The sequence below is a fragment of the Promicromonospora citrea genome (assembly GCF_013004695.1).
Classification (GTDB): domain Bacteria; phylum Actinomycetota; class Actinomycetes; order Actinomycetales; family Cellulomonadaceae; genus Promicromonospora; species Promicromonospora citrea.
Genome location: NZ_JABEMG010000021.1, coordinates 1 through 47,819, shown reverse-complemented (window position 1 = coordinate 47,819; position 47,819 = coordinate 1). Strand labels below are relative to the sequence as shown.

Genomic DNA, 47,819 nt, shown 5'->3' with positions numbered 1-47,819 from the left:
CCGGCGGGACGACGGCGCCGGCGGGCACGACGGCACCGTCCGCCGCGGCCTCGCGCGCCTCGGCGTGCTGCTGCCCGGCGCCGAGGCGGACCTCGCACGGGACTGGGCGGGCCGCCTCGCCGTCAAGGCGGCAGCGCTCGACGCCGACGCCACGACCATGAGCGGCGGCAACCAGCAGAAGGTCGTGCTGGCCAAGTGGCTGGCCACCGGTCCCCGGGTGCTCGTGGTCGACGAGCCGACGCGCGGCATCGACGTCGGCACCAAGGCCGAGGTGCACCGCCTGCTGTCGACGCTGGCCGCCGAGGGGCTCGCCGTCCTCATGATCTCGTCCGAGCTGCCGGAGGTGCTGGGTATGGCCGACCGCGTGCTGGTGGTGCGGGAGGGGCGCATCGCCGCCGCGCTGGACCGCGCCGACGCCACCCCGGAGACCGTCATGCGCGCGGCCACACCGGGCGCGGCCGACGCCTCCGCGGACGGAGGGGCGGCATGAGCCTCCTGCGCCGCCGCGAGGCCGGCATCGCCCTCGCGCTCCTCGCCGTCATCGGCGTGACCACCCTCGTCCAGCCCGGCTTCCTGCTCAGCGCGGGCGGCTGGCGCGACCTGCTGCTCACGCCCGCGATCCTCGTGGTGCTCGCCGTCGGGCAGGCGGTCGTCGTCATCACGCGCAACGTCGACCTCTCGGTGGGCTCGGTGCTCGGCCTGACCGCCTACCTCACCGGACGCCTGTTCCTCGACGCGCCCGACCTGCCGATCGCCGTCGTCGCCCTGGTCGCCGTGGCGGCGGGCACGGCGCTCGGTCTGGTCAACGGCGTCGTCGTGGCGTTCGCGCGGGTCCCGGCCCTCGTCATCACGCTCGGCACCCTGTACGTCTACCGCGGCATCACCCTGACCTGGGCCGGCAGCGACCGGATCGACGCGGGCGACATGCCGCGCACCTTCCTCCGCCTCGGCACCCAGCAGGTGCTGGGGGTGCCGGTGCTCACGATCGTCGCCGTCGTCGTGCTCGCCGCCGTCGCGCACTACCTGCACACCGCGCGCGGCGGCAGGCAGCTCTACGCCATCGGCTCCGACCCCGACGCCGCCGCCCTCGCCGGCCTGCCCGTCCGGCGCCGCCTGCTCGGTGCGTTCGCGCTCGGCGGGGCGCTCGCCGGGCTCGCCGGGGTCATGTTCGCCGCGCGGTACGGCACCGTGTCCTCCGGCGCAGGCACGGGCATGGAGCTCCAGGTCGTGGGCGCCGTCGTGGTCGGCGGCGTCGCGATCTTCGGCGGCAGCGGCACCGTGGCCGGTGCGGCGCTCGGGGCGATGCTGCTGCTCACCATCAACCGGGCCCTGCCCGTCGTCGGCATCCCCGACTTCTGGCAGCGGGCCGTCGTCGGCGCGCTCATCATCGGTGCCATCGCGCTCGACCGCGTGCTCGCCGCCCGCCGCTCACGGCGCCTGGCGGCCGCCCGGGACGCCGACCCGCCGGACGGCCCCGCCGTCGGACAGCGCACGAAGGAGGCGACCCCGTGAGCGCACCCACGAACCGGCCCGTGCCGACGCACGCCCGCCCCTGGTGGCAGCGCGCGCTGCTCACGCGCGAGATGCTCACCCTCGCGATCCTGGCCGTGGCCTGGGTGGTCGCCTCCGCAACCGTGCGCGGGTTCGACGGCCCGCTCACCATCACCTACCTCGTGCTCGACATCGCGCCCGTGCTGCTCATCGCCCTGCCGATGACGCTCGTCGTCGCGACGGGCGAGATCGACCTCTCGGTCGCATCGGTCGTCGGCCTGTCCAGCGTGACGTTCGGCCTGCTCTTCCAGGCCGGTGCGGGACCGTGGCAGGCGGCGCTCGTCTCGGTGCTGCTCGGCGCGGTGTGCGGCGCGGTCAACGGCGCGCTCGTCGCCTACGCCGGGCTGCCCTCGCTCGCCGTCACCATCGGCTCGCTCGCGCTCTACCGTGGTCTCGCGGTCGGCCTCCTGGGCACGACGGCGGTCACCGGGTTCCCCGACGCCTGGACCGACGGCGCCACGGCCAACCTCGGCGGGTCGCCCTGGCCGGTCATCACCCTCGTCCTCGCGGCGCTGGTCGCCGTCTTCGCGCTGCTCCTGCACGCGACGCCGTTCGGGCGGGACGTGCTCGACATCGGCCGCAGCCGCGAGGCGGCGCGGTTCTCCGGCGTCGACGTGCGGCGGACGCTGCTGGTCCTGTTCGTGCTGTCCGGCGCGGTGTCGGCGCTCGCGGGCGTCTACTACACGCTCCGCTACGGCAGCGCGCGCGGCGACAACGCGACGGGTCTCGAGCTGCAGGTCGTGGCGGCCGTGCTGCTCGGCGGCGTGTCCATCTTCGGCGGGCGCGGTGCGCTGCACGGCGTCGTGGGCGGCGTGCTGCTCATCGGCGTGCTCGGCAGCGCCCTGCGCCTCGAGGGCGTGACGGTCAACGTCATCAACATCGTGATCGGCACGGCGCTCGTCGTGTCGGTGGTCGCCCCGCGCGTCGCGGGCGGCCTCAGGGTGCGGCGCCGTGCCGCGGCACCAGCCGGCGGCGGGCCCGCCGCCGGGCGACGAACCGAGGGAGACGGACGATGAAGTTCACATCTGTGGTCGCGGCCGGCACGGCCGTGGTGCTGTCGCTGGCGCTCGCGGCATGCTCCGGCGGCGGGGACGAGGGCGGCGGGGGCGACGACGACGTGGTCGTCACCATGCTGCCGAAGAACCTGGGCAACCCGTACTTCGAGGCGTCGACGGCGGGCGCTCAGGAGGCAGCGGACGAGCTGGGCGTCGCGGTCGAGGAGGTCGGCCCCGACGCCGCCTCGCCCGACGCCCAGGTGCCGTTCATCAACACGGCGGCCCAGCAGGGCGTGAACGCGCTCGTCGTGTCGGCCAACGACCCGACGGCCATCGGCGACGCGCTCGAGGAGGCGCGCTCGGCGGGCACCAAGGTCGTCACGTTCGACTCGGACACCGAGCCGCAGTTCCGCGACCTGTTCGTCAACCAGGCCTCGGCCGAGGGCATCGCGGACAAGCAGCTCGAGCTGATCTCCGAGCAGATCGGCGGCGAGGGCGAGATCGCGATCCTCTCGGCGTCGGCCAACGCGACCAACCAGAACGCGTGGATCGCGCTCATGGAGGAGAAGCTCGCGTCCGACTACCCGGAGATCGAGCTCGTCGAGGTGGTCTACGGCGACGACGACGACCAGACCTCGTTCGACAAGACGGCGGCGCTGCTGCAGTCCCACCCCGACCTCAAGGGCATCGTCTCGCCCACGACCGTCGGCATCGCGGCCGCTGCGCGGTACGTGTCGACGTCCGAGTACCAGGGCGAGGTGGCCGTGACCGGCCTGGGCACGCCCAACCAGATGCGCGAGTACGTCGAGGACGGCACGGTGGAGGCGTTCGCGCTGTGGAACCCGACCGACCTCGGGTACCTCGCGACGCAGGCCGCCGCCGCTCTCGTGGCGGGCGACATCACCGGCGAGGAGGGCGAGACCTTCGAGGCGGGCCGCCTGGGCGAGTACACGGTCGGGGCCGACGGCGAGGTGCTGCTGGGCGAGCCCTTCGTCTACGACGCGAGCAACATCGCCGACTTCGACTTCTGAGCCGGCCGAGTTCTGGGCCTGCCGGGTTCTGGGCCGGTCGCCGGCCCGGCCGGGATTCACCCCCTCTCGCAGGGGTGAAACCCGGTCGCGACCGGCCCTCGGGCCGCTACCGTCCGTCTGTTCTCTGCACCGTGTCCGCGCTCGTGGCGGGCACGGCGCAGTCGTGCAGCAGGAAGGAACCACGTGGCCAGGCATGCGGCGGCACCCCGACAGGCGTCCCGAGCGGCGGCTCCGCCGGCGTCGAAGCAGGGTCCGCGTCACGGAGCGGCGCGGACCTCGTCGGCAGCCGGGGTGGTGGGCCGGGCGGTCGTGCTCGGCGTGACGCCCGCGATGCTGCTCGGCGCGGCGCTCGCGCCGTCTGCCGGTGCGCTGACGACCGAGCCGTCGCTCGAGCCCGAGGGCACGGCGGCGCCCGCCGTCCCCGCCGACTCGGCGCTGCCCGACGCGGGCACCACGCAGGCGCAGGTCGAGACCGTCGAGGTCACCGCGGCGCCGGAGGCCGAGCCCGCGGCGGCGGGCGAGGTGGTCCCGGACGGCGAGGAGACCGGCGCGCCGGCGCCCGACGCGGCGGCCGACGGCGACGCCGTCGTGCTCGACACCGCGGGGTCCGACGGCCGGCTCGCCGGCGAGCTCGAGGTGCCGGACGGGTTCCAGACGGTCGGGCTGTCGTGGCCGGCGGAGATCGACCACGCCGTGCCGGAGATGCAGGTGCGCACGCGCGCCGTCGACGGTACGTGGAGCGACTGGAGCCACCTGGAGAGGTCGACCGACGACGTCGACGGCGGCTCCGCCGTCCGCACCTCCGCCCCGGTCTACGTGGGGGAGTCGGACGCCGTGCAGCTCGCCACGGTGGACGAGGCGGCGACGTTCCCCGCGGGCGTCGAGCTGAGCCTCGTCTCGTCGGCGAAGGTCGCCACGGCGGCGGCGAGCACGGCGGGCACGGTCGCGCCGTCGGCCACCACGGTCGGGCCGACCGTCATCACGCGCGAGGAGTGGGGCGCCGCGCCGCGCTGCCTCGAGCCGGGCACCGGCCCCACGTGGTTCCCGGCCGAGGGCGGCCTCAAGGCCGCCGCCGTGCACCACACGGTCAACCCGAACGACTACGCCACCGTGGCCGAGGCGATGCAGGCCATCCGCAACGACCAGGCGTACCACCAGCAGACGCACGGCTGGTGCGACATCGGCTACAACTTCCTCGTCGACAAGTGGGGAAACATCTACGAGGGTGCGGACGGCAGTATCGAGGAACCGATCATCGGTGCCCACACGGGTGGCTTCAACACCGGCACGGTCGGCGTCGCGATGCTCGGCACGTACACGACCCAGGCGGGCGTCAGGCCCTCGACCGCCCAGCGTGACGGCGTCGCGAAGATCATCGGCAGCCGCCTCGCGCGGTACCAGGTGAACCCGGACGAGTCGACGGTGCTCACGGCGGCGGCGCACACCGACGGCGGCCGCTACCAGACGGGTGACCGGGTGACCCTGCCCCGCGTGTTCGGCCACCGGGACACCCACGCCACCGAGTGCCCCGGCGAGCTCGCCTACCCGTTGCTGTCGGGCATCCAGGACGCCGCGGCGACGTACGCCCGGCAGTACGCCGAGGTGGCCGAGCAGGACCGGAACATCGTCCAGGCGATCTACCAGGACTTCCTGGGCCGGCCCGCGACCGAGGCCGACATCGAGAGCTGGTCCTACCGCGTCTCGGTGGGCGGCGCGGGTGTGCTGGCCGACGGCATGTCGAAGTCGGACAACTACCGCAAGGTGCGCATCACCCAGGCGTTCCAGGCCACCCTCGGCTACACCCCGTCGGCCACGCAGACGGCCAACTACCTCTCGCAGGTGAAGAAGAAGACGCGGACGATCGACCAGATCGAGCCGTTCCTCATGGGCACGTCGACCTACTACAAGCACGTGGGCGGCACGGACACGAAGTACATCACCGCGCTGTACCGGCACATGCTGCAGCGGACGCCGACCGCGGACCAGCTCAACCACTGGAAGCCGCGGCTCAAGACCCTGGGCCGCGCGGGCGTGGTGGAGGCGCTGTGGAACAACCCGCAGTCCGTCCGCATCCGCGTGGCGGCGACCTACCAGCATCTGCTGGGCACCGCGCCGACCAAGACGCAGTCCGACCACTGGGTCGCCCGGCTGACCGCAGGAAAGGGCGAGGACGAGGCCACGCTCCGCCGGGCCATCGTCGTGACGTCGAAGTACACGGCCGCGGCCGACCGGCGGTACTGACGACGACCGTCACCCCCTGACCTCTCGTACGGCCGGCACCGGGCTCCCCGGTGCCGGCCGTTGCCTTGACCGACCGCCGTCCGCGGCATAGGCTCCGGCTGAATCGTTTCAAGGATCGTTTCGAGGTGCGCACGAGGGAGTGCGCGGAGAGGAAGGACGCCATGGCGGCATCCACACGCGCGGAGGTGGCGGGCGCGGCGCTCCGGCAGCAGACCATCGAGCTCCCGTCCTGGGCCTTCGGCAACTCCGGCACGAGGTTCAAGGTGTTCGCCCAGGCGGGTGTGCCACGGGACCCGTTCGAGAAGATCGCCGACGCGGCGCAGGTCCACCGGTACACGGGCGTCGCCCCGCGCGTGAGCCTGCACATCCCGTGGGACCTCGTGGACGACTTCGGGGCGCTGGCGCGGCACGCCGAGGACCTGGGCGTGCGGATCGGCATGATCAACTCGAACGTCTTCCAGGACGACGACTTCATGCTCGGGTCCCTGGCCCACCCCGACCCGCGGGTGCGCGCCAAGGCCGTCGACCACCACAAGCAGTGCATCGACGTCATGCGGGCCACGGGGTCCAAGGACCTCAAGATCTGGCTCTCCGACGGCCTCAACTACCCCGGCCAGGACTCGATCAGGGCGCGGCAGGACCGCATCGCCGAGTCCCTCGCCGAGATCTACGCCGCTCTCGACGACGACCAGCACCTCGTGCTCGAGTACAAGTTCTTCGAGCCCGCCTTCTACGTCACCGACGTGCCGGACTGGGGCACGTCCCTGCTGCACGTCATGGCGCTCGGCGACCGCGCCAAGGTCGTGCTCGACACCGGCCACCACGCGCCCGGCACCAACATCGAGTTCATCGTCGCCCAGCTGCTGCGCCAGGGGCGCCTCGGCGCGTTCGACTTCAACAGCCGCTTCTACGCCGACGACGACCTCATGGTCGGTGCCGCCGACCCGTTCCAGCTCTTCCGCATCATGCACGAGATCGTGCAGTCGGGGGCGCACGCGCCCGACAGCGGCGTGAACTTCATGCTCGACCAGTGCCACAACATCGAGCCGAAGATCCCGGCCCAGATCCGGTCGGTGATGAACGTGCAGGAGGCCACGGCCAAGGCGCTGCTGGTCGACGCCGACGCCCTCGCCGCGGCCCAGCGGGCCGGTGACGTGCTCGGCGCGCACGCCGTGCTCATGGACGCCTACGACACGGACGTGCGGCCGCTCGTCGCCCAGGTGCGGCAGGACATGGGGCTCGACCCCGACCCGGTCGCCGCCTTCGCGGCGTCGGGCTACGCGGAGAAGATCGTGGCCGAGCGCGTCGGCGGTGCGCAGGCGGGCTGGGGCGCATGAGCGTGGTGGTCACCGACCAGGTGCTCGACGGTCCGCACGGCGGCCTGCCGGTACGGGTCTACGAGCCCGCCGACGGCGCCGCCCGCGTGGCGGGCCTGGTGTGGGCCCACGGCGGCGCATTCATGTACGGCGGGCTGGACATGCCGGAGGCCGACCGGGTGGCGCGCGGCCTCGCCGCCGCCGGCGTCGTGGTCGTGAGCGTCGACTACCGCCTCGCGCCCGTCTTCGACTTCCGCGACCCGGGGGCGTCCCGTTCGCCCGGCGGGGCCCGGTACCCCGTCGCCTCCGAGGAGGTGCGGTTCGCCTGGGAGTGGGCGCGCGACGCCGACCTCGGCGTCGCCGCCGAGCGCTGGTCCCTCGGGGGCGCGAGCGCGGGCGGCAACCTGGCGGCGGGCGTGTCGCTCCGGCTGCGCGACGCCGGCGGCCCGCAGCCGTACAGCGTGGTGCTCGCCTACCCCGTGCTGCACCGGGAGCTGCCCGCGCCGAGCCCCGAGCTGGCCGCCAAGATCGCGGCCCTCCCGTCGGAGCGGGACTTCCCGCCGGCGTCGGTCCGCGCGCTGAACGCGAACTACCTGGGGCACGACGGCCCGGAGACACCGCCGTACGCCTTCCCCGGCGGGCAGGACCTGCGCGGGCTGCCGCCCACGTTCGTCGTCACGTCCGACCACGACACCCTGCGCTCCTCGGGCGAGGCGTACTGCGCCGAGCTCGCCGCGGCGGGCGTCGACGTGACGCTCGTGCGCGAGGACAGCACGTACCACGGCCACCTCGACGAGCCCGCGAGCGACGGCGCGGCGCGCAGCATGCGCCGGCTGCGGGCGTGGCTGACCGTCGACGGCCTCGTCGGCACGCGCCACGAGCCGCCACGCGGGGACGGCCTGACGCCGCCGCCCGCCGACCTGGCCGACACCGCGGGACCGACCGCGGCCACCAGTGACGACACGACCGAGACGGGAGCAGCAGCCCGATGACGAACCAGACTGCCGGCACGACGGACGACGCGACGGTCGCCGCCCTCGTGGCCCGCTCCAACCGGCTGGGCTCGGACCCCCGGGTGACCAACTACGCGGGCGGCAACACCTCCGCCAAGGGCTCGGCGACCGACCCGGTCACGGGCGAGCCCGTCGACCTGCTCTGGGTCAAGGGCTCGGGCGGAGACCTCGGCACGCTGACGCCTGCCGGCCTCGCCGTGCTCCGGCTCGACCGGATGCGCGCCCTGGCGGACGTGTACCCGGGCGTCGAGCGCGAGGACGAGATGGTTGCCGCGTTCGACTACTGCCTGCACGGCACGGGCGGCGCGGCCCCGTCGATCGACACCGCGATGCACGGCCTCGTCGACGCCGCGCACGTCGACCACCTCCACCCGGACGCCGGCATCGCGATCGCCGCGGCCGCCGACGGCGAGGCGCTGACGCGCGAGATCTTCGGCGACGAGGTCGTGTGGGTGCCGTGGCGGCGGCCGGGCTTCCAGCTCGGCCTCGACATCGCGGCGATCAAGGCGGCGAACCCGCAGGCGGTCGGCTGCATCCTGGGCGGCCACGGGATCACCGCCTGGGGCGACACCTCCGCCGAGGCCGAGGAGCGGTCGCTCGGCATCATCCGGCGTGCCGAGGAGTTCATCGCACGGCGCACCACCGAGCTCGCGGAGCGGGGCGAGCACCCGTTCGGCGCGGTACGGCCGGGGTACGAGCCGCTGCCCGAGGCCGAGCGGCGGGCCCGCGCGGCGGCCCTGGCACCGGCGGTCCGCGGCGTCGCCTCGACGGACGCGCCCCAGGTGGGGCACTTCACGGACAGCGACGTCGTGCTCGACCTGCTGTCGCGCGAGCGGCTGGCACCGCTCGCCGAGCTCGGCACGTCGTGCCCCGACCACTTCCTGCGGACCAAGGTGAAGCCCCTGGTCGTCGACATCCCCGCCACGGCGACCGTCGAAGAGACGATCGCGGCGCTGCACACCGCGCACGAGGCGTACCGCGCCGACTACACCGGGTACTACGAGCGCGGCGCGGCCGCCGCCCGGGCACGCGGCGAGGAGCCGCCGGCGATGCGCGGCGCCGACCCGGCGATCGTGCTCGTGCCGGGCGTCGGCATGTTCTCCTACGGCCGGAACAAGCAGACGGCGCGCGTGGCCGGCGAGTTCTACGTGAACGCGATCAACGTCATGCGGGGCGCCGAGGCGGTCTCGACGTACGCGCCCATCGCCGAGGACGAGAAGTTCCGCATCGAGTACTGGGCGCTGGAGGAGGCGAAGCTGCGCCGCATGCCCGCACCCCAGCCGCTGGCGACCCGGGTCGCCCTGGTCACCGGGGCGGCGTCGGGCATCGGCCGCGCGATCGCGACGCGGCTCGCGGCCGAGGGGGCGTGCGTCGTCGTCGCGGACCTCGACCGCGAGAAGGCCGCCGCCGTCGCCGCCGAGCTGGGCTCGGCCGACGTCGCGGTGGGCGTCGCGATGGACGTGTCGTCCGAGGCGGCCGTGCGCGCGGGCGTGCAGGAGGCCGTGCTCGCCTTCGGGGGCGTGGACCTCGTGGTCAACAACGCGGGCCTGTCGCTGTCCAAGTCGCTGTTCGAGACGACCGAGGCCGACTGGGACCTGCAGCACGACGTCATGGCCAAGGGCTCGTTCCTCGTCTCGCGCGAGGCCGGGCGCGTGCTCGTGGACCAGGGGATGGGCGGCGACATCGTCTACATCTCCTCGAAGAACTCCGTCTTCGCCGGACCGAACAACATCGCCTACTCCGCGACCAAGGCCGACCAGGCGCACCAGGTGCGGCTGCTCGCGGCCGAGCTCGGCCCGCACGGCATCCGCGTGAACGGCGTGAACCCGGACGGCGTGGTGCGCGGGTCGGGCATCTTCGCGTCGGGCTGGGGCGCCAACCGGGCCGCCGTCTACGGCGTGCCGGAGGAGAAGCTGGGCGAGTTCTACGCCCAGCGCACGCTGCTCAAGCGCGAGGTGCTGCCGGAGCACGTGGCGGCCGCCGTCTTCGCGCTGTGCACGGCCGACTTCTCGCACACGACCGGCCTGCACGTGCCGGTCGACGCGGGCGTGGCGGCCGCGTTCCTGCGATGAGCACGCCGGGGTTCGTCGCGGTCGACCTCGGGGCGACGTCGGGCCGCGTCATGCTCGGCGTGCTCGACGGCGGCCGGGTCGAGCTGGTCGAGTGCGGCCGGTTCGGCAACGGCCCCGTCGACGCCGGCGACGGCCTGCGCTGGGACGTCGAGGCGCTGTGGGCGGGGATCCTCGACGGCCTGCGGGCTGCCGGGACCCGCGCCGCGCAGGCGCACGTCGAGATCCTCGGCGTCGGCGTGGACTCGTGGGCGGTCGACCACGCCCTGCTGGGCGCCGACGGCGGGCCCCTGGGCGACCCCTGGTGCTACCGCGACGCGCGGACCGACGGCGTCGCCGAGCGGGTGTACGAGCGGGTCCCCTTCGCCGACCACTACGCGGTCAACGGCCTGCAGCACCTGCCGTTCACCACCGAGTTCCAGCTCGTCGCCGCCGCGGAGGGCGGGCCGGGTGCCGCCGAGTGGTCCCGCGCCGCGCGGCTCCTGCTCGTGCCCGACCTCGTCGCCTACCGGCTCACCGGCCGGCAGGTCGCCGAGGTGACGAACGCGTCCACCACCGGTCTGCTCGACGTGCGGACCCGTACCTGGGCCACGGGGCTGCTGGACCGGCTGGCCGCCGCCCACCCCGCGGTGGCCGGGGTGCGCGACCTGCTGCCCGACCTCGTCGAGCCCGGCACCGCGCTCGGCCCGCTGACTGAGGCCGTGCGCGAGGCGACGGGCCTCGGTCCCGTGCCCGTCTACGCCGTGGCGTCGCACGACACGGCGTCCGCGGTGGTCGGGACGCCCCTGCCCGACGACGGCGTCGCCGCCTACATCTCGTCCGGCACCTGGTCGCTCGTCGGCGTCGAGCTGCCGGGCCCGGTGCTCACGGCCGAGAGCCGCGCGGCGAACTTCACCAACGAGCTCGGCATCGACGGCACGGTCCGCTACCTGCGCAACGTCATGGGCCTGTGGATCCTCGACGAGTGCGTGCGCGAGTGGGCGGCGGACGCCGCCCGCGGCGACGGCCCGCCCGTCGACCTCGGCACCCTCTTGACGCAGGCCGCCGACGAGCCCGGCGGCCGGTGCCTCCTGGCCGTCGACGGCGACGAGTTCCTGGCTCCCGGTGGTATGCCCGGCCGAGTGCGCGCCGCGATCCGACGCACGGGCGCCGACGTGCCCGACACCCGCGCCGCGCTGGCCCGCGTGGTGCTCGACAGCCTCGCCGACGCCTACGCGCGTGTCGTCCGGCAGGCCGGCGAGCTCGCCGGTGTCGAGATCTCCGCGGTGCACGTGGTGGGCGGCGGCTCCCGGAACACGCTCCTCGACCGGCTCACGGCCGAGGCGTCGGGGCTCCCGGTCGTCGCGGGTCCCAGCGAGGCGACGGCGCTCGGCAACGTCCTGGTGCAGGCCCGCGCCTCCGGAGCCGGGCCGCGCACGCTCGCGGGGCTGCGCGCGATCGTCCGCGCCAGCACGGAGACGCGGGTGTTCTGAGGGGACTGGCTGGGCTGTGGGCTGTGGGCTGTGGCTGGTCGGGGCGGCGCTGGTCGGGACGGGACGAGATCGGCACCTGGTGCGAGCTCGCCCGGCACGGCCGGTAGGTTGACGCTGCAAGGGACCGAGCTCGACCGCTGCCAACGCGTCAGGTCGAGGAGCGGACCAGGAGCCGGGGGCTCAGCTCGATGCGGTGCACCGGGCGGTCGTCCCCGTCCGCGAGACGCCGGCGCACCAGCTCGACCGCGGCCGCGCCGATCGCGGCCTTCGGCGGCCGGACGGCGGTGAGCGGAGGGTCGGCGAGCGCGGCGACCTCGTCGTCGTAGGCGACCACCGCGAGGTCGGCCGGGACCCGGATGCCGCGCTCCTGCGCGTGCTCGACGAGGGAGATCGCCTCCCGGTCGGAGTGCACCAGCAGCGCGGTGGCTTCCGCGTCGGCGCACCGGTCGAGCACCGCCGCGACGTCGTCGGACCAGGCGGGGTCCGACTGGGGCACGGTCTCGACGTCGAGCACCGCGTCGAGGCCGAGCTCCTCGACCGCGGCGCGGAACCCCCGCTCGACGGCGGACGTGTGCGGGCTGGTCCGGGACGTCACCAGGCCGATCTTCCGGTGCCCACGCTCGGCGAGGTGCCGCACGGCCGTGCCCGCGCCGAGCGCGTGGTCGGTGGCGACCGACTCCAGTGGCTCGCGGTACGGGCCCGCCGCCAGCCGGCGCTCCATGAGCACGACGGGCAGGTCGAGGCCCGCGAGCCAGTCGGCGAGCTCCGTGGACTCGGGGCCGCCGGCCGGCGGGGCCACGAGCAGGCCGTCGACGCCCGTACCGTCCCCGCGGTCGCCGACCAGCGACGCGAGCTGGTGCCGGATGTGGTCGACGTCGTACGAGCCGCCCCGCAGGATCAGACGTGCCGTGTCGTGCGTGGCGGCGCGCGCCCCGCGGATGACCTCGGGCCAGTAGTAGTCGAGCGACGGCACGACCATGCCGATCGTCGGCCGCTCGTCGCGGTCGGGGAACCGGCCCTCGGGCGCCGGGACGCCTGTCGCGGCGGGGGCGTGCGCGCCCCGTCCGGCCGGCAGGCCGGCGGCCGTGCGCCCCGCCGGCGCCGTGGCGCCGGAGGTCGTCGTGGCCGCGACGCCCGCGGCGCCGACACCCGTCGTGGCGCCGTCGCTCGTCGCGGCGGCCGGGACGCGGGCACCGCCGTGCACCTTCTCCAGGGCGCCGTCGGCGACGAGCACCGCCAGGTCGCGCCGCACCGTCACGGGCGTCACACCGAGCCAGCGCGACAGTTCGCTCACGCGGGCCGACCCCGTCTCGCGCACACGCGCGATGAGCTGCGCCCTGCGTTCGCTCGGGAGCGGGGCTTCCTGCGTCATGCGACCTCCTGCGGTCGTGGCTCGGTGGGGCGGTCGGTGGGTCGGTCGGCCGGTCGCGGTGCCGTGCGTCGTGCCGGTCGCGGCGTGGGTCTCATGGTGACGGAGAACGTGCCCGTCCGGGGCTCCGCACGCGCCGTGAGCCGCAACCGGGTCAGCCGCCGGCCCCACACCGCGACCAGCTCGGGGTCGTCGAGCTCGCGCAGGTCGAGCGCGGCGTGCACGACGTCGGGGTCCCACGTGAGGGACAGCGTGCGGGGCGGGTGCGTCCGGTGGTCGTCGGGGACGAACCGGGCGCGGGCCTCGCCCGGCGTCAGCGTGACGTCGCCGGCCAGCAGCCAGTGCCACGTCGTCGGGCCTGCGGGGGCCCCGGTGTCGCCGGGTGCGAAGGACCAGGAGTCCTCGACGACCGCCGTCTCCGTCCCGGCGTCCAGCTCGACGTCGCGCCACCAGTGCTCCAGGCCTGCCACGCGGTACGCGCCGGCCAGGTCGACACGCGCGTGCCACGGCTCCACGCCACCCTCCGGGCTCGTCACCGCGAACCCGCGGGCCGCGTACTCGGGGCCGGGCGGCTGCTCCACGCCTCGCACCCGGGGGACGTTGTGCCAGTCGCCCCGCAGCGTCCAGAGGTCGTACCGGCCCGGCCCGAACGTCCCCGCGCGGTAGGTGGGCTTGCCCGCGTCGACGACCAGGGGCACGCCGTCGAGCGCCACGACGACCGAGCCGACGTCGACGTGGTTGTGGTTCTCCGCGTTGTGCCCGCCCTTGAGCGTGACGGCTATCCCGCTGGTCGAGCCGGGCGCCGAGCGTGCGACGGCGACGCCGGTGGCGGGGAACGTCGCGCGCCCGACCAGCGGCGGCTCGCCGGCGGGCGCGTCGGTCCACGGGGCGGCCAGCAGGCCGACGGCGCGGGGCAACGAGGCGCGCTCGTCGAACAGCCCGCCGGGCCTGCCGCGGTAGGAGGCGGCGTGCTGCGCGGCGGCGGCGTCGCCGGTACGCACCGCCCAGGCGTGCACGACGTTCCACGGCCACGTCGCGGGCGGCCGGGCGGGCCCGTCCGCGACGTTCACGTACCAGTCTCCGCCCAGGTGCATCGAGTGGGGGAACGCGACGGTCGAGCGGATCCGCTCCAGCGCCTCCGGCGCCGGGCCGACGCCGGCGAACGCGAGCAGGTCCTGCGCCTCGAGGGCGCGCGCAGCACCCTGCCACCAGTAGTGGTACCCCTCGTCGACCCCGCCGTCGGCGGGCAGCGACGCCCAGTACGCGGCGATGCCGTCGGCGACGAGCGCCGTCGTCGCCCAGCGGCGCACCGGGTCGTCCTCGAGCGCGAGGTTGGCCGCGAGCACGTTGCCCTGGATCCACGGGCTCCAGTTCATGAGCGGCTGCCCGACGCCCAGCCACCACCAGTCCCGGCGCTCGGTGAACGGCCGCAGCACGCGCCCGCGCACCTCGTGGCGCACGCGCTCGCGGGTGCCGGGCGCGCGCTCGTCGAGCACCGGGCCGAGCAGGTGGTCGATCCACGCGAGCTGCGCGGCGACCTCGCCGGCGCCCAGGTCGAGGTACGGCTCGGTCACGGCGGGCGTGACACGGCCCAGGCGCTCGTAGGCGTCGTCGTGCGCGGCCCAGCACCACGTGGACTGCTCGCACAGCAGCAGCACGCCGTCGACCACCTCGTCCACCTGCTCGTCGCGGGGGTCCAGGAGGGCGGCGAGGGTGGCGCGGGTGAGCCGCGCGTGACGCTCCGCGACGCGCGACTCGTAGGCCGTGCGGTCGCCGTCGCGGAAGAAGCGGGCGTACTGGGACGCGAGGACCTGGGGCCACGGCGTGCCGCGCTCCGCGGCCGCCGTCGCGAGCGTGGGTGCCAGGGCCTCGGTCACCCGGCCGGAGGTCCAGAACCGTCGGTCGGTCACGTCGGGGCCGGGCAGCGACGCCGCTGTCATGCGCACCTCCACGCTCGGTCAGCGCCCCCGTCGGCGCTGTTCGAAAATGATCGTAGCGCACACGATCGGACACGACCAGGGGTTGCCAAGGTCACATCCGGTGGGCTTCAATGGGCGCCAGTCGATCGGAGTTGATCGTAAATGTTCGGCTGGATGATCAGCCGAACGGCGACTCGACGGAGAGGAACGTGGTGGTGCGGCGACCTGAGGCCCTGCTCGTCATGGACGACCGGGCGCGGCGTATGCAGTTCGGTCCCGAGGAGGACGCCCGGCTGCGCGCGCTCGCGACGCTCGGCGACCCCGTGCACGTCACGGCCTTCGACACGCCCGCGGCCAAGGAGCGCCTCGCGGACGTCGAGGTCCTGGTCACCTCGTGGGGCGCGCCGCGGATCACGGCGGAGGTGCTCGAGCTGGCGCCCCGCCTGCGCGCCGTCCTGCACTGCGCCGGCTCGGTGCGCCCCCTCGTGTCCGACGCCGTGTGGGACCGGGACCTGCTCGTCACCAACGCGGTGGCTGAGAACGCGCTGCCCGTCGCCGAGTTCACGGTCGCCGCCATCTTCATGGCAGGCAAGAAGGCGCCGTTCCTCGCGAGCGTGGCCCGGACACGGCGGTCGGACTGGTCGTTCGTGGACGAGCACGGCGTGCTGTCCAACCGGGACCGCACGATCGGTGTCGTGGGCTTCTCGCGGACCGGGCGCCAGGTCGTGGCACGGCTGACCGCGCCGGGCGCGGGTCCGGAGAGCCGGGAGATCCTCGTGGCGGACCCGCTCGCCGACCCGGCGGCCGTCGCCGCCGCCGGTGCGCGGCTGGTGCCGCTCGACGAGCTCCTCGCGGCGTCGGGCATCGTGACGCTGCACGCGCCGGAGCTGCCCTCGACGCGCAAGCTGATCGGCGCGCGCGAGCTCGCCCTCATGCCGGACGGCGCGACCCTGATCAACACGGCCCGCGGCGCCGTGGTGGACACCGCGGCCCTCGAGCGCGAGTGCGCCTCCGGCAGGCTGTACGCGATGCTCGACGTCACGGACCCCGAGCCGCTGCCGTCGTCCTCGGTGCTCTACGACCTGCCGAACGTCATGATCACGCCGCACGTCGCGGGCTCGCTCGGCACGGAGGCGCGCCGCATGACGGGTGCCGCGCTCGACGAGCTCGAGCGCTACGCACGGGGCGAGTCCCTCCGGAGCACGGTCACCCGCGCGGACATGGAGTTCGTCGCATGACCGGCCTCCAGGACCGCGCGTGGCTGGCCGCCTACGCCGACCGCCTCCTCGACGCCGTGCGCCCCTACGCCTCGCCGAGCGGTTCGCTGGTCACGCTGCCGGGCACGCCCGGGGGGTACGGCACCGCCGTCGACGGGCTGGAGGGCTTCGCGCGCACGTTCCTGCTCGCGGGCTTCCGGCTCGCGGGCGAGGACGGCGAGGACCCCGCGGGGCTGGCCGAGCGCTACGCCGCGGGGCTGGCCGCCGGCGTGGACCCCGGGCACCCCGAACGCTGGACCCGGCCCGAGGAGCACGGCCAGGCCAAGGTCGAGGCCGCGTCGCTCGCCCTGATCCTCGACCTCACGCGGCCGTGGGTCTGGGACCGGCTCGCGCCGTCCACCCAGGAGCAGACCGTCGAGTACCTGGGCTCGGTCGTGGGGGACGACGGCTACCCCGACAACAACTGGGTCTGGTTCCGCATCGTCGTCGAGACGTTCCTGCGCTCGGTCGGCGGCCCGTTCTCGGCCGACGACGTCGCACGTGACCTCGCCGCGCACGACCGCTTCCGGCGTCCCGGCGGCTGGTTCGCCGACGGCCCCGAGCGCAGCTTCGACCACTACGCGGGGTGGGCCCTGCACCTGTACCCGGTGCTCTGGGCGCGGATGGCGGGCGCGGCGGACGTCGCGGCGGCGGCCGGCGACGACCTGGCCGTGCGCTCCGCGGCCGACCGGAAGCATCTGGCCCGCTACCTGGACGACGCGCTCGCCCTGGTGGGCGCCGACGGGTCCCCGCTGCTGCAGGGTCGCAGCCTCACCTACCGGTTCGCTGCCGCCGCACCGTTCTGGGCGGGCGCCGTCGCGGGCGTCGGACGGCCGGGCCTGCTGCGGGAGGCGGCCACCCGCATCGTGCGGCACTTCGCCGAGCGTGGCGTGCCGGGCGACGACGGCCTGCTGACCCTGGGCTGGCACCACCCGTGGCGGCCGATCGCGCAGCGGTACAGCGGCACCGGGTCCCCCTACTGGGCGAGCAAGGGGCTGCTCGGCCTGGCGCTGCCCGCCACGCACGAGGTGTGGACGGCTCCGGCCGAGCCCCTGCCGGTCGAGCGCGGCGACGTCCTGACCGTCGCGGCGGCGCCCGGCTGGGCGGTCAGCGCCACCCGGGACGACGGCATCGTGCGCGTGGTCAACCACGGCACCGACCACGCCGTGCCCGGCGACGCCGTGGGTGACTCGCCGCTGTACGCGCGGCTCGGCTACTCGACCGCCACGTCCCCGCTGCTGGACCGCGAGGCGTGGGTCTCGCCGGTCGACCAGTCGGTGGTCCTGCTCGACGCGGCCGGCGCCGCGACGCACCGCGCGGGGTTCGAGCCGCTCGAGCTCGCGCCCGCCGAGCCGGCCACCGGCGTCGTGCTGGGCTCGGTCGCCGACGCCCACTGGCTCGAGGAGGACGCCGCGGCGCCCGACCACGGCTCCGGACGCCCCGGCGTCGCCACGCCGGCCGGGCGGGTCACCACCGTCTCGGTCGTCCGCGGGGCCTGGGAGGTCCGCCTCGTGCGCGTCGAGCACCCGGCCGACGCCGCGGCCGCGCTCCGTGTCGGCGGCTGGGCAGCCGGACCCGGTCACGCCTCGACGCTCGTGCCGCTGCTGGGCGACGTCGCCCCGGTGCGCGGTGAGGCCGTCCACGACGACGCGACGCCGCTGGCCGGACCGACCACCACGCCGTGGCTGCGGTACGCCCCGGTGCCGGCCGGCTGGGTCGGCGTCGGCGTGCACCTCGGCCGCGCACCCGAGTCGGCGGACCTGCCTCGCCCGCGGCTCGACCTCACCACCGACCTCACCATCGACCAGGCCGTCGTGACCTGGCCGGACGGAGAACAGACCACGGCAACCCTGCCCTGACCCACCACCGCCGCGACCGCGTCGTCGCGGACCGGGTTACTCGAAGGAGAGTAGGAATGAACCGCAAGATCATGAGCGGCGTCGGCCTCGCCGCCGTCGCGTCGCTGGCCCTCACGGGGTGCGGCGGCCAGGACGAGCCCGCGGCCGTCGACGGCCCGGTCACGCTGACCCTGGCCGGCTGGGACTTCGCGTCCACGCCGGAGTTCCAGACCCTGGCCGACGCCTACCACGAGGCCAACCCCGACGTCACCGTCGAGCTCAAGGAGTACCCGGCGGGCGACGACTACGACACGGCCCTCACCGCCGACCTGGCGGCCGGCGCCGCGCCGGACGTCTTCATCGTGAAGAACCTCAAGAACTACGTCACGTTCACCGAGGGCGGCACGCTGCTCGACATCTCGGACGTGGCGGCGGAGCTCGACCCCGCGACGGGTGGCCTCGCGCCCATGGAGGTCGACGGCGCGACCTACGCCGTCCCGTACCGCCAGGACTCGTGGCTGCTGTACTACAACAAGGAGCTGTTCGAGAAGGCGGGCGTCGACCTGCCGGACGGTTCCTGGACCTGGGACGACTACGCGGAGGCGGCCGCCGAGCTCACCGAGGGCATCGGGGAGAAGCAGGTCACCGGCACCTACCTGCACAGCTGGCAGTCCACGGTGCAGGGCTTCGCGCTCGCGCAGAGCGGTGCCCCGCTGGACGGCGGCGACTTCTCGTTCCTCGCCCCGTACTACGAGCGCGCTCTCGCGATGCAGGACGAGGGCTCGCAGCCGTCGTACGCCACGGTCACGACGAACGAGCTCGCCTACCAGGCGCAGTTCGGTACCCAGAAGGCCGCGATGCTCCCCATGGGCTCGTGGTACATCGGCACGCTCGTCGCGGAGCAGGAGTCCGGCGCCGCCGACACGTTCGAGTGGGGCATCGCGCCCATCCCGCAGGCCGACGAGTCGACCACCGGCACCGACGCCACGCCGGTGACGTTCGGCGACCCGACGACCATGGGCATCAACTCGGGCATCGACGAGTCGAAGATCGAGACCGCCAAGGACTTCCTGGCGTTCGCCGCGGGCCCCGAGGGTGCCGCGGCGCTGGCCGGCATCGGCATCACGCCCGCTCTCATCGACGACGCCGTCGCCGACACGGTCTTCGGTCTGGACGGCGTGCCGCAGGACGACCTGTCCCGCTTCGCCTACACCACGCACGAGACGCTCCCGGAGAACCCGGTCGGTCCCACCACGGCCGCGATCCAGACGATCCTGGGCGAGGCGCACTCGGCGATCATGTCCGAGTCCACGCCCGTGGACGAGGCGCTCGCCGAGGCCGAGGAGCGCGTCGTCAACGAGGTCGGCTGATGGCGACTCCTGTCGCCCAGGAGCAGCGGACGCTCGGGCTCACCGAGCCCGGGCGTCCGCCCCTCCGGGCACCGCGCACGTCGCTCAAGCTGCGCAACGCGCTGATCGGCTGGACCTTCATCCTGCCGAACTTCCTCGGCTTCGCCGTGCTCACCCTCACGCCGGTGATCACGCTGTTCTACATCTCGCTGACCAGCTGGAACATCTTCGGTGCCGCCCAGTGGGTGGGCCTGGACAACTTCGCGCGGCTGATCGGGGACAAGAGCTTCCACACCGCGCTCGGCAACACCTTCTACTACGCGGTGGTGCACATCCCCGTCACCATCGTCGTCTCGCTCGGCCTGGCGCTGCTGCTCAACCAGAAGCTGCGCGGCGCGGCGTTCTTCCGCACCGTCGCGTTCTTCCCGTACATCACGTCGATCGTCGCGGTCGCCGTGGTGTGGAACATGCTGTTCAGCCCGGAGTACGGGCCGATCAACCAGTTCCTGAGCCTGTTGGTCGAGGGCGACCTGCCCGGCTGGACCGTCTCCAAGGACTGGGCCATGCCCGCCGTCATCATCGTCGGCACGTGGAAGGACATGGGCTACTACATGCTCCTGTTCCTGGCCGGCCTGCAGACCGTGCCCGGCGAGCTGCACGAGGCCGCGCGGATCGACGGGGCGAACACGTGGCAGCGGTTCTGGAACGTCACCCTGCCGTGCCTGCGCCCCACGATGTTCTTCGTGACCGTCATGGTCACCATCCAGAGCTTCAAGGTCTTCGACCTCATCCTCGTCATGACCGACGGCGGACCGGGGCAGGCGACCCTCGTGCTGAGCCAGTACATCTACCAGAAGGGCTTCGAGCAGTTCGAGTTCGGGTACGCCTCGGCCGTCGCCGTCGTCCTGTTCCTCATCTGCATCCTCGTGACCGTCGTGCAGTTCCTGTACAACAAGCGGAAGGAGGCGTGATGACCGCCCGCCCGTCGGCCCTCCAGCGGTCCGGCCGCGTGCTGCTCTACGTCGTGATGATGGCGGCGGCGGCAGGCATCATGCTGCCCTTCGCGTGGATGGTCATCTCGTCGCTGAAGCAGAACAACCAGGTGTTCACCGCCCCGGTCGAGTGGATCCCCGACCCCGTGGTCTGGCGCAACTACCTCGACATCTGGGTCCGGGCCGACATGGTCACCTGGGTGCGCAACACCCTCGTGCTGTCCGTCGCCGTGACGGCGCTGCAGGTGCTCACCGGCAGCTTCGCCGCGTACGGGTTCGCCAAGATGCGCTTCCCCGGCCGCGACGCGCTGTTCCTGCTGTACATCGGCACCATCGCCGTGCCGTGGCAGTCGTACATGATCCCGCAGTTCCAGATGATCTCGAGCTGGGGCCTCAACAACACCCTGTGGGCGATCATGCTGCTGCAGGCCTTCGGGGCCTTCGGCGTGTTCCTCATGAAGCAGTACTACGAGTCGATCCCCGACTCGCTGTCCGAGGCCGCCCGCATCGACGGCCTCAGCGAGTACGGCATCTGGTGGCGCATCATCATGCCGCTGTCCGTGCCCGCCCTCGCGTCGCTGACGATCATCACGTTCGTCTCGACCTGGAACGACTACCTCGGCCCGCTGATCTACCTGCGCGACCGCTCGCTGTGGACGATCCAGCTCGGCCTGCAGTCCTTCATCGGCGAGTACAACGCCGAGCACGCGCTCATCATGACCGGCTCCGTGCTCTCGGTCCTGCCGATCGCGCTGATCTTCCTGCTCGGCCAGCGGTACTTCGTCGAGGGCATCGCGACGACGGGCGTGAAGGGATGAGTGCCGTGGGAGCCGCCGCCCCGGCCCGCCGGCGCCGCACCCTCCTCGGGCCCGAGACGTACGAGCTCGTGTTCGGCACCGTCTACACGGGGCTGATGACCAACCTGCTGCTCGTCGTCGCGTGTCTGCCGCTCGTCGCGCTGGTGGCGGCGACCCGGGTCTCCTCGACCTGGCCGCTCGTCGCGCTCGCGGCGCCCCTGCTCGGCCCCGCGCTCGCCGCGGCCTTCGCGGTGTTCGCCGCCTTCAGCGCGGACGGGTCGACGACCGTCGTGCGCACCTTCGCCCGGGCCTGGCGGCGGCACCTGCGGCGCGGGCTGGCGATCGGGGCGCTCGCGACGGCGGTCGTCGTCGTGCTCGCCGTCGACGTGCTCTTCTTCTGGGGCCGGACGGCGGGCGCCGCGGTGATCCCGGTGCTCGTCACCCTGGCCGCCGGGGCCGTCGTCACCGCCGTGCTGGCGCTCGCGGCCGTGCCGGAGACGGGCGATGCGCGCCTGCGCGACGTCCTGCTCGCCGCGCTCGTGCTCGGGGCCCGGCGCTGGTACGTCTCGGCCGGCGTGCTGGCTGTGCTCGGCCTGCTCGTGTCGGTGGTGGTCGTCCGGCCCGCCGTCGGCCTGGGCTTCGCGGCCGCGCCGCTGCTGTTCGCGGTCTGGGGCGCCTGCCGCTTCGCCCTCCGCCCGTCGCCCCGCGTCTGACGCCGACCGATCGCCCCTGAGACCGACGGTTCTCGGCTCTGCGACCGCTCAGAGCCGAGAACCGTCGGTCTCGAAGACCATCAGGCGCCGCGCGGCCGGAGCGCCGCCCCGGCCGCACCGGCCCCGCTCACAGGTGCGGCGCCACGTGCTCCTCGTACCGCGCCAGCACCGTGGCCGCCGTCTCGGCCGGCGGCCGCGCCCAGATCTGCTCGTTGAAGATCTCGGTCTCGACGTCGCCCACGTAGCCGGCGTCGCGGACCCAGCCGGTGATGGTCGCGAAGTCGACGTAGCCGTCGCCCACGTGCCCGCGCGAGTTGAGCGGCTCGGCCGCCAGCGGCAACGCCCAGTCACACACCTGGTACGACGCGATGCGGTCCTCGCGGCCGGCCCGTGCGATCGACGAGCGCAGCGCCGGGTCCCACCACACGTGGTACGTGTCGACGACGACGCCCACCTCGGTCGGCGCGAACGGCGCCGCGAGGTCGATCGCCTGCGCGAGCGTCGAGATCACGGCCCGGTCGGCGGCGAAGATCGGGTGCAGCGGCTCGAGGACGATCCGGACGCCGTGCTCGGCCGCGAACGGCACCAGGTCGGCGATCCGGTCGGCCACCCGGCCCCGCGTCGCCACGAGGTCCCTGTCGACGTCCGGCGACGGCGCGCCGCCCGGCGTCGACCCCGGCAGGCCGCCGACGACGAAGACCAGCTCGGAGGTGCCGATCGTCGCGGCCTCCTCGATGGCGCGGCGGTTGTCGTCCAGCGCGGCGCGGACGCCGGCGTCGTCGGCCGCGGTGAGGAAACCGCCGCGGCACAGGGACGAGGCGCGGAGCCCGGCGTCGGCGATGATCGTCGCCGCCTGCGGCGCGCCGACGGCCTGGACGACGTCGCGCCACGGCCCGACGGCGCCGAACCCGGCCTCCGCCGCCACCTCGCACGCCTCGGCCAGGGAGGCGTGCTTCACCGTCGCGGTGTTCAGCGACGCCCTGCTCATGCGACCACCCCGTGCGTCGTGAGGAAGGCCCGCAGCCGGACGGCGGCGAGCGGCGGGTCGAGCAGCAGCCCGCAGCCGTCGGCCAGGCGCGCGAGCTCGACGAGGTGCCGCAGCGACCGGCCGGAGTGCAGGCCGCCCACCAGCGCGAACCCGGGCTGGAAGCCGTTGAGCCAGGAGAGGAAGGCGATGCCGGTCTTGTAGTAGTACGTCGGCGCGGCGAAGATGTGCCGCCCCAGCGCCTCCGTCGAGGCCAGGATCTCGTGTCCGCGCGTGGCGTCGCCGGCGTCGAGGGCCTGGAGCGCCGTCGAGGCCGCCGGGTAGATCGCGGCGAAGATGCCGAGCAGAGCGTCCGAGTGGCCCTGCTCGTCACCGGCGACGAGCTCCGGGTAGTTGAAGTCGTCCCCGGTGTAGAGCCGCACCGCGCCACCGTCCGGCGGCAGGGCCGCCAGCGCGCGGCGCAGGCCGATCTCGTGCGCGGCGTCGAGCAGCGACACCTTGACGCCGTCGACCCGCGCCTGGTGCGCACGGATCAGGTCGAGGAACGTCGCCGTCGCCTCGTCCACCGCGTCCGAGCCCCAGTAGCCCGCGAGGGCCGGGTCGAACATCGTCCCGAGCCAGTGCAGGATGACCGGCTGGTCAGCTTCGGCGAGCACGGCGTCGTACACCCGCGCGTAGTCCTCGGGTCCGCGGGCCACACGGGCCAGCGCGCGCGAGGCCATGACGATGACCTGGGCGCCGGCGTCCTGCACGACGTGCACCTGCTCGCGGTACGCGTCGGTGACGGCCTGGAGCCCGGCGTCGCCCGGCTCGAGCGTCGCGACGTCCTTGAGGCCGAGCTGGTCGGTGCCGGCACCGCACGCGACGCGGGCGCCGACCGAGGCGGCCTCGGCGGCCGAGCGCCGCACCAGCTCCTGCGTGGCCGCCCAGTCGAGGCCCATGCCCCGCTGTGCGGTGTCCATCGCGTCGGCCACGCCCAGCCCGTGCTCCCAGATGCGGTGCCGGTAGGCGAGCGTGGCGTCCCAGTCGACGACGGCGGGCGCGCCCGGCACGTTCTCGGCGCCGACGTGCGGCACCACGTGCGCGGCCGCGAACGCCACGCGCGAGGTGATCGGCCCCGCCGGCCTCGTCCAGGCGCCGGGGGCACCGAGCGCCAGCGTCTCGGTGCCGGTGACGCGACCCTCGGCGTCGAACACCGGCAGGTCGACGGACGTGCCGCTCACAGCGTGATCTCCGGGATGTCGAGCCGCCGGCCCTCCGCCGAGGAGCGCAGGCCCAGCTCGGCGAGCTGGACGCCGCGGGCCGCCGAGAGCAGGTCGTACCGGTGCGGGCGCCCGGCGGCGACGTCGCGCAGGAACTCCTCCCACTGCAGCTTGAAGCCGTTGTCGAGGTCGGCGTTCGCGGGCACGTCGAGCCACTGCTCGCGGAACGGCTCGGTGACGGGCAGGTCCGGGTTCCACACGGGCTTGGGCGTGTGCGACCGGTGCTGCGCGCGGCACCGGCGCAGGCCCGCGACCGCCGACCCGTGCGTGCCGTCCACCTGGAACTCGACGAGCTCGTCACGGAACACGCGCGTGGCCCACGAGGAGTTGATCTGCGCGACGACCTCGTCGCCCTGCGGGGTGACGACGTCGAAGATGCCGTACGCGGCGTCGTCCGCCGTGGCGGCGTACTCGGCGCCCTGCTCGTCCCAGCGGGTCGGGATGTGCGTGGCCGTCTTCGCCGTGACCGTCCTGACCTGGCCGAGGATGCCCTCGAGCACGTAGTTCCAGTGGCAGAACATGTCGGTGGTGATGCCGCCGCCGTCCTCGGCGCGGTAGTTCCACGACGGGCGCTGGGCCGGCTGCGTGTCGCCCTCGAACACCCAGTAGCCGAACTCGCCGCGCAGCGACAGGATGCGGCCGAAGAAGCCCTCGTCCACGAGGCGGCGCAGCTTGACCAGGCCGGGCAGGTACAGCTTGTCGTGCACGACGCCGACGGTCACCCCGGTGTCGGCCTGGAGCCGGGCGAGCTCGATCGCCTCGGCGAGCGTCTCGGCCGTCGGCTTCTCGGTGAAGACATGCTTGCCCTGCTTCATGGCCTTGGTCAGCGTCGCGGCGCGCAGCGAGGTCATGGCGGCGTCGAAGACGACGTCGGCGTCGGCGACCGCGGCCTCCAGGTCGGTCGTCCAGTGCTCGACCTCGTGGCGCTCGGCCAGCTCCTTGAGCTTGTCGGCGTTGCGGCCCACCAGCACGGGCTCGACCTGGAGCCGCGAGCCGTCGGGCAGCGTGACGCCGCCCTGGTCGCGGATCGGCAGGATCGAGCGCACGAGGTGCTGGCGGTAACCCATGCGGCCGGTGACGCCGTTCATGGCGATGCGAAGTGTGGTCACGGCGGGACTCCATCGTCGTGGGAATGCGCTTTCCCGGAGAGCCTAGCGCACCGGACGCCGGTCGGGGAACGGTCGCGAGCGGGAGTGATCGCTCCCGGGCCTCAGCGCAGGGGTGTCGAGTCCCGCAGCACGACCTCGCCGCGCACCGGCGCCACGTCGTCGCCCGTGCGGCCCAGCGCCAGGCGGGTGGCCAGCGCGCCGATCTCGTCGAGCGGGATGCGCACGGTCGTGAGCCGCGGCGACACGTCGCGCAGCGTGTGGATGTCGTCGAACCCGGCCACGGCGACGTCGCCGGGCACGCTCAGGCCCGCGTCCCGCACGGCCGCCATCGCGCCGACCGCCATGACGTCGTTCACGGCGAACACGACCTCCGGCGGCCCGCCCGCGCGGTCCAGCAGCGCCGACATGGCGTTGTAGCCTCCGTCGCGCGTGAACTCGCCGGGGACGACGTCGTCGTCGCCCGCCGCGCAGCCCAGCGCGGCGAGCGCGTCGCGGAACCCCGCGGTGCGGTCGGCGGCCGTCCGCAGGCGGGCGGGTCCCGCGAGGACGCCGAACCGGCGGTACCCGGCGTCGTGGAGCGCTCGCGCGAGCGCGCTCGCGCCGCCGGCGTTGTCGATCTCGACCACCGGCAGGTCGCCCAGCGCCTGGCCGACCGTGGCGACGCCGCCCCCGGCGTCCCGGAACGCCGTGAGGGAGTCGCGGAGCGCCGCGTCGTGCCCTGCCGGCGCCGTGCCCACCTCCTCGCCGGGGACCAGCCGGCTGCCGGCCAGGATGATGGCGCGCGACCGCTGCCTGCGGGCGAGCTCGACGAACGCCAGCTCGCGGTCGGGGCGGTGCTGCGTCGAGGCCAGCGTGACGATGAGGCCCTCCCGCTCGGCGGCGTCGGCCACGCCCGCCGCGATGGTCGAGAAGTACGGGTCGGCGATGTCGTGCACCACGAGCCCGAGCGCCGTGGTCCGGCCGCGCGCCATCGCCTGTGCGCTGGGGTCGGGGGAGTAGCCGAGGCGGCGCGCGGTCTCCAGGACGCGCTCGCGCAGGTCCTCACGGACGCTGCGGGTCGCGCTCCCGTTGATGGCGCGGGACGCGGTCGCGAGCGAGACACCGGCCTCGCGGGCGACGTGGCTCAGGGTGACGGGGGCGTCGGGCATGAGGTCATCCTGCCGTGTCCTGGCCGTCGGCGGTCACCGGACGGTCAGGACACGGCAGAACCCGATCACGCGGACCGGGCGGTCAGACGCGCGCGGCCACCGAGGCGGCCTCGCGGTGGGTGCGCTCGATGATGCTCGAGTACCCGGCGATCATCCGCACGTGGCTGAACCGGGGCCGCACGGCGGTCCGCGCCGACTCCAGCTCCTCGCGCCGCGCCGCGGCCTCGATCCAGGTCGCGGCGATCTCGGCCGGGTCGTACGACGTCACGAACCCGATGCGCTCGACGATCGACGGCGCGTCGCCCACCGGGGTGGTCACCGGGACCGCCCCGCACATCGAGCCCTCGATGAGGCACAGCGGCGCCGCCTCGCCGAACGCCGAGGTGAGCGCGACGACGTCGGCCGTCGCGTACACGAGCTCCATGTCGTGCCGCACGCCGAGGAGCTGCAGGCGGCCCAGGAGGTCGGGCCGGTCGGCGAAGATGTGCGCGAGGTCGGCCTGGAGGTCGGGGTTCGCCGCGGTCATGCCCGCGCCGCACAGGAGCACGTGGCCGTCCGGCTCGAGCGCGAGGAACGCGCGCGCCGAGCGCAGGAACAGCTCGGGGTTCTTCATCTCGTCGTACCGCGCGGCGTAGACGACGACGGTCGCGTCGGCGGGGAGGCCCGCGGCGCCGCGCAGCGCGAGCCGCCGCGCACCCTGCACCGGGCGGAACCGGGCCAGGTTGATGCCGTTGGGCACCACACGCAGCAGGCTCGTGGGCACGCCGGCCTCGCGGTAGGCGTCCCGCGTCGACTCGGCACAGCAGACGACGGCGGCGAGCCGCCCCTTGTCCGCCGCCGTGAGCAGGTCGCCGAGGGCGTCGCCCTGGTGCTCCGGGTCGGACCGGTGCAGGCATGCGATCACGGGCCGGTCGGGGAACGCGTCCTGGTTGACGAGCCGCAGCGGCTGCTCCTTGAGGGACAGCACCACGTGCGCGCCCCCCGCCTCGCGTGCCGCCGTCCTCAGCTCGGCGCGGGTGAAGACCCGGGGGTCGTGCCCCGCGTCGGTGCTGCGGCCCAGCGACCCGATCCGCACGCCCGCCGCACGCAGCGCGCGGTAGCGCGGGTCGTCCTCCATCCGCTGGAGGGTGGCCTCACGCCGTACCTCGTGGTGCAGGCTCAGCACGGAATGCTGCTGGCGACCGCCCTGGTGCAGGCCGGCCACCACCGTCGAGTGCAGGACACGAGCCCCGCCGCTGAAGAAGCCCTCGTAGAGCGAGAGCACACGCAAACCGTTGCGCTGGATCACAGACACCACCTCCTGCGCTCAGAGTGAGGGCAACGGATGTGCGGTACATGGCAGTGCGGTTACACGAGGATTACGTATCCGAGGACTTCTGCACAAGGAGGTTTCGGATGTCCCTCTCGGCCTGGGCGGGTGAGACCTCACGGCAGCCGAGCGCCACCCAGCGCCGGATCATCCCGGGCTCGGCGCGCAGCAGCGCCGTGCCGCGTCGCAGCAGCGTGCCGAGCGGCTTGCGCGCCTCCGCGACGTCGCGGAGGAAGCGGAACCAGAACGTGACCAGGCGCGGCCGCGAGAGGCAGATCGCGTCCGCCAGGAGGCCCTCGGCACGGCAGGCGTCGACGAGCTGCGCCGCGAAGATGCCCTCGGCGAGCACGAGCGGCGCGTCGCCGATGTCGAGGCGGCGCACGCCCGTGCGCCGCGACGTCGGGATGTCGTACACGGGCACGTCCGCGCGACCCTGCGTGGCGAGCTCCTCGAGGGCCGCGAGGGCGCCCTCGGCGTCCCACGTCTCCGGGCTGTCCCAGTCCACGCTGCCGAACCGCTGCGGCAGCCCCGGATGGTCGATGTCCAGGTAGAAGTCGTCGAGCTGCACCACCGGCAGGCCCAGCCGGCGGGTGAGCGACGTCTTGCCGGAGCCCGAGGGCCCGGTGAGGAGCACGACGCGTGCGCGGGGGCGGCGGGCCCCCGGCGGCAGCTCGAAGAGCGCGGGTTCGGTCACGGGAGGCCATTCTCCCGTACGCGGCGCGCGCCCGCCGTCGCCGGGAGCGTCGCCCGCGTCACGTCGTCACACCGGCGCGGCCGAGCGGGCACCCCGCTGGTAGCGGCCCGGGGTGGTGCGCAGCAGCCGGCGGAAGTGGCGGGTCAGGTGGGCCTGGTCGTGGAAGCCGGTCGCGGCGGCGACGTCGGCGGCGGCCTCGCCCGCCAGAAGGCGGCGCCGGGCGAGGTCGAGCCGGCGGCCGACCAGGTACCGGTGCGGCGGCAGGCCGAGCTCACGGGTGAACGCGCGCACGAGGTGCGGCACGGTGACGTCGAGCTCGGCGGCGACGTCGGCGAGGCGGACCGGCCGGGCCGGGTCGGCGTCGATCAGCTCGCGGGCGCGGCGGGCGGTCGTCGCGGCGGCCGGCTCGCGCGGCGGTGTCGGGCGGCCGGACAGGTGCCAGGCCAGGCCCTCGGTGACCAGGGCGAGCAGCCCCTCGGCGGCGACGTCCTCGCGCACGGTCAGCGCGCGGTCCAGCCCGGCGAAGCGGGCGCGCAGCCGGTCGTCGGGCACGAGCGGTGCGTCGACGGCGCGGCCGGTCAGGGCGGGGTCGAGCACCGTGGGCTCCAGGTAGACCACCCGCTTGCGGAAGCCTGACGCGGTCACCGACCGTCCGTCGTGCACGACGCCGGGCGGCAGCACCGTCACGCCCGTGTGCTCCGCCGCGTGCTCGTGGCCGCCCAGGCCGTAGCCGATCAGGCCGCTGTCCACGATCAGCACGGTCCAGGTGTCGTGCGTGTGGGAGGGGTAGGCGTGCTCGTGCCAGGCGGCGTGCAGCACCTCGGCGACGCCGGGTACCCCCGGGCGCCAGGCGCGCACGACGTCAGAGCTCACATCAAGAACGTACAAGATCCGCGGCGCCGCGTGCTCGCACCCTGGGCGGCATGACCTTCGAACAAGCCAAGATCGTGATCGTGCTCCGTGACGACCTGCTCGGCTGGCAGGAGAACAACGTCACCGCCTTCCTGTCCAGCGCCGTGACCGCCGCGTACCCCGAGCTCGTGGGCGACACCTACCGGGACGCCGACGGCCAGGAGTACCTCCCGATGCTCGGCACGCCGGTCATGGTCATGGTGGCGGACGGCGCGCGGCTCGCCACGATCCGGGAGCGTGCCGCCACGCGGAACCTGCGCATCGGCGTGTACACGGCCGACCTGTTCGCGACGGGCAACGACGTCGACAACCGCGCCGCCGTCGCGGGCGTGCCCACGGAGAAGCTCGACCTGGTCGGCGTGGCCGTCGCGGGCGAGCGACGCGTGGTGGACAAGGTGGTCAAGGGCGCACGTCTGCACCCCTGACGGTTCAGGACACGAGCAGCACGTGCAGCGTGCGCGGCCCGTGCACGCCCTCGACGCGGTCGAGCTCGATGTCGCTCGTCGCGCTCGGGCCGCTGATCCACGTCTGCGGCCTGCCGGGGTGCTCGCCGAGCAGCCGGACCGCCTCCGGCACGGTCTGCACCACCTGGTCGGTCCGCACGACGCACACGTGGACGTCGGGCACCAGGGAGATCGCGCGGCGTCCCTGGTCCGGCTCCGCGTCGAGCACGATGGTGCCGGTCTCGGCCACGGCCACGCGCGCGGCCGTGACGACGGCGCACGCCCCGTCGAGCTCGGTGGCGGTCAGGGGCTCGTCGCGGGCGTCGGCCCGGACGTCGTCGCCGGACAGGCCCGCGAGCCAGGCGCGGTCCAGGCCGTCCGGCACGACGACGGACCCCGGCGCCGGGCGGGCGGCGGCCCGGTGGCTGTCGTCGGCGTCGGCGGCGGCCACCGTGCGCACCTCCTCGACCAGCCGCGCGACGACGTCCGCGACCTCGGCGCCGGCGACCCGGTGCACGTGCGCCCGGTAGTCGACGAGCCGGTCGACCAGCAGCTCCAGCACCGGCTCCGAGCCCGGGGCGTGCTCGCCGGCCGGCCGGTACCCGCGGGGCACGACGGCGGGCGCCGGGGCGGCGTCCGTGCCGCGCCCGAGCGCCTCCCGCACCCGGGCCAGGACCTCGGTCCGTGCGTCGCTCATCGCTCGCCCTCCTGCCGCGTCCCGGCCCGGCGCTCCCTGGCCGCCCACCAGTCGTGGAACGTCTGCCGCGGCGGCTCCGGCAGGTCGCGGGACCGCGTCCACAGCGAGCCCGGGAACGGCAGCCGCCGGATCACGCCGTGCCGCGCGATCGCGCGCAGCGCCCGGGGGAGCCGGGCAGCGCGACGGAACCGGCCGCCGTCGGCCATCGCGTACGAGGCCGCCTTCATGGCGGCCTGCCAGACCCGGTCGGCCGTGTCGGGCGCGGCGCCGGAGAGCTCGACCTCGCGGGCGCGCAGCTCCACGAGGATCGAGGGGATGTCGATCTTCACCGGGCACACCTGGTAGCACGCGCCGCACAGGGTCGAGGCGTACGGCAGGTCGGACTTCTCGCCGGTGAGCTGCGGCGTGAGGATGGCGCCGATCGGGCCCGGGTAGACCGAGCCGTAGGCGTGCCCGCCCACCCGCTCGTACACGGGGCACACGTTGAGGCAGGCCGAGCAGCGGATGCAGTGCAGGGCGGATCGCCCGGCCTCGTCGGCGAGGACCTTCGTGCGGCCGTTGTCGAGCAGCACGAGGTGGAACTCCTGCGGGCCGTCGCCCGGCGTCACGCCCGTCCACAGGGACGTGTACGGGTTCATCCGCTCGCCCGTCGAGGAGCGCGGCAGGAGCTGGAGGAACACCTCGAGGTCGTCGAAGGTCGGCACCAGCTTCTCGATCCCCATCACGGTGACCAGCGTCTCGGGCAGCGTGAGGCACATGCGGCCGTTGCCCTCCGACTCGACGACGGCCAGCGTGCCGGTGTCGGCGACGGCGAAGTTGGCGCCGCTGACCGCGACCTTCGCCGAGAGGAACTTGCGCCGCAGGTGCGCACGTGCCGCCATCGCGAGCTCGCGCGGCACGTCGGTGAGGTCGGGCGGCGCGTCGGCCATGCGCTCGAGGAAGATGTCGCGGATCTCGGTGCGGTTGCGGTGGATGGCGGGCACGAGGATGTGCGACGGCATGTCGTCGGCGAGCTGCACGATGAGCTCGGCGAGGTCCGTCTCGACGGCCGCGACCCCCTCCTCGGCCAGCGCCTCGTTGAGCCCGATCTCCTGGGTCGCCATCGACTTGACCTTGACGACCTCGTCGGTCTCCTTGGCGCGCACGATGCCGGCGACGATCCGGTTGGCCTCCGCCGCGTCCCGCGCCCAGTGCACGACGCCGCCGCGGGCGGTGACGTTGCGCTCGAGCTCCTCGAGCAGCTCGGGCAGGCGGGTCATGACGTCGGTCTTGAGCGCCGACCCGGCGTCGCGCAGGGCTTCCCAGTCCGGCACCTCGCCGACGACGCGGGCGCGCTTGGCCCGGATCGTCGAGGTCGCGTTGCCGAGGTTGCGGCGCAGCTGCTCGTCGGCGAGCGCGGTGCGGGCGGCGTCGGGAAAGGTCGCGCCCCAGTGCAGCGGGTCGTCCGGGCGGCCGACGCCGGACACGGTCGCCGGCGCACCGGCGTCGGGCATGCCGAGGAACGTGCTCATCGGGCCACCTCCTGCCGGCCGTCGGCCGCGCCGGGCACGACGGGCGCCTCACGCGTCGAGACGAGGATCTCCGCGAGGTGCATGGGCCGCACCCCGGAAGCCGTGCGCGTGAGCCCGCCGCCGATGTGCATGAGGCAGGACCAGTCGCCCGCCGTGAGCACCTCTGCCCCGGTGTCGAGCACGTGCCCCACCTTGTCCTGCAGCATCGCGGCCGAGGTGTCCGCGTTCTTCAGCGAGAACGTGCCGCCGAACCCGCAGCACCCCTCGGCCTGCTCGAGCGGCACGAGCTCCAGGTCGTCGACCGCCCGCAGCAGCCGCTCGGGCCGGTCGCCCACGCCGAGCATGCGCAGCGAGTGGCACGTGGGGTGGTAGGTGACGCGGTGCGGGAACCACGCGCCGACGTCGGTCACACCGAGCACGTCGACCAGCAGCTCCGACAGCTCGTAGGTGCGCCCGGCGACGGCGCTCGCGGTGCGCGCCTCGGCGTCGAGGCCCGCGCGCTCCAGCACCATCCGCTGCTGGTGCCGGATCGACCCCGTGCACGAGCCGGACGGCACCACGACGGCGTCCCACTCGCCGTCGGCCACCGGGGCGAAGGTGCGCACGTGGTTGCGGACGACGGGCACGGCGTCGGCGAGGTAGCCGGTGTTCACGTGCATCTGGCCGCAGCAGGCCTGACCCGGCGGGAAGACGACCTCGTGGCCCAGCCGCTCGAGCAGCGTGACGACGGCGCGGGGGGCCTGCGGGAACATCGCGTCGGCGATGCAGGTGGCGGCGAGGGCGATCCGCATGAGGTCTCTCCTCCGAGGCATTCGGGGGCTGAGTGGTCTGACCTCACAGTACCCCACTGTGGACAGACCACACCCGTACGATGGCGCGGTGAGAACCCACGAGCGCGTCCTGGAGCGCATCGAGCAGGGACTCGCCGCGGGCACCTGGTCCCTCGGCGACCGCCTGCCGCCGGAGCGCGCGCTGGCCGAGGAGCTCGGCGTCTCCCGCCCCTCGGTGCGCGAGGCGATCCGCATCCTCGAGGCCATGGGCATCGTGCGCACGGCGGTCGGCTCGGGCCCCGCCGCCGGGGCGACGGTCATCGACCGGCCCGCGGCCGGTCTGGGGGCGGCGGTGCGCCTGCACGTCGCCTCCGGCACCCTCCCGGTGGCCGACGTCGTGGCCACGCGCGTGCTGCTCGAGACGGGGGCCGTGCGCGCCGCGGCGTCCGCCCGCCCGGACGAGGCCGCCCTGGGACCGCTGCGCAGGCACCTCGCGGCGATGGCCCGGCCGGGCCTCGGCGTCGGCGAGTTCCTGCAGCGTGACCAGGACCTGCACCTGGGCCTCGCACGGCTGGGCGGCAACCAGCTCGTCGAGGCGATCCTCGGCGGCATGCGCTCGGCCGTGGCCTCCTACGTGGCCGCGGGCGCGGGCGCTGTGCCGGACTGGTCCCGGACGGCGGCGCGCCTCTGCGCGGAGCACGAGGGGATCGTCGACGCCGTCGCGCGGCACGACGGCGAGACGGCCGCCCGGCTGACCCGCGAGCACATCGAGGGCTTCTACCGCGAGGCGGGGCTCGGCGGGCGCTGACCCGCGCCGTCCTCCTGCACGCGGGTGGTCGCCTCGATGACGGTGCGGCACGGGTCCTCCTGCGTGCCCGTGCCGCGCGCGGCCTGCTCGAGCAGGGTGCGCAGCTGGGCGCGCTGCGCGGGCTCGAGGCCGGTCAGCAGCTCGTCCTCCGCCGCGGCGACCCGGGCCTCGGTCGCGGCGAGCACCTCGCGGCCGCGCTCGGTGGCCACGACGCGGCGCGCACGGCGGTCGGCCGGGTCGAGCCTGCGCTCGACGAGCCCGCACTCCTCGAACGCGTCGAGCAGGTACGTCATCACGGTCCGGTCGATGCGCAGCGTGCTCGCGAGCGCGGCCTGGCTGGGCAGGTCGCCGTGCACCACCGCGGTGAGGAGCTGGTAGCCGCGCGTGCCCTGCGGCAGGTCGTCGGCCGCCGCGCCGACCCGCTCGCTCCACTCGTGCAGCAGCGTGGCGAGCGACCAGCCGAACCGCGAGTGCTCGGCCGTCCCCGACGGGGTGGGCGGCGTCGTCATGGCCCCATCCTACGGGAATGTGCTGGATGGCAGAAGAGTTGTGAGTAATATCGTCTGCTGGACAGACGATCTGCCGCGAGGCAGCCCACGACGCGAGGACGGCTGGCGCATGACCGACTACGGGCACGACCTGCTCTTCGGCACCTTCATCACCCCGGCGGCCGGCGACCCGCAGCGCACGGTCGCCCTGGCCCGGCTCTCCGAGGAGCTCGGCCTCGACCTGGTGACGTTCCAGGACCACCCGTACCAACCGGCGTTCCTGGACACGTGGACCCTCATGACCTGGGTGGCCGCGCAGACCGAGCGCATCCACCTGTCGGCCAACGTGCTCAACATGGGCGTCCGCATGCCCGCGCACGTGGCACGCTCCGCGGCGTCCCTGGACCTGCTCAGCGGCGGCCGGTTCGAGCTCGGGCTCGGGTCCGGCGGGTTCAACGAGGCGGCCGTCGCCATGGGCGCCCAGCGCCGCACCGCGGCCGAGAGCGTCACGGCCCTCGAGGAGGCCCTCGAGATCATCCGCGGCGTCTGGGACACCGCCGACCGCACCCCGCTGCGGGTGCACGGGCAGTTCCACCAGGTCGACGGCGCCAAGCGCGGCCCGGCACCCGCGCACGACATGCCGATCTGGCTCGGCGCCTACAAGCCGCGCATGCTGCGGATCACCGGGGCGAAGGCCGACGGCTGGCTGCCCTCGCTGTCCTACCTCGACGGCGGGCTCGCGCGCGGCAACGCGATCATCGACGAGGCGGCGGCGGAGGCCGGGCGCTCGCCGAGCGCGGTGCGCCGCCTGCTCAACCTCGGCGGTGCCATCACCGACCGGTCGTCGGGCCCGATGCAGGGCCCCGTGAGCCAGTGGGTCGAGGAGCTGACCCGCCTGGCGCTCGAGGACGGCGTCAGCGGGTTCGTCGCCACGAGCGACGACCCCGACCAGATGCGGGCGTTCGCGCTCGAGGTCGCGCCCGCGGTGCGCGAGGCGGTCGGCGCCGAGCGGCGGTCCGCCGGCACCGTGCCCGCCGCGGCCCGGAGGGGCACCGCCGCGCTCGCGGCACGACGCCCCGGCATCGACTACGGCTCGTTGCCGCCCGAGCTGGCCGCGGGCGCCGTCGAACCGGGCGACAGTGGGTACGGCGCCGTGCGGCACACCTACCTGCGGTCGGGTGCGCCGGGCCTCGTGCTGCGCCCGCGCGGCGTCGACGAGGTCGTCTCCGGCCTCGCCTGGGCGCAGCAGCAGGACGTCGAGCTCGCCGTCCGCTCCGCCGGGCACGGTATCTCGGGCCGTTCGACCAACGACGGCGGCGTGGTGCTCAGCCTGCGCGGGCTGCGCTCCGTCGAGGTGGTCGACGAGGCCACGCGCCGCGTGCGCATCGGCGCGGGCGCCACGTGGGGCGAGGTGGCGGCGGCGCTCGCACCGCGCGGCTGGGCGATCACCTCGGGCGACCACGGCGGCGTGGGCGTGGGCGGGCTCGGCACGACGGGCGGCATCGGGTTCCTCGGCCGCCTCCAGGGCCTGACCATCGACCGCGTGGTCGCAGCGGAGATGGTCACGGCCGACGGGCGGGTGCTCCACGCCTCGCGTGACGAGCACCCCGACCTGTTCTGGGCGCTGCGGGGCGCGGGCGGGAACATGGGCGTCGTCACCTGGCTCGAGATCGAGGCGGGCGCCGTGGGCGACGTCGTCTTCTCGCAGATGACCCTCGACGCGACCGACACGGCGGGGCTGCTGGAGTCCTGGGGCTCGGCGGTCGAGGCGGCGCCGCGTGGTCTCACGTCGTTCATGATCCTGGGCCGGGGGCGCGGCGGGCAGCCGCCCGTGGCGCAGCTGCTCACGATGATCGCCGCCGAGGGCGGCGACGCCGACCCGGACGACGCGATCACGCAGCTCGAGCGGCTCGCCGACGCGGGTCCGCTGCTCGGTCACCAGGCCCAGCTCGTGCCCTACTCGGCCGTGGTACGTCGTGAGGAGGCGCACCACTCGGGCGGTGGCGACCCGTCGGCCCGGTCCGGCCTGCTCACGCACCTCGACCAGGGCACGAGCCGCGCGGTCGAGCGGCTGCTCGCCTCGGGCGAGTCGTACTTCACGGGGATCCGGGCCACGGGCGGCGCCGCGCACGACGTCGCGCCCGACGCCACGGCCTACGCGCACCGGCACCAGAGCTTCGCGCTGTCCGCGCTCGGGGCGGACCAGGGGCGGCTCAACGAGGTGTGGGACGCCGAGATCGGCCCCGTGATGGACGGCTCCTACCTCTCGTTCGACACCGACGACCGGCCCGAACGGCTGCTCGAGGCGTTCCCCGAGCCGACGCTCTCGCGGCTGCGGGCCGTGAAGGCCACGTACGATCCGTCGAACGTGTTCCGGACGAACTTCCCGATCCCGCCGGCGGAGGGCTGAGCGTCGGCCGGACCTGTGGAAAACTCCCCGGCGGTGTCGGTGACGGTCCGTAGGTTCGACGCGTTCGCACCGGACAGTCACGACACAGCAGGGGGACGCATGAACCTTGTCGCCGCCTCGCGCCTGGCGCGCGAGCTCATGGACCAGCACGGCCTGAAGGCCTGGACCTTCGAGTTCGACGACGCCGTGCGGCGCGCCGGGATGTGCAATTACCGCGCGCAGCAGATCAGCCTGTCGGCGCCGCTGACCCGCATCCACGACGAGCAGGAGGTGCGGGAGACGATCCTGCACGAGGTCGCGCACGCGCTCGCGGGGCCGGCCGCCAAGCACGGACCGGTGTGGCGCGAGGTGGCGGTCCGCATCGGCAGCTCGGGGCGGCGGTGCGTCGACCCGTCGGCGCCGACCATCGACGGGCCGTGGGTCGGCGCCTGCCCCGCGGGGCACCGCACGACGCGGTTCCGCCGGCCCTCCGGCCTCATGTCCTGCCGCCGCTGCGCGCCGCGGTTCGCGCTCGCGCACCTCGTCGCGTGGACCTACAAGGGCCGCAACGCCGCGATGGGGGAGCGGTACGACGCGCAGCTGCGCGGCGCGGCCCGCGAGGTCGGTGCCGTCCCGCGCACCGGTCCAGGTGCCGAGGAGCGGATCGCGCGGGCCGCGCGCGAACGTGTTCCTGGTCTCACCGTCGAACCCTTCGACCTGGGAGCGCTACGTTGACCTCATGGTTACGTCGCCCGTACTGACCCACCCCGCCGGTGCCGCCGGCTCCCGCATCGTCGGCCTGGGACACCACCAGCCGGCGAAGACCCTCACCAACGAGGACATCGCCCGGCTGGTCGAGACCAACGACGAGTGGATCCGGTCCCGCACCGGCATCGTCACGCGGCACGTGGCCGCCGACGACGTCACGGTCGCCGACATGGCCACCGCGGCGGCCGAGCACGCGCTCGCGGACGCCGGCGTGGCGGCCGACACGGTCGACCTCGTGGTCGTCGCGACCACCACGGCGGAGGACCGGTCGCCGAACACGGCGGGCCGGGTCGCGTACGCGCTGCGCACGGGCGTGCAGCCCGGCGCCTCCACGCCCGAGGGCGAGGAGGCGCCGGACCTGCGGGGGCTCGTCGGGCCCGCCGCGCTGGACGTCAACACCGCGTGCTCGGGGTTCGCGCACGCCGTCGGCCTGGCCGACCAGGCGATCCGCGCCGGCTCCGCGCGCACGGCCGTGGTGATCGGCGCCGAGAAGCTCACGGCGTACACCGACTGGACGGACCGCTCGACGTGCATCCTGACCGCCGACGGCGCGGGCGCCGCGGTGCTCCAGGCCGCCGACACCCCGGGCGTCGGACCGGTCACGTGGGGCACCGAGCCGGAGCTGACGCCCGCCGTGCGGATCGAGGTGCCGGAGGTGAAGTTCCAGCAGGACGGCCGTGCCGTGTTCAAGTGGGCGATCACCCGGGCCGCCGACCGCGCGCGGGACATCGTGGACCGCTCGGGCCTGAGCCTCGACGACATCGAGGTGCTCGTCGCCCACCAGGCCAACCTGCGGATCATCGAGCCGCTCGCCAAGGCGCTCGGTCTCGAGGGCAAGGTCGTGGTCACAGACATCACGGAGTCGGGCAACACGTCCGCCGCATCGATCCCGCTGGGGCTGTCCAAGTGGTGGCACGCGGGCAAGATCCCCGCGGGCGTGCCCGCGCTGCTCTTCGGCTTCGGCGGCGGCTTCGCCTGGGCGGGCCAGGTGGCCCTGACCCCGGAACGCTGACCCGCCCGCCCTCTCGCCGAGGTAGTCATGTGGCGAGGTAGTCATGTGGCGAGGTAGTCACGTGGCCAGGTAGTCACGTGACGAGGTAGTCGTCCGGCTGGCGACTCCGGCGTGCCGGCTCATGGACAGCGCTTTCCGGGCGTCGTATCGTTGCGGCGACGTCGACGACGACCGAAGGAGCTCACCACCGATGCCCGAGCCGACCCCCGCGCCGACCCCCGGCCCCACCACCGAGCCGATCACCGGTCCCACCTCGGCACCCGTGCCGCCATCGGGCCCGCTCCCCGAGCAGCGTCGCCGGTACGCCGTCGTCGGCACCGGGCACCGCGCCTCGATGTACGTCGACGCGCTGATCGGGACACACGCGCCCGACGGCGAGATCGTCGCCTGGGTCGAGCCCAACCCCGTGCGTGCGGCCGCCTACGAGGCCCGTGTCGCCGCGGTGCTCGGCGGGACCCGGCCCGTCTACCACCCTGACGACCTCGAGAAGGCGCTCGACGAGCAGGCGGTCGACCGGGTGATTGTCACGTCCGTCGACCGGACGCACGCCGACCTGGTCACCCGTGCCCTGCGCGCGGGCGCCGACGTCGTCGTCGAGAAGCCGATCGCGGCGCACCCGGAGCAGGCCCGGCAGATCGTCGACGCCGTCGCCGAGACCGGCCGTGACCTCGTCACGACGTTCAACTACCGCTACTCGCCGCGCAACAGCGCGCTGCGCGAGGTCGTCGCGAGCGGTGAGATCGGCCGCGTGCTGTCGGTCCACTTCGACTGGGCCCTCGACACCGTGCACGGCGCCGACTACTTCCGCCGCTGGCACCGCGAGAAGGTCAACAACGGCGGCTTGCTCGTGCACAAGTCGAGCCACCACTTCGACCTCGTCAACTGGTGGATCGACGGCGTGCCGGAGCGGGTCTTCGCGTCGGGCGGGCGGCGCTTCTACGGCGACGACGGCGCGCACGAGACCGGCTACGAGCCCACCGACGCCGAACGCGCGCTGACCGAGCGCGGCATCGACCCGTGGTCGCTGTCGGTCGAGAAGAACGAGTGGCTGTCCACGCTGTACGGTTCCGAGGCCCAGGCCGTGGACGGCTACGTGCGGAACCGGTCCGTGTTCGACCCGGGCATCACCACGGAGGACACGCTCGGGCTCGTGGTCGAGTACGCGGGCGGCGCCCTCATGACGTACTCGCTCACGGCGCACTCGCCGTGGGAGGGGTACCGCGTGGTGGTCAACGGGACGCGTGGACGGGCGGAGCTCGAGGTCGTCGAGCGTGGCTCGGTCGAGTTCGGCGAGGACGGCGTCGCGATCCTCGACCCCAGTCTCACGGAGGTGTTCGAGCACGATCCCGTGCGGCCGACGGGCGAGCGGCTCGTCGTCCAGCGGCACTGGGAGCGCGCCGAGGAGCGGCCGATCGTGCGCGGCGGCGGCGGTCACGGAGGCGGCGACGCCCTCCTGCTGGCCGACGTCTTCGCGCCGTCCGCCGAGCGCGACCCGCTGGCCCGCGCGGCCGGCTACGTCGACGGCGTCCGCGCGTCGTCGGTGGGCTACGCGGGCAACCGCTCGCTGGAGACCGGCGCCCCGGTCCGTATCGCCGATCTGTCCCTGGGCATCTGACCTCGCGGTGCCGAGGTAGTCACCTGGCGAGGTAGTCACGACTACCTCGCCCCGTGACTACCTCGCCACGTGACTACCTCGCCACGTGACTACCTCGGCAGGGCGCCGATGGTGATCAGCACCGGGACGCACAGCGCCGTCGTCCAGACGGTCGCGCGCGCCGCGACACCGTCGAACACCCCGTAGCGCGTCGCGTACGTCGTGACGTTCACCGCCGTGGGCAGCGCCGCCATCGTCACCACGAGGGCGAGCGCCGTGCCGTCCAGGCCCAGCGCCGAGCCCAGCGCCCAGGCCGCCAGCGGGTGCAGCAGGTTGCGCACCAGGACGGCGAGCACGATCACGCGGCTCACCGGCCACCGGGAACCGGACGCGCTGAGGTCGGCGGGCGGGAGCGGCACGGCGAGCGTCATGCCGAACGTCAGCAGGCCGAGCGGCGGCGCGGCGGCGCCGATCAGGTCGAACGGCAGCAGCACGACGTCGGGCAGGTGCGCGCCCGTCAGCTCGCTCCCCACCGCCACGAGCAGGCCGGCGACCGTACCCACCGTGATCGGGTTCCGGAACGCGGCGAGCAGCACGTGCCCGAGCGACCGCACGCCCGACGGCGCCGGCGCGCGTCCCGTGGCCCGGTCGAGCACCGACAGCGCGAGCGGCGCGAGCACGAGGAGCTGGAACAGCAGGGTCGGTACGACGGCGAGCGCGTCGTCGAACAGGTAGACCGCGAGCGGGATGCCGATGTTGCCGCCGTTGACGTACACGGCGGCCAGCGTGGTGACGGCGGCCGGGCCGGCGGGCAGGCGCAGGAGCCACCGGGCCACCACCGCGGTGACGAGGCCGAGCGCGCCGGTCGTCGCCCAGGTGACGGCGGCGCCACGCGAGAGCACGTGCGCGAGGTCGGTCGAGGCGAGCGTCGAGAACATCAGCGCGGGCGCGCAGATCGTGAAGGACAGCGTGGCGAGCACGTGCCGGGCGCCCGCGCCGTCGTCAGGGGTGTTGGCACCGCCCGGCAGGCCGCGCCTCGCGAGCAGGCCCGTGCGCTGGACCACCCCACCGAGGGCGACCACGCACGCCATCGCACCGATGGCGGTCAGGACGGGGAGCACGCACGCACCCTGTCACGTCCCGCGCGCGGGCGCGGCGAGCGTCCACGGGGCACCGAGCTCCGTGAAGGTCCGCTGCTCGCGCGCCGCGCGCTCGCACCACGCGGCGACGTCGCGCACCACGGGATGCCGCGTGTCGCCGGCGGGGTTGCCGGGTCCGGCGGCCTCGGCGCCCTCGTCCACCCAGTCGACGAAGGCGTCGGCGACCGGTGCGGGGTCGGGTGCCGCGCGGACGGCGTCGAGCACGCGCATGAACGCGCCGGTGTCCCGCACGTCGCACAGCAGGGGCTCGCCGGACCGGGCGCGCAGCAGGTTCTCCAGGAGGCCCGTGCGCCCGTACCGCTTCTCCGCCGTCACGCGCCCCGAGCGCAGCCGCACGAGGTCGTGCTCGTACTCGAGCTCGATCTCGCCGCCCGTGCCCTGCACGATCACGCGCGCGGGCGTGCGCCGCGCCGCGCAGAGCGTCAGCCCGAACCCGTAGCGGGTGCCGCCCGTGCCGACGACGCGCAGCGACGACGTGTCGTCGGCCTCGATCGGGTTGGCGCGCCACAGGTCGGTGTGCACCGAGGCGACGTCGGTCGCGGCCCGCGCGCCGCCCACCCACAGCGCCGAGGCGACGGCGTGCGCGAGCGGGTTGGTCACGACGCCGTCCACGACGGCGCGGTCGCCGAGGCGCCGCCTGCCCGCCCACGGCGAGCGCCCCCAGTATGCCGCCGTGCGGACCCACGTGCCGACCGCGCCGACGCCGGTGACCCGGCCGATCTCGCCGCGCGCGACCATGTCGGCGACGGCGGGCAGCGCGTGCGAGCCGAAGGTCTGGAACCCGACCTGGCACAGGCGCCCGGTGCGCTCGGCGACGGCGACGAGCTCGCCGTGCTCGGCCAGCGACGCGGCGGTCGGCTTCTCGAGCAGCACGTCGATGCCCGCCTCCATGGCGGCGCGCGCGAGCGGCAGGTGCGTGTGGATCGGCGTGGCCAGCACGACGACGTCGGGCAGGGCCGCCGGTCCCGCCGAGAGCAGGTCGCCGAGCGTCGCGAACCACGGGACGTCCGCGGCCGCGGGCTCTCGCGGGTCGACGACGGCGCTCAGCCGCGCCAGCCCCCGCGACGCCAGCTCGGCCAGCGTGCGCAGGTGCGAGGCCCCGTGCCCGTGGATGCCGACGACGGCGACCCGCGGTGCGCTCACCGGCGGCCGCCCGCGACGGCGGAGACGCCCGTGAGCCGCCCGGCCAGCGCGGCGGCCTGCTCGCCCGTGAGCGCCGCGTCGAGCAGCGCGGCCGACAGGTCGAGCCGCACGGTGCCGCCGTCGGGCACGAGCAGGGGTGCGTCCCAGGCGAGCGCCGGGCACGCGCCCGGGTACTCGGCCGACCGCAGGAACCACGGCCGCACCTGCCCGGGCTGGACGAGCAGCAGCGTCGTGGACCGGCCGCCCTGGCGCTGCACGAACGCGACCCAGGGCGACGTGCTGCCGTGCGCACGGGTCTCGCCGGTGCCCGCGGCGGAGAGCACGGTGGTGCTCTCGGCGATCGGCAGCCGCCAGAACAGGCCGCCGTAGCCGGCGCCCGGCCGGCCGTTGGTGGCGGGGGAGCGGATCTCGAGCGGGTCGTGCTCGGCGTGCAGGGTCGAGCGCCAGTCGAGCACCCAGCCGGCCGGGGCGTCCGCGGTCGCGGACAGCAGGCGGGCGGTCAACAGGCGGTCCTCGCGGAGCTGCGGGACGCCGTGCTCGTCGGACCACAGCACGTCCTCGACGAGGGTCCCGGCGTCGGCCTCCACGCGCGCGCCGCGCGAGACCTGCCGCCCGTGGTTCTTCAGCAGCGTCGGGCCGACGTCCTCGATGAACGTGCGGCCGCCCCAGTGGCTCGTGCCGTTCACGTCGGGCACCGCGATGCCGACGCCGTAGTGGTGCCGGTGGTCCACGGGGCTGACGTCGGTGAGCGGAACGCCCCCGAGGGTGTGCACGGGGTGCAGGTAGGGGCGGCGCGCGTGCACCTGCGGCATGCGGTCGCCGGGGTCGTGGCGCGCGAGCTCGACGTCGTCGCCGCCGATCAGCACGATCGCGTCGCCGTCGGCCGCCGGGAGGCGCCATACGGGCGCCGTCGTGACGGCCGGTGCGGTCCGGGCGGGCTCGGGGCGGTCGGCGGGCACGCCGTCGTCGGTCACGTGCACGCGCTCGGGGCCCTGCGGCACGGGCCCGGTGCTGCCGCGCACCTCGAGGCTCGGCGTGAACCGGGCGGAGCGGGCGGGGTGGGCGTCGTCGTCGATCACGGCGTGCAGCTCCCTCCAGGCGTGCCGGCCGAGCTCGGCCTGCGGCACGGCGACGGTGGTCAGGGCGGGCGTGGCGTAGCGGGACAGCTCGATGTCGTCGAACCCGGCGACGGAGATGTCGGCCGGGACGGCGACCCCCGCCTCGTTGAGTCCGGCGAGCAGGCCGAACGCCACGAGGTCGTTGAAGGCGACGGCGGCCGTGGCGCGCGTGGCGAGCACGGCGGGCGCCGCGGCGTGGCCGGCCTGGATGTCCGGCCCGGCGGGCAGGTCGACGATCTCGAGGTCGGTGTGCTGCTCACGGGCCCGGGCCAGCCCGGCCCGGCGCATCTCGTCCGACGCGCTGCGCACGGGGCCACCGAGGTAGACCAGGCGGCGGTGCCCGAGGGCCACGAGGTGCTCGACCACCTGGAGCGCGGCGTCCTCGTAGTCGACGACGAGGCTCGGCGCCGCGCCGCCGGCGTCGCGGTTGACCAGGACGACGGGCTCGACGTCGGCGACCAGCGCGGCGAGCTCGGCGTCGCCGATGCGGGGCGAGACGAGCACGAGCGCGTCGCAGCGCATCCGCGCCTCGAGCGCGATGGCGCCCTCCTGCTGGTCGTCCTCCGCGGTGTCCGCGACGAGCACGCGGTAGCCGTCCTCGGCCGCACCAGCCATGACGCCGCGCAGGATCTGCTGGAACACCGGGTTGCCGAGGTCGGGCACCACGAGCGCGACGGTCTGGGTGCGACCGAGCGCGAGGCTGCGCGCGGCGTTGCTGGGGCGGTAGCTGAGGGCCGCGGCGGCGTCGCGCACGCGCTCGGCGATCGCGGCGTCGACCGTGCTGCGGCCGTTCATGACGCGCGAGACGGTCGCCCGGGAGACCCCGGCGGCGGCCGCGACGTCGCCGATCGTGGCGACCCGGCGCTGACCGGGGCGCTGACCTGCGTCCCGTGGGCTGCGGCTGACCATCTGCACTCCGTCCGTCACGTGTCCGGCCGACGGCGCGGGCGTGGCGCCGTCGTTGGCGTCGCGCGGGCCGGTACCGGTTTCCCGAGGTGACGGTACACCATGGGAAACCGGTTCCTCATGTGGTACGTTCCTCCACCAGAGACCGGTTTCTCACCGAGGAGGGCCGGGGGTCGACGACGATCCGGAGGACTACGCGATGCGCCATCCGACCAGTGCTCCTGCCCGCGCGGGGGTGGTCCCGTGTCAGTGATCCAGGCGCTCTCCCGCACGCGGCAGGAGGTCAGTCCGCGCAGGAAGGGGGACGGCCGCTGGGCGCTGTTCTTCCTCGCGCCGTGGTTCGTGGGGCTCGTGCTCGTCACGGCAGGCCCGATGGGTGCGTCGCTCTACCTGTCGTTCACCGACTACGACCTGCTCTCGCCGCCGGAGTGGGTCGGCCTGGACAACTTCACGCGGATGTTCGCCGACCCGCGGTTCCTCAGCTCGCTCGGCGTGACGTTCACCTACGTGCTCGTGTCGGTGCCGCTGCAGCTCGCCGCCGCGCTGGGCCTCGCGCTGCTGCTCGACAAGGGGCTGCGCGGCCTGGCGCTCTACCGCTCGGTCTACTACCTGCCCTCGCTGCTGGGCGGCTCGGTCGCCATCGCGATCCTGTGGCGGCAGATCTTCGGCGCCGACGGCCTGGTCAACCAGGTGCTGGGCCTGTTCGGGGTGTCGGGGCACGGCTGGGTGTCCCACCCCGACTACGCGCTCGGCACGCTCATGGCGCTCAACGTCTGGACGTTCGGCGCGCCGATGGTCATCTTCCTCGCGGGCCTGCGGCAGATCCCGCAGATGTACTACGAGGCCGCCGCCATCGACGGCGCCGGCCGGTGGCGTCAGTTCCGCTCCATCACGCTGCCGCTGCTCACGCCGATCGTGTTCTTCAACCTCGTGCTGCAGCTCATCGAGGCGTTCCAGTCGTTCACGCGGGCGTTCGTCGTCAGCGGCGGCAACGGCGGCCCGTCGGACTCGACGCTGCTGTACACGCTCTACCTCTACCTCAAGGGGTTCGGCTCGCTCGACATGGGCTACGCCTCGGCCATGGCCTGGTTCCTGCTGCTGATCATCGGCGGCATGACGGTCGTCAACTTCCTCGCCTCCAAGTACTGGGTCTTCTACGATGACTGACGCCTCGACCACCGCACAGACCGTCCCGGCACCGGCCGCCGCGGCACCGTCGTCGTCCGCCGGGCGTGCCGCGCCCGGGCCGGCGAGGGGCACCGCCGTCCGCCCGCGCGGCCCGCGCCTGCGGGCCCGGGTGGGCGCCGTGCTCAAGCACGCGGGCCTCATCGCCTTCGGGTTCGTGATGCTGTACCCGCTGCTGTGGATGGTGGCCAGCTCGTTCAAGCCGAACGCGCTCATCTTCCGCGAGCCGGGCCTCATCCCGACCGAGATCGACCTGACCAACTACACCGACGGCTGGAACGCGCTGCTGCACCCGTTCAGCCACTACCTCGTCAACTCGGCGCTCGTCGTGCTGGGGTCGCTGCTCGGCAACCTCGTCTCGTGCTCGATGGCGGCCTACGCCTTCGCGCGGCTGGAGTTCCGGGGCCGCAGGCTGTGGTTCGCGATCATGCTCATGTCGATCATGCTGCCGATCCACGTCGTGATCGTGCCGCAGTACGTGCTGTTCTCCCAGCTCGAGTGGATCAACACGTTCCTGCCGCTCATCGTGCCCAAGCTGCTGGCCACCGACGCGTTCTTCATCTTCCTCATGGTCCAGTTCTTCCGTGGCATCCCGCGCGAGCTGGACGAGGCCGCGACGCTCGACGGTGCGAACCACCTGCGCATCTACCTGCAGATCATGCTGCCGCTGTCGGTGCCCGCGCTGGCCACCACCGCGATCTTCACCTTCATCTGGACCTGGAACGACTTCTTCAGCCAGCTGATCTTCCTCACGCGGCCCGAGATGTACACGGTGCCGATCGCTCTGCGCACGTTCGTCGACGCGACGGGCGAGAGCTCGTGGGGGTCCCTGTTCGCCATGTCGATCGTGTCGCTGGTCCCCGTCTTCATCGCCTTCCTGTTCGGGCAGAAGTACCTGGTCAAGGGCATCGCGACCACCGGCATCAAGTAGTCACCGACGAGACGACGACGTCACCGAAGGAGAGAGCACATGAGCATCACCGGAACGGCACGGTCCCCACGGCGCGGCAGGACGCGCGCCGTCCCCGCGGCGGGCGTCGCGGCGCTCGCCCTGACCCTCGCGGCCTGCGGCGGGGGCGACTCCGGCCTGGGCGGGGGCGGTGACGTGGCGCCGCCGGAGGCGCAGGACTGCCCCTGCGAGATCCGGTTCGCCTGGTGGGGCTCCGACACCCGCCACGAGTCCACGCAGCAGATCATCGACGCGTTCGAGGCCGAGAACCCCGACATCACCGTGGTCCCCGACTTCACCGACTGGGACGGCTACTGGGACAAGCTCGCGACGTCGGTCGCGGCCGGCGACACCCCCGACGTCATCACCCAGGAGGAGCGCTACATCTCCGACTACGCGACGAAGAACGTGCTCGCGGACATGAGCGAGCTCGAGATCGACACCACGAAGGTCGACGACGCGGTGCTGGCGGGCGGCCAGATCGACGGCGCGCAGTACGGCATCCCGACGGGCATCAATGCGTACGCGATGGTGGCGGACCCGGAGATCTTCGCCGACGCCGGCGTCGAGCTGCCGGACGACGAGAGCTGGACCTGGGAGGACTACGTCAGCACGGCGAACGCCGTCGCGAAGGGGGCGGGCGACGGCGTCTGGGGCACGCAGGACTACGGCTTCAACGAGGCGGGCCTCAACGTCATGGCGCGGCAGCGCGGCGAGGCGCTGTTCACTCCCGAGGGCGAGCTGGGCGTCTCCGAGGAGACGGTCGCGGACTTCTTCCAGGTGTCGCTCGACCTCATGGCGGGCGGCGGGCAGCCGGACGCCTCGCGCACGGTCGAGTACCAGGCGGCGGGCCCGGAGGGCGGCCTGCTCGGCACGAACCAGGGTGCGATGGGCGTCTGGTGGACGAACCAGCTCGGCGCCCTGTCCGAGTCCTCCGGCCACGAGCTCGAGCTGCTGCGGCTGCCGGGCGAGTCCGAGGGCGAGCGGACCGGGATGTACTACAAGCCCGCGATGTTCTACTCCGTCTCGGCCGACACCGAGTACCCGCAGGCCGCCGCGAAGTTCGTGGACTTCCTGCTCAACTCGCAGGAGGCCGCCGAGATCATGCTGACCGACCGCGGCCTGCCCGCCAACACCGAGGTGCGTGAGGCGATCCTCGACGACCTGTCGCCGACCGACCAGAAGGTCGCCGACTTCATGGCGGACATCGAGGACGAGATCGTGGACACCCCGCCGGTGCCGCCGCACGGCTCCGCGGAGCTGGCCGACATCATGGAGCGCCTCAACACGGACGTGCTCTTCGAGCGGGTCACGCCCGAGGAGGCCGCGGCCCAGTTCGTCCAGGAGGTCGAGGCCGCCACGGCCGGCTGACCCCGCCCCTCGTCGCCGAGGTAGTCACCTGGCGAGGTAGGGCGGATTCAATCGGTGGTTGCAACACCGGTTGTGTCGGCTGAGAGTAGCTTGCTCATTGCTTCGTAGGGTGTGTGCCAGTCCAGGACCTTGCGGGGTCGTCCGTTCATCACCAGGGCGACGTCTGC

At 74.2% G+C, this 47,819-nt stretch carries 40 protein-coding genes; 24 read left to right on the top strand and 16 right to left on the bottom strand.

Annotated elements, in window-relative coordinates; genetic code table 11:
* From HLB15_RS06575 to HLB15_RS06535, 9 genes are all read left to right on the top strand, one after another.
* The coding region (locus tag HLB15_RS06575) for an ATP-binding cassette domain-containing protein (RefSeq protein WP_212759568.1) at positions 1 to 490 on the top strand (490 nt) is incomplete at its 5' end.
* Complete coding sequence (locus HLB15_RS06570; RefSeq protein WP_171104502.1) at positions 487 to 1,512, top strand: ABC transporter permease; 1,026 nt, start codon at positions 487 to 489, stop codon at positions 1,510 to 1,512. The genes HLB15_RS06575 and HLB15_RS06570, both read left to right, overlap by 4 nt.
* A gap of 20 nt (positions 1,513 to 1,532) precedes the next feature.
* Positions 1,533 to 2,567 carry an ABC transporter permease gene (locus HLB15_RS06565; protein ID WP_171104509.1) on the top strand — a complete coding sequence of 345 codons (1,035 nt, stop codon included), beginning with the start codon at positions 1,533 to 1,535 and terminating at the stop codon, positions 2,565 to 2,567.
* Positions 2,564 to 3,577 (top strand): rhamnose ABC transporter substrate-binding protein, encoded by a 1,014-nt coding sequence (rhaS, locus tag HLB15_RS06560; RefSeq protein ID WP_171104501.1) that lies wholly within the window; start codon positions 2,564 to 2,566, stop codon positions 3,575 to 3,577. The genes HLB15_RS06565 and rhaS overlap by 4 nt, the downstream gene beginning before the upstream one ends.
* Positions 3,578 to 3,868: 291 nt before the next feature.
* Positions 3,869 to 5,818, top strand: coding sequence for a peptidoglycan recognition protein family protein (locus HLB15_RS24035; protein WP_189086840.1), 1,950 nt, complete (start codon positions 3,869 to 3,871; stop codon positions 5,816 to 5,818).
* A 161-nt stretch (positions 5,819 to 5,979) separates the two neighbouring features.
* A complete protein-coding gene (gene rhaI, locus HLB15_RS06550) occupies positions 5,980 to 7,155 on the top strand; it encodes an L-rhamnose isomerase (RefSeq protein WP_171104499.1) in 1,176 nt (391 codons plus the stop codon).
* On the top strand, positions 7,152 to 8,126 hold the full coding sequence (locus tag HLB15_RS06545) for an alpha/beta hydrolase fold domain-containing protein (RefSeq protein ID WP_171104498.1): 975 nt from the start codon (positions 7,152 to 7,154) through the stop codon (positions 8,124 to 8,126). The genes rhaI and HLB15_RS06545 overlap by 4 nt, the downstream gene beginning before the upstream one ends.
* Positions 8,123 to 10,219 carry a bifunctional aldolase/short-chain dehydrogenase gene (locus tag HLB15_RS06540; protein ID WP_171104497.1) on the top strand — a complete coding sequence of 699 codons (2,097 nt, stop codon included), beginning with the start codon at positions 8,123 to 8,125 and terminating at the stop codon, positions 10,217 to 10,219. The genes HLB15_RS06545 and HLB15_RS06540 overlap by 4 nt, the downstream gene beginning before the upstream one ends.
* Positions 10,216 to 11,688, top strand: coding sequence for a rhamnulokinase (locus HLB15_RS06535; RefSeq protein ID WP_171104496.1), 1,473 nt, complete (start codon positions 10,216 to 10,218; stop codon positions 11,686 to 11,688). Before HLB15_RS06540 ends, HLB15_RS06535 begins: the two co-directional genes overlap by 4 nt.
* A 148-nt stretch (positions 11,689 to 11,836) precedes the next feature.
* On the opposite strand, the gene HLB15_RS06530 is transcribed toward HLB15_RS06535, so the two are convergent.
* Together HLB15_RS06530 and HLB15_RS06525 are read right to left on the bottom strand one after the other, a co-directional pair.
* Positions 11,837 to 13,060, bottom strand: coding sequence for a substrate-binding domain-containing protein (locus tag HLB15_RS06530; RefSeq protein WP_171104495.1), 1,224 nt, complete (start codon positions 13,058 to 13,060; stop codon positions 11,837 to 11,839).
* Positions 13,057 to 14,997: a heparinase II/III domain-containing protein gene (locus HLB15_RS06525; protein ID WP_171104494.1), complete on the bottom strand. Its 1,941-nt coding sequence runs from the start codon at positions 14,995 to 14,997 to the stop codon at positions 13,057 to 13,059. The genes HLB15_RS06530 and HLB15_RS06525 overlap by 4 nt, the downstream gene beginning before the upstream one ends.
* Positions 14,998 to 15,191: 194 nt before the next feature.
* Here HLB15_RS06525 and HLB15_RS06520 point away from each other — a divergent pair, with 194 nt between their 5' ends.
* Genes HLB15_RS06520 through HLB15_RS06495 form a run of 6 tightly spaced genes read left to right on the top strand, consistent with a single transcriptional unit; the run spans position 15,192 to position 21,921 of the window.
* Positions 15,192 to 16,214: a hydroxyacid dehydrogenase gene (locus HLB15_RS06520; RefSeq protein ID WP_229784885.1), complete on the top strand. Its 1,023-nt coding sequence runs from the start codon at positions 15,192 to 15,194 to the stop codon at positions 16,212 to 16,214.
* A complete protein-coding gene (locus HLB15_RS06515) occupies positions 16,211 to 18,091 on the top strand; it encodes a DUF2264 domain-containing protein (RefSeq protein WP_171104493.1) in 1,881 nt (626 codons plus the stop codon). Before HLB15_RS06520 ends, HLB15_RS06515 begins: the two co-directional genes overlap by 4 nt.
* A 56-nt stretch (positions 18,092 to 18,147) precedes the next feature.
* Positions 18,148 to 19,440: an ABC transporter substrate-binding protein gene (locus tag HLB15_RS06510; protein WP_171104492.1), complete on the top strand. Its 1,293-nt coding sequence runs from the start codon at positions 18,148 to 18,150 to the stop codon at positions 19,438 to 19,440.
* On the top strand, positions 19,440 to 20,390 hold the full coding sequence (locus HLB15_RS06505; protein ID WP_171104491.1) for a carbohydrate ABC transporter permease: 951 nt from the start codon (positions 19,440 to 19,442) through the stop codon (positions 20,388 to 20,390). The genes HLB15_RS06510 and HLB15_RS06505 overlap by 1 nt, the downstream gene beginning before the upstream one ends.
* Positions 20,390 to 21,229 carry a carbohydrate ABC transporter permease gene (locus tag HLB15_RS06500; protein WP_171104490.1) on the top strand — a complete coding sequence of 280 codons (840 nt, stop codon included), beginning with the start codon at positions 20,390 to 20,392 and terminating at the stop codon, positions 21,227 to 21,229. The genes HLB15_RS06505 and HLB15_RS06500 overlap by 1 nt, the downstream gene beginning before the upstream one ends.
* 5 nt (positions 21,230 to 21,234) lie before the next feature.
* Positions 21,235 to 21,921 (top strand): DUF624 domain-containing protein, encoded by a 687-nt coding sequence (locus tag HLB15_RS06495; protein ID WP_171104489.1) that lies wholly within the window; start codon positions 21,235 to 21,237, stop codon positions 21,919 to 21,921.
* 127 nt (positions 21,922 to 22,048) lie between these two features.
* On the opposite strand, the gene HLB15_RS06490 is transcribed toward HLB15_RS06495, so the two are convergent.
* From HLB15_RS06490 to HLB15_RS06460, 7 genes are all read right to left on the bottom strand, one after another.
* Entirely contained in the window at positions 22,049 to 22,909 is an 861-nt protein-coding gene (locus HLB15_RS06490; protein ID WP_171104488.1) for a sugar phosphate isomerase/epimerase family protein, read from the bottom strand.
* Complete coding sequence (locus HLB15_RS06485) at positions 22,906 to 24,129, bottom strand: dihydrodipicolinate synthase family protein (protein WP_171104487.1); 1,224 nt, start codon at positions 24,127 to 24,129, stop codon at positions 22,906 to 22,908. Before HLB15_RS06485 ends, HLB15_RS06490 begins: the two co-directional genes overlap by 4 nt.
* On the bottom strand, positions 24,126 to 25,256 hold the full coding sequence (locus tag HLB15_RS06480) for a Gfo/Idh/MocA family protein (RefSeq protein ID WP_171104507.1): 1,131 nt from the start codon (positions 25,254 to 25,256) through the stop codon (positions 24,126 to 24,128). The genes HLB15_RS06485 and HLB15_RS06480 overlap by 4 nt, the downstream gene beginning before the upstream one ends.
* A gap of 122 nt (positions 25,257 to 25,378) precedes the next feature.
* Positions 25,379 to 26,425 (bottom strand): LacI family DNA-binding transcriptional regulator, encoded by a 1,047-nt coding sequence (locus tag HLB15_RS06475; protein WP_171104486.1) that lies wholly within the window; start codon positions 26,423 to 26,425, stop codon positions 25,379 to 25,381.
* Positions 26,426 to 26,507: 82 nt separating this feature from the next.
* Complete coding sequence (locus HLB15_RS06470) at positions 26,508 to 27,713, bottom strand: glycosyltransferase (protein WP_229784884.1); 1,206 nt, start codon at positions 27,711 to 27,713, stop codon at positions 26,508 to 26,510.
* Between the two features lie 70 nt (positions 27,714 to 27,783).
* Positions 27,784 to 28,428: a uridine kinase family protein gene (locus tag HLB15_RS06465; protein ID WP_171104485.1), complete on the bottom strand. Its 645-nt coding sequence runs from the start codon at positions 28,426 to 28,428 to the stop codon at positions 27,784 to 27,786.
* Positions 28,429 to 28,494: 66 nt separating this feature from the next.
* Positions 28,495 to 29,301 carry a helix-turn-helix domain-containing protein gene (locus tag HLB15_RS06460; protein WP_171104484.1) on the bottom strand — a complete coding sequence of 269 codons (807 nt, stop codon included), beginning with the start codon at positions 29,299 to 29,301 and terminating at the stop codon, positions 28,495 to 28,497.
* A 50-nt stretch (positions 29,302 to 29,351) separates the two neighbouring features.
* On the opposite strand from HLB15_RS06460, the gene HLB15_RS06455 reads away from it, so the two are divergent.
* Complete coding sequence (locus HLB15_RS06455; RefSeq protein WP_171104483.1) at positions 29,352 to 29,765, top strand: PTH2-like family protein; 414 nt, start codon at positions 29,352 to 29,354, stop codon at positions 29,763 to 29,765.
* 4 nt (positions 29,766 to 29,769) lie between these two features.
* Here HLB15_RS06455 and HLB15_RS06450 read toward each other — a convergent pair whose 3' ends face one another.
* The 3 genes from HLB15_RS06450 to HLB15_RS06440 are packed head-to-tail and all read right to left on the bottom strand — an operon-like array spanning position 29,770 to position 32,782.
* Positions 29,770 to 30,480, bottom strand: coding sequence for a LutC/YkgG family protein (locus HLB15_RS06450; protein WP_171104482.1), 711 nt, complete (start codon positions 30,478 to 30,480; stop codon positions 29,770 to 29,772).
* A complete protein-coding gene (locus tag HLB15_RS06445) occupies positions 30,477 to 31,991 on the bottom strand; it encodes a LutB/LldF family L-lactate oxidation iron-sulfur protein (RefSeq protein ID WP_212759566.1) in 1,515 nt (504 codons plus the stop codon). The genes HLB15_RS06450 and HLB15_RS06445 overlap by 4 nt, the downstream gene beginning before the upstream one ends.
* Positions 31,988 to 32,782 carry a (Fe-S)-binding protein gene (locus tag HLB15_RS06440; RefSeq protein WP_171104481.1) on the bottom strand — a complete coding sequence of 265 codons (795 nt, stop codon included), beginning with the start codon at positions 32,780 to 32,782 and terminating at the stop codon, positions 31,988 to 31,990. The genes HLB15_RS06445 and HLB15_RS06440 overlap by 4 nt, the downstream gene beginning before the upstream one ends.
* An 88-nt stretch (positions 32,783 to 32,870) precedes the next feature.
* Between HLB15_RS06440 and HLB15_RS06435 the strand changes: the two genes are divergently transcribed.
* Positions 32,871 to 33,569: a FadR/GntR family transcriptional regulator gene (locus tag HLB15_RS06435; protein ID WP_171104480.1), complete on the top strand. Its 699-nt coding sequence runs from the start codon at positions 32,871 to 32,873 to the stop codon at positions 33,567 to 33,569.
* Here HLB15_RS06435 and HLB15_RS06430 read toward each other — a convergent pair.
* Positions 33,539 to 34,078: a MarR family winged helix-turn-helix transcriptional regulator gene (locus HLB15_RS06430; protein WP_171104479.1), complete on the bottom strand. Its 540-nt coding sequence runs from the start codon at positions 34,076 to 34,078 to the stop codon at positions 33,539 to 33,541. The genes HLB15_RS06435 and HLB15_RS06430 overlap by 31 nt on opposite strands.
* A gap of 109 nt (positions 34,079 to 34,187) precedes the next feature.
* Between HLB15_RS06430 and HLB15_RS06425 the strand changes: the two genes are divergently transcribed.
* The 4 genes from HLB15_RS06425 to HLB15_RS06410 all read left to right on the top strand — a co-directional run bounded on the left by HLB15_RS06425 (position 34,188) and on the right by HLB15_RS06410 (position 39,841).
* Entirely contained in the window at positions 34,188 to 36,467 is a 2,280-nt protein-coding gene (locus HLB15_RS06425; RefSeq protein WP_171104478.1) for an LLM class flavin-dependent oxidoreductase, read from the top strand.
* A gap of 99 nt (positions 36,468 to 36,566) precedes the next feature.
* A complete protein-coding gene (locus HLB15_RS06420) occupies positions 36,567 to 37,181 on the top strand; it encodes a SprT-like domain-containing protein (RefSeq protein WP_171104477.1) in 615 nt (204 codons plus the stop codon).
* 4 nt (positions 37,182 to 37,185) lie between these two features.
* Positions 37,186 to 38,226, top strand: a complete 1,041-nt coding sequence (locus HLB15_RS06415) for a 3-oxoacyl-[acyl-carrier-protein] synthase III C-terminal domain-containing protein (protein WP_171104476.1) — start codon at positions 37,186 to 37,188, stop codon at positions 38,224 to 38,226.
* A 190-nt stretch (positions 38,227 to 38,416) separates the two neighbouring features.
* Complete coding sequence (locus tag HLB15_RS06410; protein ID WP_171104475.1) at positions 38,417 to 39,841, top strand: Gfo/Idh/MocA family protein; 1,425 nt, start codon at positions 38,417 to 38,419, stop codon at positions 39,839 to 39,841.
* A gap of 89 nt (positions 39,842 to 39,930) precedes the next feature.
* On the opposite strand, the gene HLB15_RS06405 is transcribed toward HLB15_RS06410, so the two are convergent.
* The 3 genes from HLB15_RS06405 to HLB15_RS06395 are packed head-to-tail and all read right to left on the bottom strand — an operon-like array spanning position 39,931 to position 44,168.
* On the bottom strand, positions 39,931 to 40,941 hold the full coding sequence (locus HLB15_RS06405; protein WP_171104474.1) for an AEC family transporter: 1,011 nt from the start codon (positions 40,939 to 40,941) through the stop codon (positions 39,931 to 39,933).
* Between the two features lie 12 nt (positions 40,942 to 40,953).
* A complete protein-coding gene (locus HLB15_RS06400) occupies positions 40,954 to 42,123 on the bottom strand; it encodes a Gfo/Idh/MocA family protein (protein ID WP_171104473.1) in 1,170 nt (389 codons plus the stop codon).
* Positions 42,120 to 44,168: a DUF6807 family protein gene (locus HLB15_RS06395; RefSeq protein ID WP_311979560.1), complete on the bottom strand. Its 2,049-nt coding sequence runs from the start codon at positions 44,166 to 44,168 to the stop codon at positions 42,120 to 42,122. The genes HLB15_RS06400 and HLB15_RS06395 overlap by 4 nt, the downstream gene beginning before the upstream one ends.
* 222 nt (positions 44,169 to 44,390) lie before the next feature.
* Between HLB15_RS06395 and HLB15_RS06390 the strand changes: the two genes are divergently transcribed.
* From HLB15_RS06390 to HLB15_RS06380, 3 genes are read left to right on the top strand one after another with little or no spacing between them, the layout of a single operon-like run.
* Positions 44,391 to 45,314, top strand: a complete 924-nt coding sequence (locus HLB15_RS06390) for a carbohydrate ABC transporter permease (RefSeq protein WP_229784883.1) — start codon at positions 44,391 to 44,393, stop codon at positions 45,312 to 45,314.
* Positions 45,307 to 46,263 carry a carbohydrate ABC transporter permease gene (locus HLB15_RS06385; protein WP_229784882.1) on the top strand — a complete coding sequence of 319 codons (957 nt, stop codon included), beginning with the start codon at positions 45,307 to 45,309 and terminating at the stop codon, positions 46,261 to 46,263. The genes HLB15_RS06390 and HLB15_RS06385 overlap by 8 nt, the downstream gene beginning before the upstream one ends.
* 39 nt (positions 46,264 to 46,302) lie before the next feature.
* Complete coding sequence (locus tag HLB15_RS06380; RefSeq protein WP_171104472.1) at positions 46,303 to 47,652, top strand: ABC transporter substrate-binding protein; 1,350 nt, start codon at positions 46,303 to 46,305, stop codon at positions 47,650 to 47,652.
* Positions 47,653 to 47,819: the final 167 nt, after the last annotated feature.

Coding starts and splice junctions, on each gene's coding strand:
- HLB15_RS06570 (WP_171104502.1), top strand. CDS start 487: ATGAGCCTCCTGCGCCGCCGCGAGGCCGGCATCGCCCTCGCGCTCCTC.
- rhaS (WP_171104501.1), top strand. CDS start 2,564: ATGAAGTTCACATCTGTGGTCGCGGCCGGCACGGCCGTGGTGCTGTCG.
- rhaI (WP_171104499.1), top strand. CDS start 5,980: ATGGCGGCATCCACACGCGCGGAGGTGGCGGGCGCGGCGCTCCGGCAG.
- HLB15_RS06545 (WP_171104498.1), top strand. CDS start 7,152: ATGAGCGTGGTGGTCACCGACCAGGTGCTCGACGGTCCGCACGGCGGC.
- HLB15_RS06540 (WP_171104497.1), top strand. CDS start 8,123: ATGACGAACCAGACTGCCGGCACGACGGACGACGCGACGGTCGCCGCC.
- HLB15_RS06535 (WP_171104496.1), top strand. CDS start 10,216: ATGAGCACGCCGGGGTTCGTCGCGGTCGACCTCGGGGCGACGTCGGGC.
- HLB15_RS06530 (WP_171104495.1), bottom strand. CDS start 13,060: ATGACGCAGGAAGCCCCGCTCCCGAGCGAACGCAGGGCGCAGCTCATC.
- HLB15_RS06525 (WP_171104494.1), bottom strand. CDS start 14,997: ATGACAGCGGCGTCGCTGCCCGGCCCCGACGTGACCGACCGACGGTTC.
- HLB15_RS06515 (WP_171104493.1), top strand. CDS start 16,211: ATGACCGGCCTCCAGGACCGCGCGTGGCTGGCCGCCTACGCCGACCGC.
- HLB15_RS06510 (WP_171104492.1), top strand. CDS start 18,148: ATGAACCGCAAGATCATGAGCGGCGTCGGCCTCGCCGCCGTCGCGTCG.
- HLB15_RS06505 (WP_171104491.1), top strand. CDS start 19,440: ATGGCGACTCCTGTCGCCCAGGAGCAGCGGACGCTCGGGCTCACCGAG.
- HLB15_RS06500 (WP_171104490.1), top strand. CDS start 20,390: ATGACCGCCCGCCCGTCGGCCCTCCAGCGGTCCGGCCGCGTGCTGCTC.
- HLB15_RS06490 (WP_171104488.1), bottom strand. CDS start 22,909: ATGAGCAGGGCGTCGCTGAACACCGCGACGGTGAAGCACGCCTCCCTG.
- HLB15_RS06480 (WP_171104507.1), bottom strand. CDS start 25,256: ATGAACGGCGTCACCGGCCGCATGGGTTACCGCCAGCACCTCGTGCGC.
- HLB15_RS06475 (WP_171104486.1), bottom strand. CDS start 26,425: ATGCCCGACGCCCCCGTCACCCTGAGCCACGTCGCCCGCGAGGCCGGT.
- HLB15_RS06455 (WP_171104483.1), top strand. CDS start 29,352: ATGACCTTCGAACAAGCCAAGATCGTGATCGTGCTCCGTGACGACCTG.
- HLB15_RS06450 (WP_171104482.1), bottom strand. CDS start 30,480: ATGAGCGACGCACGGACCGAGGTCCTGGCCCGGGTGCGGGAGGCGCTC.
- HLB15_RS06445 (WP_212759566.1), bottom strand. CDS start 31,991: ATGAGCACGTTCCTCGGCATGCCCGACGCCGGTGCGCCGGCGACCGTG.
- HLB15_RS06440 (WP_171104481.1), bottom strand. CDS start 32,782: ATGCGGATCGCCCTCGCCGCCACCTGCATCGCCGACGCGATGTTCCCG.
- HLB15_RS06430 (WP_171104479.1), bottom strand. CDS start 34,078: ATGACGACGCCGCCCACCCCGTCGGGGACGGCCGAGCACTCGCGGTTC.
- HLB15_RS06425 (WP_171104478.1), top strand. CDS start 34,188: ATGACCGACTACGGGCACGACCTGCTCTTCGGCACCTTCATCACCCCG.
- HLB15_RS06420 (WP_171104477.1), top strand. CDS start 36,567: ATGAACCTTGTCGCCGCCTCGCGCCTGGCGCGCGAGCTCATGGACCAG.
- HLB15_RS06415 (WP_171104476.1), top strand. CDS start 37,186: ATGGTTACGTCGCCCGTACTGACCCACCCCGCCGGTGCCGCCGGCTCC.
- HLB15_RS06410 (WP_171104475.1), top strand. CDS start 38,417: ATGCCCGAGCCGACCCCCGCGCCGACCCCCGGCCCCACCACCGAGCCG.
- HLB15_RS06385 (WP_229784882.1), top strand. CDS start 45,307: ATGACTGACGCCTCGACCACCGCACAGACCGTCCCGGCACCGGCCGCC.
- HLB15_RS06380 (WP_171104472.1), top strand. CDS start 46,303: ATGAGCATCACCGGAACGGCACGGTCCCCACGGCGCGGCAGGACGCGC.